This is a genomic window from Parasutterella muris (assembly GCF_943193095.1).
GTDB classification, from domain to species: domain Bacteria; phylum Pseudomonadota; class Gammaproteobacteria; order Burkholderiales; family Burkholderiaceae_F; genus Parasutterella; species Parasutterella muris.
In genome coordinates this window covers 1-45,810 of the sequence record NZ_CALPCV010000019.1, presented here as the reverse complement: position 1 = coordinate 45,810, position 45,810 = coordinate 1, and the positions used below count along the sequence as shown (strand labels likewise).

Sequence of the window (45,810 nt, the reverse complement as noted above, 5' to 3'; positions counted from 1 at the left end):
GGATTTTTCTTTTGAAATAAGCTTCGGAAATGGAACTCCCTCTTCGGTTTCTCTACCCCAAAGAGGCTACTGTATTTGAAGCCGGATCCTGAAGGAGGGGTCCGGCCCCGTTGTCGTATGAATTATTAATACAAAAGCGACTGAAAATTATGTTTGAAAGCAGTTATCCCACTGCCCCACCCTCGAGAAAGATCAAAGCACGGTTGTCAGATGTACAGGTGCATCAGTTCTCATGTTCACCGTTGGAGCCGTTAAAGTAACACCAGGTCCTTGGCTCTCCGGGACATTGTCGAAGATTTGCTTTCGCCTCTTTTCTCTACTCTGCTTTCATTAAAGCAAGTCAATATTCCAATTGGCCTGCTGAATCTTATTATCCAGCTCACGCACTTCTTTAGCTAATTCATCAGCCTTTTTCTGATATTCCTTAACGTTCACTGTCGGAATAATCAAAATTTCCGATCGAGAATAACGATCCACAACCGAGCCGGCTTTGTTTGCGAACTCTCTGTAAACAGAAGCTTTCTTCATGAGTTGGTCTCTCTCTACGACCCAGTCTCCCAAAGGCCTTCCATCCAAGACGCTTTCAGAATTCGTGCGGTTGATTCTGCAGATAAGTTCAATACTTCTTGAAACTGCATTATTCAGTGCCTGCATTATTTCGATCGGATCCTCAGTCGGCTTCGTTCCCTCCTGAATCGTTGCATTCTGCAGCAACCGCGTCCTCAGCACCTCTATTGTTGAAGTCAGCTCTTTTCTTTCTCTCAAAGCTTCCGCTAATTTCATTTTTTCTTCCGCAAAAATTTAATTATTAAACCGCATATACGCAGTACAGGATACTGAAAAGGGCCTTTTTGAGCGATTAGGCGTTATTCCTTACAAACACGTGCTTAAAATTTTTCCGGCTCTCATCCTTGTCCTACATGAGAGAACAAACGCCAGAATAACTAACTGGATCAAATTTTCCGGAGCGGAAACACCATCCCATCCCACTGCCGCCACCAGCTTTTGGATTTCCTCCTCTGTAGCGACCCTTTCACGATGTTCTGTTTTTTTAGGCAGCCGAATGCCAACGGCTGGAGATTTGAGTAAGATGCCTTTTCGGACGGCGTGATTTAAAACTCCAATGATATGGCAGTACTCCCGAATCACAGTAGCCGGACTAATTTGTTCTCCAGTCTTAGATTTTTCCGATCCTCTCGTGTCTATAAAATTCTGGAGCCATATCTCTAACCGTATCTCTAATTTATCTCTACTGACGTGCAATTATGCGCCGATATGTACATAAAAGGAAGGTGATTTTCCCTGAAGTGCCTCTATGTGCCGATACGTGCGGGGATTATGGTGCGAGTGGACGGACTCGAACCGTCACGTCTAGGACACTAGAACCTAAATCTAGCGCGTCTACCAATTTCGCCACACTCGCGGAAGCGCCTATTCTACTATGAAAATCAAAATTGGATTCCACTCGGACAAACCACTGCCTACCCCTTTATCCTCATGCCGCTCACCTGATACAGCTATGTTCAATGCTTTTCTGTACTGTCTGCACGCTTGGAGGACGTATCCCCGTCTTCAGCCGCTGTCTTTGACATCGTCTGGAACAGACCGACAATATTAGACACGTAAACAGTAAACATCGGAATGATCAGCAGGCCGAGCACCGCCACAATCACCGAGAGGATCTTGCCTATCGGCGTTACTGCCTCAATGTTGCAGCCCACTGTAATCGCCTCCATCCCGGCCCACCAAAGCGCGTCCCAGTAGGTTTTCACAAGCGGATTGACATTGACCTCGCAGACATAGAACGCCAGACTACCGACATAAATTCCGGAAAGCAGGATCACCATGTACGTCATAAAAAGCGCGGATGACCGGCGAAATGTAAACCAGCCTACAACAATCGCGAGCGCGTAACAGCTTCGAATCAGCGGCATAAAGCGAAGCATGTATAAGACATCGTCCGGAATCCTTAAGTTCGGAATCATCGGAAGTACGGTAATCCAAGGAATACAGGCAATAAATAAAAGAAAATACGCAAGGAGATAGCGGCTCTTATGCTTGGTCACTACAAACTCAAGCACGATGTCCAGCATAAAAAAGATGCAAACCCAGAACTGTACCTTCTGTGTGAACTCGCTTTGCGCAAACGGATTGCTGAATAAAAATGTGTCGTACGAAATACAGCCGATCAAAACGATCGAGCAAAGGAGCACCACAAGCCTTAAAAAGCCTGAAAAGGTAATACTCTTTTCTTTTAATTTTGACCAAAAGCTCATCACTAACCGTCCTTTACCGCAATTATTAATGGACCGTCAGCCGTTAGGGAAAAACAACGCCCGAATCGAGAGCGAAATAAAAAATGTCTTTAAAAATCAGTCCGCCATTTCGTGAGCAAGCCACATGGCTGCAACGATGGTCTTCACATCTCTGATCTCACCGTTAAGGCTTTTACTGACCAGCTCCGTCCATGGCATCTCGACAAGCTCAAGAACCTCTCCCGGATCTAAATGTTGCCCTACTTTCTTCAAATCTCGGGCAAGAAAGACTGTGATTTCTTCGTCAGAGTATCCGATCGCGTTGTTAAAGCGTCCTAAAAGCTTCCACTCAGAAGCCTCATAACCCGTCTCTTCAATCAATTCGCGTTTGGCGCAGTTCAAAGGAGATTCTCTCGGATCAAGTTTTCCGGCCGGAATTTCTAAGAATGTCTTTCTAAGCGGATGACGATACTGCTTTTCAAGAATGACTCGTCCGTCATCAAACATCGGAATAATTGCCGCCGCTCCGGGATGGCGAAGATATTCGCGACAGGAAATCACGCCGTCGGGAGTCCTAACCTCGTCACGGATAACTTGCAGAAAACTGCCTTTGTATTTAACTTCCGAACTTAAAACTTCATCTGCCAGCGGATCTTTGACTGTCATGATTGCCCTCTGCATCAATGTTTGCTGATTACCATTCTAATGCCGCTTTTCAAGACCAATAGCATTTACGGCAGCTTTAATGCTTTTGAACTCATTCCATGTCAGCGTCTTCAGGATCAAAACCTGAGATTTTTGCCGCACTTAAACAAACCGGCAGATTCCAAACCTCTTCAAAAAAGGCCTCTGTTTTCAACGCAGGAAAGCAAAGGACCGATTTTTCCCTATCCTCCGCCTGTGACGGCTTATATTCATAGAGGTATTTTTAAAATTTATTACTCATAGGTAAACCGGCCGGAAAATCACACTCGACGGCAGCCTGCTTCCGGATATTTTTTCTGCACAAAGACCCAAACAAAAGCGCTGTACATTCTAGCACTGAAGGCTTTGCAGCGAACCGGCCGATTGCTTCTAAATAACGGCAGTACCGCAAATACCGCAAATTTCCGATCAAACAGATAATCGTACAAATAAGTAGAAACGACCTAAAATAGGCGGTGGTATTTTTATGTCTCGGCAATCTGGGCTAGAGTTGCTGTTAGCAGAACAGGAGGGCGTATATGATTTATCGCACAACTCAAAAATTCGTTAATTATTTCAGTATTTTCTATTTCCTTTGCGCAATTGCGATGTTTATCTTCCTGTGGTCATATGTCCCTGTGATCGCAGAGCTTTGGACAAGCCTCCTCGATTTCGCTTTTAATATCTGTTATGTAGTTATCGGTGCGCTTTTATGGCCGGGTACACTGCTTGCCATCTTGGTATTCGGGTGGTAACTGCCATTTAAACGCCAATAAATCCTTCCGTTTCGGAGGGATTTTTTTTTGAGCTCAGACTTCGACTTTACTTTGAGAGTCGCTTTCTTGCGCTATCACGTCTATTTGGAGTTTTTGGAGAAAAAAAATCAGAAAAGATGAATTTGTCAATAGGAACATGGGAAAAATTTGATCAATATTTGATCGAGCTCAAACTTCCTTTAAATAATTTCAAAAACTCATCCGAATTCATGATGCTTGTCACAAGTTTTGGCGCACAAGGGCCGAATATTGATAATATATTCCTAAAGCAGATTTTTTAATTACTCCCCCAAGGAAACTTTTTCATTTGGAACGGTTATGAACAAGCAACAGCTTATTGAGATCATCGCGGAAGAAAACGCAATCACAAAAGATATGGCGGGACGAGCGGTCAACACCATGATTCGCACCATCATCCAGTCCGTTAAAGACGGAGATCCCGTTGTCTTAGTCGGATTCGGCACTTTCAGACAAGTTGAAAGAAAAGGCAGATCGATCCGTAACCCGCATACGGGCGAAAGCATGGAAGTGAAATCAAAGACCATTCCTAAGTTCATCCCCGGCACACTGTTCAAACAGGTTGTTGACGGCGAAGAGTAATTGAAGCTGAAGACAGAATTGTCGCCTTACTCCCGGCCGGAAGTCTTTATGAAGATCCCGGCCTGATAGAATCATTTTTTAATGATTTTTCATCGCGAATAAAGGATAATTTTCCCGAATTTACTGACGGACCGAAGTTATCCCGCGTGTTTAGTACTCGACATCATATTCCGAAAGGGCCCGAATTTTATTTCGGGCCTTTTCGTTTTTACTGTTCGAAAACCCGAACAAATATAACGGCCTCCGAACTGTCTGCGCGCTAAAAAAGCCTTTATTTCGGCAAACTATGCGGGTCGAAATTTTTTCTGAACTCGGCCTTCTAACGGCCTAAATTCCGAACACAACCGGCACTGCAAAAACAAAGCTGCTTAAACGACGAAGGGGACGCTAATGCGTCCCCTCCTTTGCGAGTTCCTACCGGATCGGAATTAAATCCGAAGCAGGACTAAACCCGAAATTAAAGATTTCTCGGAGCGACAGGCGCCACAGGAGCTCCATGCGGATGTACACCCTGAGGACCAAAGCCGTGCGGATTCTGGGCCATAGGACGCTTGTGAGAGCGAGCCTCGAAACCTTCAAGCGCTTGGACCTGCTCAGCGCTCAGAGCTTTAACGAGATCGGCTCTTGCCTGAGCGACTTTTTCCAAAGCTGCAAGTCTGACTTTCTGATTCTCAATGCGTGCTTTCAGCTGATCCTGACGAGAGGCATTGGGATCGAACTTGAACTGACCTCTAAGGTTGTGGGCTTCGTCAGCGGCCGCAATGTAGGCATCAAAAGCCGGCTTCTGAGCGTCTGTCAGATTCAGAAGACCGCGAAGATAGACTTTGCGCTGCTCATAGCTGCCGAAAGCTTTCTTCGGAGTTTTATGGAACTGCTGGGCGTTTGCGCATCCGCGGCCGGGAATATAATGGTTATGCGGGCCGTTGAAAGTGCAGCCGGCCTGAGGACAGCTGTAGTTCTGAACATTTCCGCGATAACCGCCGCACCATGCGGCTGCCGTGCCGGAAGCAAGAACGAGAATGCCAGTAAGCGCTGCTGCTGTCAGAGTCTTCTTGGAGATTGCCATTTGTCTTTCCTTCTTCTTTATAACGCGGCACCCATATCAGTGCCGTGGTTTAATATTAGCCAAAGTTCTTCAGCGCAAAAATTCAAATGTTAATTTTATTTTCCTTGTGCCTCTTCTGGTTACAAATACAAACGCATCGTGTCTGTCTGTGACGATTTCTAACCTTTTTGTGAAGACGGTAGAATAACCGGCACATCCTAAAGACAACGGCTAACGCATTTAATTTCCGGGAGCATTAAGTGAAACAAGAGTTTGACTTTGATTTACCGCTCAAACGCTACTTTCTAAAACCGGTTGCCGACGATCTGAGCGACAGAGGCATTTCCTGCCTCGATGATCTGCTTGACCGCATGTACGAAAATCCCAACGGCTGGTGGAAAGAACTCGGTCTCTCCAAGAGCCGGGCTAACGGCATAATTTCCTGGATGCATGCGCGCCGAAACGTCGGACTGGAGCTCCCCGATACGGTACGCAAAAAAGCGGAAGACCTCGGCAAACGATTCTATAAAAATGAAGAAATCGAAGAAGTCGGGGGCGCCCTTTGGCACGACCTCATTTTGGATCGAAGCGGCAAGCGCATCCTTGGACAGCCGCAAAAGCCGAACAGTGAGGTTCAGCCGCTTGAACATCTGTCGGTTCCGCCTCAGTTTGACGGTTCAAACGGCTCCAATCGCGGCGATAAAAGCGAATGCGCTCTGGATGTGGATTCCGACAAAGAGGCGGTGACGCTCTGGTTAAAAGCCAAGGCGACCAACGCCAATACCCTGAACGCATATCGCCGCGAAGGAGAACGCTTTCTGCTCTGGTGTCTGCTGGAAAAACATATTCCGCTTTCATCGGCCAAAATCAGCGAGTGCTCTGATTATCTAACCTGGCTGCAAATGCTCGGACGCACTGACGAGCAGACGTGGTCGCAGCGATGGCTGCAGCCGCAGACGGTTTGGTTGGGGCCTAAAAATATTCCTCGTGACTCCCGAGATTGGCGCCCATTTAACTGCGCCCTCTCCTTCTCCAGTCGAAAAGCCGCTTCGACAATCGTGCGGCAGCTCTTTACCTTTCTGCATAAGACCGGGTATCTGCGCTTTAATCCTTTTGACCAGATCTCAAGCAAAGTGCAGCTGCTTCCGGGAGAAGGCAAGCCGAAGGAATTCGCAGACCGCTCGCTGACCAAAGAACAGTGGGAAGAAATCGAGGAGTATCTCGATAAACAGCCCGACGATATTCTGAAAGCGCGGCTTAAGGTCATGCTCCTGCTTGGCAAAGGCCTCGGTATGCGCGCCAGCGAAATGCTCAATGCTCGCTGCGGATGGATACAGATCGCCCGTTACGGACAAAACGAGGAACTCGTCATCGATATCGTCGGAAAAGGCGATAAAGAAAGACGTCTTCCGATTTCTGAGGCGCAGGAAAGAATCATCAATGACTATCTTGCTTACCGGCGTCGTCCTCTTCTGCTCGAAGAAGAGGGCCGAGATATTCCGATTCTTGCTTCTTTACGCCCGGGCAGCAAGGGCGCCGCTTCCGAAGGACTCTCCCGTTCAGGCCTTTACCTGATTCTGCAGAAATTCCTTGAAGAGGTTGCGGCCGCGCTTCACAAAGAGCGGCCGAGAGATTCGGCTAAGCTTAGGGCAAGTTCCCTGCACTGGCTGCGTCATACGTTCGCGGTGACAAGTCTTGAAGTTATGCCTGTAAACGTGGTACAGAACGCGCTCGGACACGCGTCTGTCAATACCACGACAAAATACATCGCACCGGATCAGAAGGAAATCCTCGAAAGCTTTAAGCGACTGGAGAAAAATCAGTAATTTTTCTGAGACGCTTTAAGCGCGGATGCGTAATCCATCAGCAGTGTCTGCGCGACAAGCTTTTTACTCAGAGGATGATCCTTGCTTCGGCTCGCCTGATTGAGCTTAGCGTTAAATTCCTGAAACCTGCGGATATCGATCTGAGCCGAAAGCGATTGAACAGCGGCCGCATAGTCAGGAAAATAGCGGCTTTCCAAACCCATTGACTGCGAGCTGATATCCCAGCACCAGCGCTGCATCACCGCGACCAGAGGCCCGATCGTCAAGTCGTTCTTAACAGCTTCAAGCACATCTCCGGACGTCATCAACGCACCCTTAGCAAGAAGATCAAGAATCATCTTCTCGTCCTTCTTTTCCAAAAGCAGATTGGCGCCGCTCTCATGAATCAGCAGCGGAAGTCCGCCCAAACGCGCAAGTTCGGACTCGGGGTTCCGAACCTTTTGAGATTTCAGATAGGCGATGCCCTGCTCGCGTGTCGGCGGCGCGACTCGAACGAGCTGACAGCGCGAACGAATGGTCGGAAGAATGGAGCTGACATCGTCCGCGACAAGGATAAGCACCGCGCCTTCGGGCGGCTCCTCCAGCGTTTTTAAAAGCGCCGAACTCTGATCCTCGCCCATGGAATCGGCCGGATAAATCAGTACCGCGCGATGATCCGAGCGGAATGCCGTAACCGACAAGTACTCACCGATTTCACGCACCTGTTCAATAAGAATCTGTTTGGAAAAGGACTTGCCTTTAGGAAGCGGCTGAATTTTGCCGTTCCAGGGCTCAGGCCGAAGCGCCGCTTCGGTCTCGCTCAGCACGTACTTCAGATCCGGATGGGTACCTGCCTGCACCAGACGGCAGTCCGCGCAGCTGCCGCAGGCGACGCCGTCCTTGGGAGACGAACACACTACGGAAGCCGCAAACGAAGCCGCTAGTTCATAGGCTCCGCTGCCTCTGGGACCGTAAATCAGCACGCCGCCCGGAAGCTTATCTCTCATTTTGCGAAGCGCTGCCGCCGGCCTCTCCAGCCAAGGATATAAATCGGTTATTTCCATTGAGCAAACACCTCTCGAAGCTGCGCGGAAATCTGTTCCGGCGTCTGAGTTCCGTCAACCACATAAAAACGCTCGGGTTCGGCTTTAGCCATTCTGAGATAGCCCTCGCGGACACGGCGATGAAAGTCCTGACTTTCTTTCTCAAAGCGGTCGAGCTTGCGGCTTAATCGGGCCGCGGCCACTTCTGTCGGTACATCAAACAGCACAGTTAAATCCGGCTTTAAGTCCGGATGAACAAAATTTTCGAGCGCTCTGATTTCTTCAATTGACCGGCCTCTTCCGTATCCCTGATAAGCGTATGAAGCGTCGGTAAACCGATCGCAAAGTACCCATTGTCCCTTAGCGAGCGCAGGACGAATAATTTTGTCGAGATTCTCTTCACGTGCCGCGAACATCAGCATAAGTTCGCACTTCGGGCTCATCGGTTCATTTAAAAGCAACTTGCGAATCTTTTCCGCGGTCTCGGGACCGCCGGGCTCACGAGTTCTCACCAAATCAATGCCGCGCTCTCGCAGCGCCTGATCGATCACCGCCATCTGAGTGCTTTTGCCGGCGCCGTCAACGCCCTCAACCGTAATCAATTTTCCTTTTTCCAAAATCAGCTCCCGGGATTACGCAAATATTTCTGAACAGCGGCATTGTGTTCTTTCAGAGTCTTAGAAAAATGCGACTGGCCGCTGTTTCCCTTCGCGACAAAATAGAGATAGTCAGTCTGAGCCGGATGCGCGGCAGCCACAAGCGAAGCTTCTCCCGGATTGCAGATCGGCGTTGGCGGAAGGCCCGCTCTGGTGTACGTATTGTACGGATGATCCGTCTTCAGGTGCGATTTAAGAATACGGCCGTCAAAATTTTCTATCCCGTAGACAACTGTCGGATCCGTCTGCAGGAGCATGCCCTTTTTAAGCCGGTTGTTAAAGACGCTCGAGACCAAAGTACGGTCTTTAGAATCGCCCGTTTCTTTTTCAATCAGGCTCGCGAGAATTAAAAGTTCATAAGGCGTTTTAACCGCAATGTTTTTATCTCGAGATTCCCAAACCGCGTTCAGGCGCTGCTGCTGCTCCCGGTACATACGGCGAAGGATGATCGTGTCGGGAACGCCGGCCGCAAAGACATAAGTATCCGCCGCAAATTGGCCCTCGGGATGCGTCCCTTCGGGCGCTCCAACTTCTTTCATCAGATCCTGAGATGAGAGCTCACCGTGCGGATGCTCAAAATTATCGTCCGCGGCAATTTTCTTCAAAAGCTTAGCCGTTTCCGTTCCTTCAATGAGGGTAAATTTGCTCATGATGACTTCGCCCGAGGAAATGTGCTTTACCAATTCCTTAAGCGTCATGCCGGACTTGATTAAATAGCGGCCGACATGGATCGAACGGTCCGAGCCGAAATATTTAAATACCCACTGGAAGGCGTTCGGATCGACCTTGACACCAGCATTCAGAAGTTCCGATGCGATATTCCTGACAGTGCTTGCCGGCTTTACTTTAAGAATGATCTCGCTTTGTCCGCCCTCCAATTCGATTGGTCGTTTTTCGACATACCAATACGCAAAACCGGCCGCAGCGACCGCTGAAACCAACGCTATCGCCACTGCCCATTTAATAAAACGCAGCATCAGGAACTCCAATTCAACGATATGTGAATCATAATTTAATTTTGCGGCGCCGCTCGCAATTATGAGAACAATCCCGAGGATGAAATCTGCTCAAAATGCATAAAACTCGACGCCGCCATCGTCGGACTCTGCTAATTTATGCGGATATCTTTTTAGGAGTCAAATAGCAATATGAGCATGTTTGAATTAAGCTCCTGGACTTTCAGCCAGGAAGAGCAGTTTAGCTTCGTCACAATTACCGGTGAGGATGCAGAAACATTTCTTCAGGGAATGCTGACTCAGGACGTTAAAAAGCTTCCTGAAAACCGTGCGGCTTGGGCTGCAGCCTGCAACCATCAGGGTCGTGTCGCCGCTTCCTCTTTAATCTTCCGTATTCCCAACGGTTTCGGAATGCTTCTGCCGCTTTCAATCGCGCAGGCTGAAGTGGATCGCCTGAACAAATTCGTACTGAGAAGCAAAGTTGAACTCTCGCTTCGTCCGGACGCCATCACGTACTTCTGCTCTCCGGATGCCAAGGCTGTAGATATTCCCTGCCCGGCTCTTCCGCGCAACCCGATGGACGTCTATGTCGGTCAGTCCGTCATCACAGTTCGTCTGCCGAGCAATGACGCTCAGGGCATGCACGGTAAGTTCATCGCTATCGGACAGATTCCCGACAACATGATGGGCTCTTACAATGCTAAGAACCGCCTTGCCCGCTCTCTCATGGAAGAAGGCGTCGCGCTGATTGAAAAACCGGAAAGCCTTGAGTGGCTGCCGCAGGCTCTGAATTTAGACCTGATCGGCGCAATCGCCGCCAATAAGGGCTGCTACACCGGCCAGGAAATCGTCTCTAAGACTCAGAATCTCGGCAAAGTAAAACGCCGTATGTTCCTTGGCATCTGCAAAGAAGTTGAAAATCCGGACGCCGGCAAGGAAATCTTTGTTGAAAACGAGCCGATGGGTAGAATTATCCAGAGCGACGGAGAACACTTCCTCTTTGTTCTTAATTACGAATACATGGACTCCGAACTCTTCCTTGAAAGCAAGCCGGTTAAAATCCTGCCGCTTCCTTATGAAGTCACAGTTCCGAGCAGCGTACTCGCATAATTCACGCCAATACGCGCATAAACGGGCTTATCGCCGCCTGCATTCGTCAGGCGGGCCGAAAGCCCGTTTTTCTGTGCGTAATTAGATAAAACCTCAGAGCAGGCAAAGCCTGAGGCTATACTTGGCAAAACGGAATACAGACAAAATGACGATCAGCAGCGCGACCAAAAGAAACTGGCAGAAACTTGCCCCGAATCTCGGAGACAAGCTTAAGTCGCGTGCCAATAAAAGCCGATCTCAAAAAACTTTTATCCCGCTTGAGCGGATTCAAAACAAGGATTCGGTTCCGTTCATTGAATCTCTTTTTGCGCTGCGGGAGCGCTTTTCTATTGCGCAGATCATGCACGCTCTGTGCTTGAACGCCATTGATAAGTCCCGAGCAAAGGAGCCTCTTGCGCGTCGGTTTCTGGATGAATATCCGCGCGTCAGTGATCTGACCATCGTTTTGCCGGATAACTTTGACAAGGAATCGGACCTTCTCGGGACCATCTATCAGTCGCTTTTAAGTGAAGGAGACAAAAACATCCGCGGTTCTTACTACACAACGCAAAAGACCGCTCGTTTGATGCTTCAGGAACTTGATATCTCAAGCGGAGAGAAATTTCTTGATCCCTGCTGCGGAAGCGGAATTTTTCTTTTGGAAGCCGCTCGGCTCGGCTGCAGCGTTGTCGGAAACGACATTGACCCGATCGCGGTAATGATTGCAAAAGCCAACCTCATTGCGCAGAACCCTGAGGCGCTTCACTATCCCGACGTCCGACTTCTCAATTTTCTCAACCCTGAGGAAAGAAAACAGATTGAAGACATCGGTCCTTTTGACGCTTCCGCCTCTAATCCGCCATGGGGCGGCGAAGCGAGAACCGTTTTTAATGAAACAGCCTCCGAATTTTTCTTTGCGGCTTTTGATCTGCTTAAAAAAGGCGGAAAGCAGAACTTTTTGCTCCCTTCTTCCCTGCTCAACGTCGCCAAACATCGACGTTTCCGCGAATCAGCCCTCAAAGAAGGCCGAATTCTTCAAATTCGAGTCTTTTCTGAGCGCTTTACCGGCGTTCAGACAAATTTTGTCTCCTTTCTTTATCAAAAATCCGCGCCCGCTGAGCCTGTTCGCTTTGTCCGCTCGGACGGTAAAACGACAGATATTCCGCTGCATTCGTTTGAGCTCACCGCTCATAAAACCTTTCTGCCCGTCTCGCGCGAAGCGCTTGAACTTTTAAATCAGGTAAAGAAAAAAGGCACACTCAGTTTAGTGAACAGCCGCTGGGGTTTGGGAATCGTCACAGGGAACAATCAGACGTGTCTGAAGACAGAACAAACCGATGAGCTTGAACCGATTTATACAGGCAAAGAAATTCAGCCCTATCGTCTATCCGCACCAAAGCGGTTTATTCGGTTTACGCCGCAGAACTTTCAGCAGTGCGCTCCTGAAGCGCTTTTCAGAACGTCTCCGAAACTTCTGTACAAATTCATCGGCTCCAAGCTGGTTTTTGCCATTGATAACGAGCGCAGTCTTGCGCTCAACAGTGCCAATATCCTAATTCCGGACGTTGAAGGCCTAAGCATTTACTCCGTCATGGGACTTCTCAACAGTCCGCTCTTTAACGCGCTGCACCGAATGCTTTTTAAAGAGATCAAAATTCTTAAAGGCAACCTCTGTCAGCTTCCGCTGCCCAGACTCTCTCCCGAAGATGACACCGCTTTGACAGAAGCGGTCAAGGCCGCTATAGAGAACCCCGACAGAGAAGATACTGTAAACCGCCTGATTGAAGACCTGTACGAACTTACACCGCAGCAAAGGCTGCTTATCCAAAGCATTTTCCAAGACAATCTCTGGAACCCCGGCAATCGTCAAGCACTTTAGGGTAGAGTTTTTCTCTGGTCTTGCGAAGCAAGACTCCTCTCCATAGCTTTTTGATTATCTAGGTATCTTGTTCAAGGTTAAATGAGTCTGCTGCAGCATACAGAAGAGGCCAATCTACCAATCTCTTCTGGCTGTTTCAAGAATCTCATTTGATTCTATTTGCCTACCATGAACTTCAAGATCAGTCCGCCCGTGCCCCTTAAAATTAGATGGCTGTAAAGCTAATTGTGTCTTCCGGGCTGTTGAGCGGGCCTTTCGGCTTTCTCATGCTTAGTTGTAGACGATTGTGCTCGAACTGTAAGTTAAATCTCTAGATCCCTTTGGGCAATGAAGATTTCGCAACCCCTGCTATTTTCGGGTTGTATGGTTTATTGCTGATAAGAACAGCTCTAACAATCCGTAAAAGCTTTGCAGCAACGGCGCATACAAGCTTTCCCCACGGCATTTTCTCTTTTTGTTTCTTTAGAATCCACTTCGTTAATTACTTGGACCCCAATGTTCCTTTGGTAGCCATAATGACTACACACCCAGCGCCTTGCACCATTAGGGATCTCATTGTTTTGTCTCCTCGATGGGTAATTTTCCTTTCTTCTCGTTGTGCCCCGTAGCAATGCTTCTCGGTACCAAGCCATAATAGGCAGGAAAATCTTTAGGAGTTTTGAATCTCCTGATATCTCCGATGGTTGCACGCAGTCTGCAGCTGTAGATCGGTCCTAGCCCTGGAATCGTTTGAATTAGTTGGCAGACTTTATCGTTTTTTGCTAACTCCTCCAGAGTGTTAGTGATTTTATTTAAGACCTTTTGAGTTGTTTGAGCGTGTGTGACCATGTCAACAAGTCCCGCTCTCAGCTCTTCTGGAAATGCCGCATAACTCTCGATCAGGTCTATCAGTCGAGCTTTTCCGCTGATCCCTTTCGATATATTCAGTCCCCAGGCTTGACAAATCCCTTTTAAAGACACAATGGTCTGTCTATATTGCTTGATATATTGTTCCCGTAGCGTTGTTAAGCTCGCGTACTTTTGTTGCTCCGGATCTTTGGCTTTGATCGTTCTCAGTTGTGTATCTTTGGCTAGAAAAGCCAGTGCTTGAGCATCATTTAAATCAGTTTTTTGACTTGAAAATGAGATTCAATGTAATCCCGCACATTCTAGCCGCTGATAACCAGGCAGCGATGTCCCCAACCCTCTAACTTTTGGACTAAATAATTCATTTCAGTGCACGGCTCCATGGCGAATATCGTAGGGCTTAGCTCTTGTGCGCTCTTCTCAAGCCCCGGATAGTCAAGGCGATCAATACCGATCACTTCACCATCTGTTGTTAACAGAACGGCACTGACACAATTCTTGGCCAAATCAATACCAATGACTTCATATTCGAGGTCGGGGTCGATCGTTTTTGCGAGTATCCTACTAACTGACATGGAATCACCTTTAATGAGAAAGTTATCACTTCCATTTTGCTCCCTCGATCTCGTTGGGAGCAAAGAGGTTCCATGTCATTAAAATTAAGGAAGGCGCGAACTTTAGTCGAAGCCTTCCTTAATCTGAGGATAACTTTTTATTTTTTAAACATGACCGACTGCGGTCCGAGCCATTCGTAATGGCGCTTGATTCCGTCGGCGCAGGCCGTGCAGCCGCCGCACTTGGTTCCGTCCATGTCAACAATAGCCATTAGGCCCTTCTCGACCCAGCGTCGCGCCATCGGTTCAATCGCGGATTCTTCAATCCGGAAATGAAGCGAGATTTCGCGCTCAGAAACAATGCGTCTGGCCTGAACGTATTCTTTAAGTTCGGTCAAAGTCATAAGTTAATCTCCGCGGCCCTTGATTCTGAGTCCGACGATAAAAGCCAGAATCGCGGCTGCCGACAAAGCAATACAGGTTCCTGAGAACACCGGATGAGCGCTGAAGCGGCCGATCTGATACACGATCGTTGAGACGCCGTAGCCGACCACAAGCGTCCAACCTGCAGCAAACGCGGTCCAGCCGCTTCCCACTTCGCGGTACATCGCACCGATCGAAGCACAGCAAGGGATATAGAGAAGCACCATCAGCAAATAGCTGAAAGCGCCAAGCTCACCGTCAAAGAGTGTCTTCATCGCGCGGAACGTACCGCTGCCGACTTCCTGCAGCGCCGCCTGCTCATCAACGTCCGTCAGATCCTTCTCTACGTTTGTGCCAAGCGGATCGATAAACATGGTGCCAATTTCAGAGAGATTCTCGCCGACCGAATCAACCGCGCGTTTTGCTTCAGCGGCAAGACTGAAGGGCTCGTCCTCATCGTCATTGGCTTTCTCGTCGGCGCCGGCCATTTTGTCGCCCATGCCCGAGTACAGAGAATCAAGCGTTCCGACAACGGCTTCTTTTGCCAGAATGCCCGTAAAGACACCTACGGCGGCAGGCCAGTTCTCCTGAGAAAGTCCCATCGGTTCAAAAGCCGGAACGATCGTCTTTCCGATCTGAGAAAGGACGGATTTGTCGGTATCTTCGTTGCCGAACGAGCCGTCCGTTCCGAGAGAATTCAAAAACGCGAGTACCGCGACGATGATGACGATCAGCTGACCGGCTTTGAGGATAAAGCTCTTTAAGCGGTCCCAGGTACGCAGCGCAAGGTTCTTGATCGTCGGCATGTGATACGGCGGAATTTCCATCACAAAGGCGCCCGCTTCGTCGCGAAGCGCGGTGCGTTTCAGGATGAATCCCGTGATGATGGCGACCAAAATACCGATGAGATAAAGCGAGAACACCAGATTTTGTCCGCCAAGCGGCCAGAAGGTGGTCGCAAACAGCACATAAACCGGAAGACGAGCGCCGCAGCTCATAAAAGGCGCCATCATGACGGTCGTGATGCGATCGGACTTCTTTTCCATGGTACGCGCGGCCATGATCGCCGGAACACCGCAGCCGAAGCCGACAATGAGCGGCACAAAGGATTTACCGGGCAGTCCCAGAAAGCGCATCATTCGGTCCATCACAAAGGCCGCACGCGCCATATAGCCCGAATCTTCCAGGAATGAAAGCGAAAGAAAGAGGCAGGCGATCACAGGAATGAAGGTCGAAACCGTCTGGATCCCGCCGCCGATGCCGTCGGCTAAAATCGTTTTAAGCCATTCGGGCGTTCCCCAGCTTGTGAGCAGATTGCCAAATCCCTGAACAAAGATCGCTCCGAACAAAATATCAAAGAAATCGATAAAAGCGGAACCGATGTTAATCGAGAAGACAAACATCAGGTACATGATCAGCAGAAAAATCGGAATGCCGAGCCAGCGGTTCAGAACAATCTTATCGATTTTGTCGGTTGTGCTCTGCGTGACTTCGCCGTTGCGCGTCAGGCAGGCTTCGGTAACCTTTGATACGAACTGATAACGTACATCAGCCATTTCAATATCGAGGTTTCCCTCATAAGCCTTATCCGTCTCATCGATAATCTGATTGATTTCTGTGAGATCAACGCCCTTGAGGTAGGTATCCATCGCGGCGTCGCCTTCAAGCAGCTGTTCCGCAGTCCAGGCGCCCCGCTCCACGCCCTGCTTTTCCAGAAGCGCTGCGATTTTGTCTCGGGCTTTTTCGATTTTGTCGCTGAATCGGATGGGATTCGGCGGCACTTTAAGATTATTGAGCTCGGAATCAATCATGGCGCACAGCTCTTTTAAGCCGCGCTCTTTAGCTGCCACGATACCGATGACGGGGCAGCCGAGCTGATCACGAAGCTTCTTCGGATCAATACTGAGCTGATGCTTCTCAGCCATGTCAAGCATATTGAGCACCACAATCATCGGTACCTGCATCTCAATGAGCTGAGTCGTCAGATACAGGTTGCGCTCCAAATTGCTCGCATCCACGATATTGACGATAAGTTCGGCTTCGTCCTGAAGGATGTAGTCGCGCGCGACGCGCTCGTCCTCGCTCGAAGCCGAACTCGGCTGAAGGGAGTAGATACCGGGAAGATCAACGATTTTGACCTGACGATCCTTGTAGGTGAACTCTCCGACGATCTGTTCGACCGTTACGCCGGGCCAGTTGCCGACCGTCTGATGTGATCCTGTCAGTCCGTTAAATAGAGTCGTCTTGCCGCAGTTCGGGTTGCCGACCACAGCGATAATATTCTTCTTCATTGCACTAATTAATCGAGCGGTTTAACGTCCAAGATTTCAATCTCTCCCTTTCTCACGCTGATGAAAGAGCCGCGAAGTTTGATTTCCACCGGATCTCCCAAAGGCGCAACCCGCGCGACTTCAAACTTGGTGCCAGGAAGCGCGCCAAGAGCAAGAAGACGCCTGCGATATTCAATTTGTCCGGGCCTGAACTGAACGATAATTCCTTTTTCGCCCGGTTTCATATCTTTTAAAAGCATTGATATTTATTCCTTCAGATAAACCTGCATGTGCTTTGCGGTGTTGGCTCCGATCGCGATATGCGCGTCATTGATTGCGACAACGATCGGTCCGGAAGACGTTACATTCAGGACGATCAGCGGAAGATCTAAAAAAACACCGACATCGGTCAGTTTTTTTACATCCTGCGTCTCTAAACCGCCCCAACCCACCAGAACACACGTCGCGCCCTGAGGTACATCTAAAAGGGTCACAATTTTCTTATCTTTCTGTGCCATACATCGTATCCGTTACATTGCAATAAAAAGAACAGTAATAGGAACCATTCTCATTTTAGAACTGCAATTATCGCACTTATTTTGCGCCCTGCCCGTTTTACGCTTATTGGATTAGTTATGTCACTAATAGCCTAACGGCAAGATTTGCGAGACACTTTCCTAATGTTCAAATCTATCTTACTGCTGCTGTCTTTCTTCTTTTGTCTGACAACCGCGGCGCAGCCCGGCAGCGCTCAGGAAATCAGAATCGGACTGATTGACACTTTTGATCCGGATTTCTATCTCGGAACTTTTGTTCCGACGATGGAGCATCTGCAGCACATGCTCAAAGACAACAAGATCAGTGTGGTGGAGATTGATCCGCATTCTCTTCTCTCTGATATTGAAGAAAAGAAACCGCACTTTCTGCTCTCCTCCGCGGGCAGTTTTGTGACGCTGATCAACAGCAAAGGCGCGCAGCAGATCGCGACCGTTCGAAGATCGCACGCGCTGAGCGCGGACGAAGCGGTTTCCTCGGTTTTTATAACCCGTAAGGACAGAACCGACATCCGCTCGATTGAGGATTTGAAAGACAAGGTTGTGACCGCGACCGACTCCAAGGATTTTGACGGCTATCTGCTTGCGCTCGGGGAAGTCGCCAAACGCGGATTCAATCCGGATTCCTTCTTTAAGCGCACGCTTTTTACGAATTATCAGTATCCGGACGTATCGACCTACATCAAAGTTGGAGAAGCGGATGCGGGCATTCTCGGGCCGTGTCAGCTTGAAGATCTTGTGCGGGACGGCATCGTTAAAGCGGATGAATTTCGGGTGCTCGATCCGAAGCGCGGTCCGGGCCGCTGTCTGCGATCGACAGAAATGTACCCGGACGCGGTGTTCTTTTCCTTAGACGGCGCGCCCTCCGGCGCGGTCAAAGCCGTGACGCTCTCTCTTCTTTCCATGCCTAAGCGCGACGGCGGCTTCGAATGGGTCCCCGCGGGCGGTTTCTTAAAAGTCTTTGATCTCATGAAAGACTTAAAACTCGGTCCGTACGCGCATCTGCGCGAGACCACCGTCAAGGCTTTTGTGATGGAGTACCGCACTGAATTTGCTCTTGCTGCGGCACTGCTGTTTGCGCTGATTATTCATATTATTCGCGTCAATGTGCTGGTGAACCGAAGAACCAACGAGCTTCGATTTGCGCTTGCCGCGCAGCGCGCTACGGAGAGAAGAGCGCAGAGAAACCGAGAAAAACTCGATCGCCTCGAAAAAAGCCGCGTTATCTCTCAGATGAGTTCTATTTTCGCGCATGAAGTCAAACAGCCGATCACCAATATGATTTATTACTCGAGCGGCCTCAAGCTTCTGCTCTCGCAGCTCGGCATTAAGGACAGTCGAGTTAGTCACGCGCTCGAGCAGCTTTGCGTGCAGGCAAGACGAACGAGCGACATTGTCGAACACGTGAGATCGTACGCCAAACACACCGCGAACCGCTCGGGATCGTTCGAACTCACTGAAATCGTCGAGCGAGCGGTATCGAGCATCCGAAGCGACGAACGCCACGAAGCAGACATCCGAGTCGAGATGCCCCGCAGCTGTGAAGCCCGAGGCGACAGCTTTGAGATCGAACTCGTTATTCTGAATCTTCTTAAAAACGCTGTGAAAGCGGCTGAATCGGAGAATCAGCCTCAGGTTGAGGTCTTAGTGGAGGATCAGAGGGATCGCTGGCTCGTTGCCGTCTCCGACAACGGGCCGGAAATTTCCGATGAGCGCTTCGCTAAGCTTGGCAAACCGACAAAAAGCGATAAACAGGAAGGTTTAGGCATCGGGTTGTCCATCGCGGTCGAGATCATTGAGAATCACGGCGCGCACCTTAATTTCCAAAAACGTACTCCTCACGGACTGATTGTGAGCTTTAACCTCAACAAACCGGAGACCGAATTATGAAACTTCTCACGCCGATCATCCGGATCGTCGATGACGATAAGACGGTGAGCGACTCGCTCAGCTTCTTTCTGAACCTGGCGGGTCTTCAGACAAGATCATTTTCAAGCGCGGAAGGTTTTCTGCGCAGCGACGATCCGGAGCGTCTGGGCTGTCTGATTCTCGACGTTCGCATGGAGGGCATGACCGGAATCGAGCTGCAGGCCGAATTAAAGCGCGTGGGCTCAGATCTGCCGATTATCTTTCTCTCCGCGCACGGCGATATTGAAATGGCGGTCAGCTGTGTGGAAAACGGCGCCTTTAATTTTCTGGTCAAACCGCCGGATCCGGACAAACTTTTAGATTTGGTCAGCAAGGCGGTTGCCAAAAACAAACAGGTCCGCAGAGAAAAAGCCTACGCGGAAAGTCTTCGTGAGCAGTTTGAGACTTTAACCGCCGCGGAAAAGAAGGTTTCCTATCAAATCGCTAAAGGACTTCCGAACAGTCGGATCGCTGAGATTCTGGAAATTTCCGAGCGCACGGTGCAGTCTCACCGCGCAAATATTTTTGCCAAACTGGACTTGGAAAACCCGGTTGAGCTCAATGAATTTTTAAGAGAGATGCAAAACTCATGAAGCGCAGATCCTTTATCTCTCTGGCGTCTCTTGCGCTGCCAAGCGCTGTGCTTGCCGCTCAGAAAACCATCAGCTGCCGTGTACTGGTTGTCGGCGCGGGCGGAGCGGGTCTTTGCGCCGCGCTTGAAGCATCAAGCCGCGTCAGGGACGTGATTCTGATCGACAAAGAATCCTTTATCGGCGGAGACACGCTGATCTCGGGCGGATACTTCAACGCGCCGGATCCGGAACTGCAGAAAAAGTACGGAATTGCCGACAGCAAAGAGCTTTTCTATCAGCACATTCTGGAGTCCGCGAACGGAAAAGGCAATCCAAAAGCACAGGCTCGTCTTGCCGAATTTGCCTACCCGACGCTTGAGTGGCTCAAAGAACTCGGTGTGGTTTTTGAAGATCAGATTTATCAAATTTACGGATCCTACTATCGAAGGTGCCATAAGCCGGTCCTTGCCGTCGGCAAAGCCTACGTCCAGAAACTTTCAGAAGCCTGCTTAAAAAACGGCGTGCAGATTCTTACCTCCACTCGTTTTGTAGCTTTTGAAAAAGATGCGGACGGCGGCTTTACGGTCCAAGCCGTATCCGGAACCGATGTGATCGAAATTCGATGCCGCGCGCTCGTTCTCGCCGCCGGCGGATTCGGCGCAAACCCTCGCCTTTTAAAGCGCTATGTTCCGGATCTGAATTTTTATTATTCCGACTCGAAAGGAATGGGAGAGGTTCTGGAAAGCGCCATGAAGTCCGGTGTTAAAACCGAAAACATGGACTTTATCGAATGTGTGCCGGAAGGCTCCTACCTCAACAAGTATTCGGCGAGAATCTACGTGCTCGTGCACGGCATGATCTTTATCAACGAAGACGGACATCGTTTTGCCAATGAAGGCGCGACTCGCAAAGAGCTCAGCTCCGCACTCATCGGTCAGGGTAAAAAGAAGTGCTTTACGATCGTGGACAACGCGAATTTAAATCTTCTGGACAAGCTTCAGAAAAAGCATCTTTATCAGGCCTATTTTGCCGGTCAGGTATGGAAAGCGGACAGTATTGAAGCGCTCTGCGAAGAAATCAATGTGCCGTCCGAGGCGGTTAAGCGCTCTCTCGAAGAAGTTCCCGCTCAGAACCGTCCCAAGGTCGGCCCCTTCTGGGCGGTCGGCATGTACCCGTGGGTGCATTACACACTCGGCGGCATTGCAATTGATGAAGAAGCCCGTGCTCTGGACAACGACAGTCGGCCGATTGCAGGACTCTACGCTGCGGGTCAGATTACCGGCAGCGTTCACGGACAAAACCGGCTCGGAGGCAACGGACTAACAGACGCCTTTGTGTTCGGGCGAATCGCCGGCATCAACGCCGCGAAGTATGCGAAATAAATCATTAGCAAAAATTTAACTTAAAGTCAAGCGTTGATTTACGGATGATGTGCGTGTCACATTTTTTTAGCATATCGATCATGTTCAGCACGTTTGCTGATCCATCTACCAAGGAGAACAATCAATATGCAGACATCTCGCCGTTCTATTCTCAAAGGCAGCTTACTTGCCACCATGGCCACAGGTTTTGCTTCCGCTTCCCTGACCGCCAATGCGGCCGAAAAGACAGCCGCTCCTCAGAAGACTTATGACCTCGTCATCTGCGGTCTGGGTATCGGCGGTATCGTTACCGCGATCCGCGCCGCTCAGGATGGTCTCAAACCCGTGATTCTTGAAAAAATGGGTTCTGCCGCCGGCAACACGGTTTACTCCGCAGGCTTCATGCTTGGCGTCAACACCAAGATGCAGCAGGCTAAAGGTCTTCAGACCGGCGACACCGTAGAAAAATTCTACGAAGATATGATGAAAGTTTCTCAGGGCAGAGGCGATCCCGCTCTGACACGCCTTGTCGCTGAAAAGGCTGACGAAACACTCAACTGGCTGCATGACTACGTCGGCGTCCAGTACAACGTCGGCGCCAAACTCGTTTGGCCGATGCTGCAGCGCGCCCACCTCACCACAGGCGAACAGAAACCGGGCGGAAAACAGCTGATGACTTATCTGCTGAACAAAGCCAAAGAACTGAACATCCCGATCGTTTACAACGCCAAAGTTGTCGCGCTTCTGGACAACCCGAAGAACGGCGATGTGATCGGCGCCCGCGTTAAGACCCGCAAAGGCTTTGAAGAATACCTCGGCAAGCTCGGCGTTGTCATGGCGACCGGCGGCTTCTCTGCCAACAAGATGATGCTCACCATGATGTCCGGCGTTCCCGCAGCCAACATGCCGGTTCGCGGCTCCAACACCGTCACAGGCGAAAGCATTCTTCTTACCGGCCCCTACTTCCCGAAAGTCGTCAATGTTGATCAGTACCACTGCGGCCCGATACACGGACCCACAGGCGCCAACCCGCTTAACATTGTCAACACCGGTATCGCGGTTTCCAAACAGACTCAGCGCTACACCGACGAAGGCAAGACATACGTTCAGATGGCCCGCGACACCGCCGCTCTGACAAAAGACAACTGGGGCTACATGATTGTTGACGAAGACACACACAATCTTCCGATGCTGAAGAACGACTGGTTCTCTTATGAATCCAAGAAAGCTCCGGTCTACAAAGCCGACACTATTGAAGGTCTTGCTAAAGAAGCCGGTCTGGATCCGGTCGAACTGAAGAAAATTGTTGACGAATACAACGCAGCGCTTCAGAACGGAAAACTCGGTGAACTGACTCCGCCGAACACCCACAAGAATCCTCGTCCGATTCTCAAGGCTCCGTTCTACGCCGTTCCGTTCCAGGGCGGTATGACAGCCACATTCGGCGGCCCGCTCATCAACACCAAGGGCCAGGTCCTTGACACCGAAGGTCGTCCGATCAAGGGTCTGTACGCTGTAGGCAACGCTGCCGGCGGTCTCTTCTATGACAACTACGTCGGCGGTGCTCAGCTGACTTCCGCTTCTGTTATCGGTATGGCGATTGCCGATCACATGAAAGCTTTGATGCAGTAAGGAGCTGAGTAATGAAGATCGGATTAGCTGCGGCACTCGCTGCCTCCCTTCTCCTCGTATTCAGTTCCGGCGCCAGCGCTCAGATGACTCTGAAAGGCAAGCATAAGGAAATGAATATGCAGTGCGACACCTGTCACGGACAGACTCGTCCGAGAGAAATGCCTGAAGATGCTGTCTGTCTGCAGTGCCACGGAAGCAGAGACGCGGTCAAACAAAGAACCGCGAAGCTTAACCCGAACCCGCACTACGGACACGATGAATCGATTTCATGCAATGACTGCCATAAGCAGCATGAACCTTCGGTTCTGACATGCGATCAGTGCCACAAGTTCGGATATAAGACGCCGTAACCGGCCCGTTCGAAAAGAGCCTCGTTTCCGCAAAGAAACGAGGCTCTGTTTTTATGCAGCGACTGTATTATTTCTTCTGTGCTGCCTGAGCTTTCTTCTGATCGCCCGCAAGTACGAACGTCATATCTTCGGGCTTAATGTATTTACGAAGCGCCGCGTTGACCTGCTCAGTGGTCAGATTCTTAATCGCCTCGGCGCGCGCCTTGGAGAAACTCCAGTCACGGTTAAGACTCATCTTGTCATTCCAAGAGCTTGCGACGATGGGGTCCTGAGAGCGGGCGACATCCATCGACTGCAGCAGACCCTTCTTCGCTTCGCGCACCTCGTCATCGGTAAAGCCGTCTTTAACCGCTTTAGCAATCACGTCCTTGGCGCTGGCTTCGGCCTTCAGAAGGTTCTGAGGCGCGACAATCGCTCTGAAAATAAAGCTCGCCTGATCGCCCTTGCCGGGGATCTTCACGCCGGAACCGGCACCGTAAGAAAGACCTTCCTTCTGACGCAGACGATCAATTAAGCGGTTGGAAAGACCTGTACCGCCGCCGAGAATCCAATTGGCTACCTGAAGCGCCGGCGCATCCGGGTTGGTGTCATTCATGGAGAAATCCGAACGCGCGATAATCGTCGCGTTTTCTTTTTCCGGAGTATCGATCACGATGCGTTCGGCCTTAACCGGTTTGTATTCCTTGTAAATTTCTGCGTACGGGGCGCTCGAAACGTACTTGGCATAATCTTCGCGAATCAGCTTTTCAACGGCTTTAGCGTCGAAATCTCCGACAATACTGATTTCTCCGCGTGCGGTTCCGTAGAACTGGCTGTGGAAGTTCTTCAGATCCTTGTCTTCCGTTTTATTAAGCTCTTCGAGCGCTTCCGCAATAGAAGGCTCGTAACGGACGTCTCCCTTCGGATATGTGTTGAAGTGCTGATCGATCGCGTTCTTTGCAAGCATGTCGGGCTTGTCGCGCATGCTTTCAAGCATCACAATCATCTGCTTCTTCAGCTGTTTGAATTCATCTTCCGGGAAGGAAGAGTCTTTATAGAGACTAAATACGAGTTCAAGCGCTTTGGGCAGATTTTCTCGCGTGGTCACAAAACCCGAGGGACCGCCCTGGACTTTCAGTTCGGTAAGTTTGTCGTCAATATCCTGACGAGTCAGCTTATCGGTACCGCGAGTCAGCATTGAAGCGGTCATCTGTTTCGCAGCGGACCGGCCGAAGAGGCTCTTGGCGTCGCCGTAGCGGAAATTCATCATAACCGTCACGGTTTCTCCTCTGTTCTTCTTCGGAAGCAGAGCGATCTTCAGATTGCCGACGTCAATACGGGTGGTTCTCGCGTTCAGGTTATCGAAAGAAGAATCAAAGGCTTCCGCACTCTGAGCTTCTGCTTTGGGCTTATAGGTCGCGAGTACTTCTTCTGCACTAGGCGCGGCGGTAATTTCCGCGCGTTTAGGCTCATCATCCGGAATGAACATACCGACGACCCGGTTATCCCGCACAAAATACTTCTTCGCCGCTTCATCGGCTTCTTTGCCGGTAACGTTTTTCATCTGATCGCGGCCGTAGAAGAAGAGTCTCCAGTCGCCAAGCGCGATGTATTCGGAGAGTCCGACACCGAACCCTTCCGGATCGGAGAAAGCTCTTTCGAACTGTGTCTCGGCCTGAGCCTTCACACGGTTGAGTTCTTTTTCCGTAACCGGCGCCTTCGTTAAGGAGGTTTCGATCGTTTCGATCAGTTTGTCCTTAACTTTTTCCAAGCTTTCGCCTTTCTTCACAGTTGCGCCGAAGACGACAAAACCGGGCTGCTTCGCACCGATCGCATAGCCGAAAACACTGGCCGCCAGACCGGTTTTGACCAGTGCTTCATAAAGACGGCCGGAAGGAGTATCGGCGAGCACATCGGTTGCGGTTTCGGTGCCCGGAAAATCCTGATGCAGCGCGCTCGGAATGCGATATCCGACCGCAACGAGCTGAGACTCGCCTCTTCTGCGGATTTCAAAGACTCTCTCGCCGTCCGCTGTCGGCTCTACCGTCCATTCTTCAGGCAGCGCTTCTTTCGGATTTTCGATATTGCCGAAATCTTTAGCGATCATCGCGAGCGTTTTCGTGACGTCAAACTTGCCGCTGACCGTGAGCACGGCGTTATCGGGACGATAGTAGCGATGATAGAAGTTTTGAAGGTTTTCGATCCTGACGTGTTCGATATCGCTTCTGTTGCCGATAGTGCTCTTGCCGTAGTTGTGCCAGTCGTACATCATGGACTGAAGACGTTTAAAGAGCACGCTCGAAGGAGAGTTTTCTCCCATTTCGTATTCATTTCGAACCACGCTCATTTCGCTGTCCAAGTCCTTTTTCGCGATGAAAGAATTGCGCATAGCGTCAGCGCTCCAGGCCAGAGCGAAAGCGAGATTGTCTTCATTAGCGGTAAAGGACACGAAATAATTGGTACGGTCAAGCCAAGTGGATCCGTTCATGCGGAAACCGCGGTTTGTGAACTCTTTAGTGGGATCCGGATAATTCTTGCTTCCCTTAAAAATAAGGTGTTCAAGAAGATGCGCCATACCGGTTTCGCCGTAATTTTCCTGTCTGGAGCCGACGAGGTACGTCATATTTACGGTTGCGGTCGCTTTAGAGTCGTCCGGGAAGAGAACGACGCGAAGGCCGTTGGCTAAACGATATTCAGTGATTCCTTCAACGGTGGGGCCCTGAGTTACGCCGGCAGGCAAAGATGCAGACTGCGCGGCCGACTGAGGCGCCTGGGTCGGTTGTGCTTGTACATTCATCATAGTTAGAGCTCCTGCGACGCAAGCCGCAAGCGCAAGTTTCTTTGTAATTTTCATCTAAATCTAATTGAACGAAAGGTTCTTAACTTAACCGGGAAAGGATATACCGTATGGCTTAACAAAACTTAAAGAAATCCCTGATCGGGATAAAAAAGATTTTTCCGTTTGTAATCAATTCTCGTCATCAATAACGAGAAACCGGTAAGCCCTCATCAGGCAGACGCTTATTTATTAAATAAACCTCTGTCGATCGTTCAAAAAAAACATCTGCCGATCGATGAGGCGATCAATCGGCAGACGCTTGTTCTGATCAGAAAATCAGAAAATAAAGCAGCCTGTACTGATTAAATTTATTTTTCGGCCTTTTGGTCTTTCAGCTCCTTTTCAAGATGGTCCGCGCAGGTAAAAGCCGAAACCAATGCCCATCTTGTTCGCAGCGGACCTGCACTGTTTTGAGAGGAGTATCCGCCCACGATATTTCCGACCGCGTACAAACCTTGAATCGGCGCGCCTTTCTTATTCAGGACCTGCATTAGCGGATTGACTCTGAGACGGCCGAGCGTAGACGCGAATCGGGGTTTCTGTTCCAGAAGATAAACCTTCCCTTCTTTAACAAAATGCTCAAGCTCTTCTCGGTTGAAAGCCTGATCCCTTTCCTCTCTAACGTCGTAGTTCCAAGCATCAATGGTTTCGGAAAGATTTTCGAGCGGCATGCCGGTCTTGTCGGCAAGTTCCTGAAGATTCTCCGCCTTCACTAAAACCGGTTCTCCGTCGTTCTTAATTTCATCCCACTTTTCTGTGTCTTCCGGCTCTTTGATCAGATGATCTCTAAATGCCTTCTGCTTAAATACGTTCCATGAATGTTCATCGAACAGAACATAGAATTTTTTGCCGCCCTTCTGAAGCATCTGAGCGGTCAGTTCTTCGAGCGGTCCGTTCTCATTGATAAATCTCTTCCTTTCGTGATTTACAAAGAGCGCGCCGCCTTTGGGTGTTGCGACACCAACCGGAGCGGAGGCGACTAACGGAACGTCTTTGGCAATTTCAACCGCATTCGGGAAAAGCTTGTAATCATGCTCATTGATAAGAGAAGCGCCGTGCTTGAGCGCGATCTGCATCCCTAATCCGTCCTCTTCCTTCGTGCCGTAATAAAGCACTTTATCGAGAGATTTCGGATAGTAAGAAGCATCTGCTCCGTAAGCGCCTGTCGCCAAAATAACATCCGAAACGAGGAGTTTTTTATTCTTTTCCTCCGGACAAGAATATTCAATTCCGCTCACTCGTCCTTTTTCTGTCAGCAGATTGGTCATATTGGTTTCTGTCAAAACCAAACCGCCGAGTTTTTGGAACTGCTGCAAAAAGAACAAAGCGTTTTTATCGATGCATTTGACGAATGAGCCGTTTCGTCTCGGATCTGTTTTACTGAAATCCGGGCACGGGCGTTTTGTGAATTCGACTTTCAAGTCATTAAACAGCCAATCAGCAGCCGGTCCGACGTTCCGGGATATTGTTTCTATCAAGGCAGGATCCGCTTTAGGGCCGTTTTCGGCTTCAAGATCTTCTTTGAGCCGATCCGGGCTGTCTCGATCTTCCTCCGTGATAAAAGAAAACTGCTTAAGCCGCTCCTCAGGCGGATTAGGCAAACTCTCAGGCTGTCTAAGATGCCTGAGGTAACAATTTTCATTAATGAGGTTTGTATTTAACAAATTAGGCATTTTTCAGTAAAATTTTGCGGTTGCAAAATTTTTGTTTGTGTCCCAGTCCACTTAGCGAGGATTTTTTGAAGTTCTTATACGATTTGCTGCCGGTTATTCTTTTCTTCGGCACATTTAAATTTGCTCAGAACCGAGCGGATGAAGCCGCCTCGCTTTGCAACCAGTGGCTTGGCAGTGGTTTTGATCCGACACAGGCGCCTGTCATCTGCGCAACCGCAGCTGCAATCGTCGTCTCACTCGCACAGATCCTCTTTAAGCTGATCTCCGGCAAAAAAATCGATCCGATGCTTTGGATCTCTGTTGCTGTAATCCTGGTGTTCGGCTCCTTAACGATCTGGCTCCACGATGAGATGTTCATTAAGTGGAAGCCAACCATTCTTTATTGGATTTTCGCCGCAATTCTGACGTTCGGCGCTGTGACCGGTAAAAATTACCTCAAGTCGCTTCTCGGTAAACAGATTGCACTTCCCGAGAATGCCTGGCAAACTTTATTAAAAGGCTGGACTGTCTTTTTTGCAGTTGTCGGCATCCTTAATCTTATAGTTGCCTACACATGCTCCACAGATGTGTGGGTGAATTTCAAACTCTTCGGGCTGATGGGTCTGACGCTTATCTTTACTGTAGGCGTCGGGTTTTATATTTCCCGATTCATCTCCGACTCAGATTCGGAAGGAAAACTAAAATGAGCCATACCCCGTCTTTGGAAAGAATTCAGCAGGCACTAGAGCCAATCTTTCCTATTGAATTGAGATTTACAGATTATTCTCGTCCGGAAGCCGGCTTTAAACCCGCCGCCGGTACGCTCTATCACCTGTTCGTGATCTCTCGCCGCTTCGAAGGACTGCCGAAAATCGAACGGCACCGTATCGTGTACGAATACCTCAAGCCGTTTATCGGCCACGGGATTCACAATATTAATATGACGCTTCTTGCCCCGAGCGAATCCCGACACTAAACATACTTATCAATCTGCCGCTATTGCGCGGCTGATTGATCCTGCTTCCTGTATGTCTTATGCCGGATATATGGGAAATCCGGCTTGATCCCTGCTTCGCAGCGCTGAATGCGCTGTTTTCTTTTTATGCCTCTGTAAGCGGCACGCGCTTCACCATATCCCTGTCCGACGGATTTACCGTCTCATCTGTTCCGCTGCCTCGGAACAGAACAATTCGCCGCTCAATTCAATATTCAAGCACATTCACTTAAATTAACTCCTCTTATACTTTCTGAAGACAAATAAGTTTTATCGATGAATGCTAAGTTCGTCTTCAGCAGACTTCTCCTCTTTTCTGTGAACTCGTTCGCCACTGGTCAGTAAAAGTTCGTAAAAACATAAAAATAAACTAGTCTTCATAGTCCTCACGAAACAATAAATCTCTGCCGCTTTGTTATTGCAGAAACACTTTCGCTCCATAATCATTTATATAGATTCGCCTCGAATAACGCCATAAAAACAAGGTTCTTACCTCCCTTCAAGTGCTTTTAAACACCTATCCGATAAGATGCGTTATTTTGATGAATTTGTGTATATTGCAAATCCAAAATCAGTGGGTATTCTTTAATGATATTTAGGGTTTTTACCGCACAGAACAAGTGATTATTATCGCTATAATTTAATCTCCCGTTGTTTATGGAAAAAATAATGAAAAAAGTTCTTGTCGCTATTGCACTTGCCGCCGCAATTCCCGCTTCTGCTCAGACGGCTTTCACTGTCAACGGCCAGCTGGTTTCGGCAGCCGAACAAAAGGAACTCATGAACCTTCTCGCTGAGCAGGGCATCAAAGATGAGGGAAAACAGGCTGAGGCCGCACGTAATATTCTTGTTCGCGAAAAAGTAATCTGTCAGGAAGCCCGTAAGCTGAAACTTCAGCAGACTCCTGAAATTAAGACACTGCTCGCAGAACGCGAAACTCAGATTCTCGCTAACGAACTCGTACGCCGCAACGCCGCTGCTCATCCGGTCACCGATAAGCAGATTCAGGACGCTTATGCGGATATGAAAAAACAGTACAGCCCGAACGAAATCAAAGTTCGCCATATTCTGGTCAAGTCCGAAGATGAAGCCAAGAGCCTCATCTCTCAGATCAAAAACGGCGCGGATATGGGCAAACTCGCCACAGAAAAATCCCTGGATAAGGGCAGCGCGCCCAACGGCGGAGAAATCCCCTTCACCAACATCCGCAGCATCATCATCCCCGGTTTCGCTGAAACCGCTATGGGCATGAATAAGGGCGATGTTCTTCCGATCCCGTTCCACAGCTCACTCGGCTACCATGTGATCAAGCTCGAAGATAAGAGAGAAGTTCCCTTCCCCGAACTCGACAAGATCAAAGATCAGGTTGAAAGCGTCGTCGCTCGCCAGAACGCTGCAAACTACCTCAGCAACCTCGTTAAGAACGCTAAGGTCGCTGACGTTCAGTCCGCACAGAAACCTGCTCCTAAAAAAACTAAATAATTCAGTTTTGAATTAGGACTGCAAGGCCGCTTCAAGCGGCCTTCGCTTTTTTCAGAGGACTCGCTTTATTTTTTGAGGCCGGCTTTGTGCAACAATGACAAAAACAGTTAACCTCAAATGAAAAAAATGAACACATCGTGCAAGATCCTCGCTCTGCTCACTTCAGCTGCACTCTTTATCAGCTCGGCCGCTGCGCGCATCGTCACCGATGAAACCGGCCATACCGCCGAAGTACCCGACTCCCTCAACCGGATCCTAATCACCAATATCTATCCGCTGCCTTCCGTACTTACGCTCTATCTCAACAGCGCTGACAAAATCATCGGCATTCATCCGAGCTCAATGGCGGCAGCCCAAAACGGTTTGCTCTCAGAAATTTATCCGGATATCACAAAAGCAAATACCGGCTTTATGAAGGGAAATGTCCTCAATATCGAGTCCGTGCTTAAGCTCAAACCCGATGTTGTCCTCGTCAATGCCGCAGATAAACAGTCCCTCTCCAAGCTTGAAGCCGCTGGAATTCCAACCGTCGCTTTCTCAACGTCCGCTCAAAAGTACGACGCGGTCAAAACCTATAAAAGCTGGGTTAAAACACTCGACGAACTTTTTCCGGATCACGCAAAAGCCGATAAAGCCTCTAAATACGCCGAAAATGTAAAAGCGCTGATCGAAGAAAGAACAAAATCCATCGCGCCTCAGAATAGAAAAAAAGTCCTCTGGATTTATCAGAATCAGAACAATAAGGTCACTACCAGCGGTAAAAATTTCTTTGGTCAGTATTGGGCAGAAGCGGTCGGCGCAAAAAATGTCTCGGAATCCATACCCGCTAAAACCGCAAACGCGCAGGTCAATATGGAGCAAATCTACAGCTGGAACCCGGATGTCATCCTGATCACGAACTTCACGCCGGATACGGCGGAAAATCTCATAAAGAATCCACTGTGGGCGCCGATCAGCGCGGTTAAAAATAAAGAGGTCTACAAGCTGCCGCTCGGCTTTTACCGAACCTATACGCCGTCTGCGGATTCTCCCGTCCTTCTTTATTGGCTCGCTAAAAAGATCTACCCGGAACAATTCAAAGATATCGACCTCAATAATGAAGCACGGAAATACTATCGGGAGGTCTTCGGTATCGAACTCACGAATGAGCAGTTAAAGAAACTCTTTGAGCCTAAACCGATGAAAATCTCAACTCCGACGCCGGGCGCCGCATAGGAGCTGTTAACTTGAACGCTAAAACCAAACTCCTCTTAGCTTTCGCGCTGGCAGCTCTGGCCGTCCTCATGATCGCTTCGCTTGGCATCGGCCGCTTTGCTGTTGATTTCAGCTCACTCGCCTCAGCGCTTTTTACAGGCGGCGCAGACTCTACAGAATCAATGGTCATCGGCAGCGTGCGTCTGCCGAGAATTCTGCTCGCCGTGATCGCAGGAGCCGGACTTTCTGTCGCCGGAGCCGCCTTTCAGGCAATCTTTAATAATCCGCTCGCAACCCCCGATACCTTGGGCGTAACCTCCGGCGCGGCCTTCGGCGCGGTACTTGCTATTCTTTTCGGATTCGAAGGACCGCTCCTGCAGATCGTCTCCTTTTTCTTCGGACTCATCTCCGTCTTCCTCGCCTATTCGGTCAGTTCAGTCCGCGGCCAAAGAACACTCTTAATGCTCATCCTCTCGGGCCTTGTCATCGGAGCTCTCTTTACCGCTCTGATCAATCTCGTCAAATTTGTCGCCGACCCGCAGGATGTCCTCCCGTCCATTACGTACTGGATGCTCGGAAGCCTCAGCGGCGCAAAAATGGATAATCTCTATAGCGCGGCTCCTGTGATCGGCTTCTCTTCACTGATCCTTTATATCCTGCGCTGGAAAATGAACGCGCTCTGCATGCCTGAAGACGAAGCCCGCAGCCTCGGTATTCCGGTCGCGCGCCTCAGAGCCGTCTGCATCCTCTGCGCGACGCTGATCTCGGCCTGTGTGGTCAGCCTCTTCGGCATCATCAGCTGGGTCGGTCTGCTGATCCCGCATTTCTGCCGGCTGCTCGTCGGAAGCAACAATAATGCGGTGGTGCCCGCCTCCTTGGTTTTTGGCGGACTTTTCCTGCTGGCCGCGGATACCGTCGCGCGCAGCGCCACTGAGGTCGAAATCCCGGTGTCCGTTCTCACCGCGGTGATCGGCGCGCCCGTCTTCCTGATCATCCTTCGGCACGGCCGCGCACGGCTTTAGGAGCGCACAATCATGCAGATCGAAGTCAGAAACGGCTCATTTACCTATCCGCACGGAAAAGAAGTTCTTCATAACCTGAACTTCAGTTTTAATTCGTCCGATATCGTCGCGATCCTCGGCCGCAACGGAGCCGGTAAAACAACGCTTTTAAAGTGCCTTCTCGGCCTTCAGCACTGGTCGGACGGAGAAGAACTGATCGACGGAAAAGCTCTAAAACCAAATGACTGCAAGTCGCTTTGGAAGAACATCGCTTATGTGCCTCAGGCTAAATCCAATGTCTTGGCCCTCACGGTCCGCGAAATGGTTGTTCTCGGCAGAACTTCCCGCTGGGGCTCTTTTCAGTCTCCTTCTAAAAAAGACTGGATTGCGGCAGATAAGGCGATTGAAATCACCGGAATCGAGCCTTTTGCGAATTACCTCTGCAACGAAATTTCAGGCGGCCAATATCAGGTCGCGCTGCTTGCGCGTGCGCTCTGCTGCGAACCTAAACTTTTGGTCCTCGACGAACCGGAAAGCAACTTGGATTTTAAAAATCAGCTGATGATCCTGCAGCTGCTCAGCCGACTCTCCCAGGAACTCAAAATCGGATCTGTCATCAATACACACTACCCGGCTCACGCACTGGAAATCGCAAATAAAGCGCTTGTGCTGATGCGGGACGGTTCCACCGCTTTCGGTGCGGTCAAAGAAGTTGTGACGGCGCAAAATCTGGAAAAAAGCTTCGGTCTGCCCGTCCGAATCGAGCCGCTCAATATACCGGAACGTCCGGGATACGCTGCAGTAGTCGCTCTTGGAGCGCAAGACAAGACAAAATAACGAAGTACAATTCTCTAATTATTTTCTACGGAAAGAACAAAATGGCATTGCTTGCTGGAAAAAAATTCCTGATTACCGGTATTTCTTCAAACCGCTCTATTGCCTATGGTATCGCTCAGGCCTGCGCTCGCGAAGGAGCTCAGCTCGCGCTTTCCTACAATAACGAACGCTTTAAAGACAGAGTCCAGGGCTTTGCCGACGAGCTCGGAGCCGGTCAGGTCATCAAACTTGACGTCTCTTCCGACGAATCCGTTGATCTGGCGGCGCTGGAACTTGCCAACCGCTGGTCCGACGGCTTCGACGGTTTTGTACACTCCATCGGCTGGGCGCCCCGCGAAGCCATCAGCGGAAGTTTCCTGGAAGGCATCACGCGCGAGGGCTTTCTCTCGGCCATGAATATCTCCGTATATTCCTACGCCGCGCTCACTAAGAAGCTTCTTCCTCAGATGGAAGGACACAAAGCATCCCTTCTCACGCTCTCCTACCTCGGCGGAGAAAAAATCGTCCCCAACTACAACACTATGGGACTGTGCAAGGCGGCGCTTGAAGCTGCGACCCGATATATCGCCGCCGACATCGGCCCCAAAGGCATGCGCGCCAACACCATCTCCTGCGGACCGATTAAAACGCTTGCCGCAAGCGGTATTAAAAACTTCGGCACAATGCTTGCGCAAAGCCGCTCGGTCAGCCCGCTGAGATCGCTCGTTTCTATCGAAGACGTCGGAAACGCTGCCGCGTTCCTTCTCTCCGATTCCTCGTTCGGCATTACCGCGGAAACCCTTTATGTCGACGCGGGATTTAACGCGCTCGCCTGCGTCATCCCGCCCGAAGAAGCATAATTTCTTCTAAACGCCTGCAGAGGACCGCCGCTTTTTATAGGTAGGCGGTCCTTTTCCTTTTTCTTCAAGTTCCGCAATACGGGCGGCTTCCTCCTGAGCCCATTCGCTAAATAGCGATCGCATCCAAATAATCGCCGGATCTTTATGCCGCACATCCGACCAAATCAGAACATTCCAAAGCTCATCCTCTTCCGCATCGATCGGAAGCGGAAGCGCAACCAAATCATGCGAGCGCATCGCGATTTCCGCTGCTCTCCATCCGCAGACACAGATCAGGTCGGTTTTTGACATAGCCTCCCAAGCCGTGTGAAACCGTGATGTCGAATAACGCGTGTGCTCCATATAGCGCTCATACGGAAAAATATTCTGCTCGGGACTCGTCCAGGAAGCGCTTCGTCCGGTGAGAATCGATACCCGATCATACGGAATCAGAATCTTTTTGGTGAGCTGACGCCGCTCAAATGTGAGAGGATGATTTCTACGCATCAGGATGACGCGCGTTACGGGATAAAGACGCATCACATGCACATCCGCGGGAAGTCCGACTGCGGTCACAATCGCAAAATCCGCCAGTCCGTTAAGCACCGCGGCAAGCTCGTTTTCATGCTTGCTCAAGTCCAGTCTCGAGCGCGGCGAACGCTCCATGAGCTTCGGCAGAATACCGCCGACGACATGCTCCACCTCGGTCATCATGCACGAAATCACATACGTCCGCTCCGAAGTCTTCGCGTCAAAACTCTGCGCCATCAGCGTCTGCGCGTTTTTAATCATCTCAATGAGATTCGGACGAATCAGCTTAAAGTAATCCGTCGCTCTCCAGGAGCCGCCTTCAAATTTAAAAATCGGTGTGGGAAAGTAGCCGCTAATCCTCGTCAGATTTCTGCTCGCGGTCGAAGGAGACATATTGAACACAGAACCAGCCTTCAGCACAACGCCGCTCTTTTCCAACTCCATCAAAAAGGAAATATCTTCCAGAGAAAGCTTAAGTACATCCGACATTTCACTTATCTCATTTGCATTTAACGCAATTAGTCTAATGCAATAATTGCATATCTAACGAAACCGTCAGCTTGCTAATCTTTTGCCTGCAGCACAAATAAATATTTTCTTCAAGGAGAATTCACTATGCTTCGCAGACAGTTAATGGCGCTTGCCATCACATCCGCACTGACAGCCGCTTTCTCAGCCCCGGCTTTTGCAACACAAGTTTATGAAACCGACCTCGTCATCGTGGGCGGCGGCCTCTCCGGCCTTGCAGCCGCTCAGAGCGCGGTTGACCAGGGCGTTAAACCGATCGTTCTCGAAAAAGAAGCCGCGCTTGGCGGCGGCGGAAACTTCCCCGAAGGCTCCCTCGGTGTCGGCACTCGCTATCAGAAAGCCAACGGCATCAACACAACCGTTGACCAGGTTCTGACCGCCGCACTCCAGTTCCATCACTACAGAGCCGATCCGCATGTCCTGCGCGTTCTGATCGAAGAATCCGGCAAGACTATCGACTGGGTTATGGATAAAGGCGCTGAAATGCGCGGCATCCGTACCATGTACCCCAAAGATGAATCTCTCATGACTTGGCACCTCTTCAAGGGCGGCGCCGCCGGAATCATCCAGCGCTTTGCCAAAGAGGTCAACGCTAAGGGCGGCAAGATCCTGACCGAAACTCCGGCTAAGAAACTTCTCGTCGAAAACGGCAAAATCACCGGCGTGGAAGCGGTTGACGGCGAAGGCGAAAAAGTTATCGTCAAAGCAAAGAAAGTAATCCTCGCAACGGGCGGCTTTGAGTCCAACAAAGAAATGCTCGCTAAGTACGTGAACGACTCCTCCGCGCTCGGCATGTTTGAACCGGTTTGGTACCGCGGTCCGGTTACCGACGGCAAGAACGGCGACGGCAGAACCGGTGACGGTATCCAAATGGCTCAGCTTGTTGGCGCAGGCGTTAAAGGCATGCATGCGCTCGCAGGCAACGCGCCTTACCTTGCCGATATGCCCCCGATCAACCAGTTCATGGGCGCTGACGAACTCAAACAGGGCCGCTGCGCACTGGCTCAGCCCTGGCTGTGGGTGGATCAGCACGGCAAACGCTTCTTTAACGAATCCCGCGGCTCGGTATTCGTAGACGTTTACAATGCAATGACAAGCGCGGGCGGCGTGATGTACAACATCATCGACCAGCAGAAATACGATCAGCTCGTCAACAAAGGCGCTCTGCTTCCGTTCAACGCGATCGTTCACGCAGGCGTTCCTCTGAAAGCGCTGCCAAAGACATTCGAAATCGGTCAGCAGAGAGGCTGGGCGTTTAAGGCCGATACGATCGACGATCTGGCCGCTCAGATCGGTGTTCCCGCTAAGAACCTCCGCGAAACCATGCAGAAGGTCAACGAGTACGCCAAGGCCGGAAAAGATCCGGAATTCGGCCGTCTGCCCGAACATCTGGCTACTTTCAACATGGAAAAAGGCCCCTACTACGCGCTTAAAGGCATCCGCGCTTTCTTCCTGACACTTGGCGGCGTTACCGTCAATCCCAAGTTTGAAGCGCTTAATCCTCAGGGCGACGTGATCAACAACCTCTACGTCGTCGGTCAGGACATTGGTGGTCTTTACGACTCTTCTTATGACCTGCGCTGCGAAGGCTCTGCCTCTTCGTTCGCGATGACCAGCGGCAGAGTCGCTGCGGACAACGCGATCAAAGCCATCAAAGAAGGTAACTAAACCTGAGAAAACGGGGCCGTAAGGCCCCGTCCGAAAATATGAAAAAATTAAAATTCGCGCTTGCATCCCTGCTCTTTATCGGATTATGTTCCGTGGTTTCAGCCCAGCCGACCATGATGAAGCATCAGGCCAAAGGCGTCAGCTGCGAGCAGTGCCACAAGAGCGCCGCTCCGGTTGCAGCCGCTAAATCCAAGACCTGTATGCAGTGCCACAACTATCCGGACTTAGCAAAAGCGTCCGCGGAAAAGAAAGTCGCTTTAAATCCTCATGACAGTCACGCGGGTCAGCTGCGCTGCACACTTTGCCATAAGGAACACCAACAGAGCGTTGTGTACTGCCGTCAGTGCCATAAGAACGCGGATGATAAACGTTTTGATATGACGGTACCCTGATAAAAACCTCTCAAACCACGTAAATTCGGCCGCTTAAAGCGGCCGAATTTATTCACATGCTCTTCTCTAGAACATAATATCCGGAGCTGAGTCCTCAGCAGCCTGCAGACGCTCAAGAAGATGCTTCTGCGATTTTAAAAGTCGGGCATACTGTATGCGCGTCCGATACAGCTCAATCACATTCTCAATTCTGCGCTGCACGATAAACGGAGAAATCGGCCGCTGAATATAATCCATCACGCCCAAATCGTAAGCTCGATGCACAACATCGTGCTCAAGCGAAGCTGTAATCAAAAATACCGGAATATCGTCAATAAGCCCCCGACCGCGAACAGTCTTCAAAAATGTCAGACCGTCCATCCCGGGCATCAAATAGTCAAGCAGAATCGCGCAGATGCTATTGGACTGCTTCTGTATGATTTCAATCGCCTCAGGTCCGTTCTCCGCAAAAAGCACTTCGTGATTTTGAGAGAACATGATTGAAAGCACGTCGCGATTTAATTCGACATCGTCAACAATAAGTATCGTATTTCTCGGAGTCTCTGCTGTCGGCTGATTTCCGTCGCTCTCCTGCATGGCAGCTCCCTTTATGTTTTATTCGTTTAAGTAGATTAACAGATTCTTCCCGAAACTAGAGATAAAGACGAAAAAAATCCGGATTCGTGAGAATCCGGATTCATCGAAAGAGGTCTAACTCAAATTACTGAGCTTTAGCAAGGGCGTTCTTAACAGCCTGCTGAATACCTTTAGAAGAGTTTGTTGCACCGGCAACAGTTTCAACTCCGTCAACACCGTTCTTCTTAACGATTTCAGGAATCATGTTGTCGATCGGGGCCTGAATGATCATGTCGGTTTCTGTGTGCTTCAGAACCTTAACGTTAGCGATCTTGCCGCCCTTAACGTCTACGGAAACTGTGATCTTGCCGTGGTTGCCATCACCTTCGCCTTCGTATGTACCGTCTTTGTAGGCGGCCTGAGCGGCTGTCATTAAACCGATGCTGGCGAGCAAGAGAACAATCTTCTTCATTGGTAATACTCCTAAACGAATTAAAGTAAATGGTATGTTCCTTTCCTAGAACACGGTTGTATTTTATTGAATCAATTCGGCCTTTAACGAATTTTCAATTTATTTTTCCAGTCAAGTCCTGGTTTTTTCTTATGCGTTCGTAACAGTACTCTTAATTCGCAACATTCCGTTTCATGATCGTTTACCAGGTCGCCATCCAGGTAATCATCAGCGCATTGATCAAGTCAATCAGAAACGCGCCGACTAAGCTCACAATCAGCCACGCTTTGGGGCTCGAGCCGTATTTCTCAGCGATTGCCTGCATATTGGCTAAGCCGTTGGCGGTCGCGCCCATTGAAAATCCGATACCGCCTGCGCACAGCATCACGGCGTCGTAAGTCTTTCCAAACAGCATGAAGAAAACGCCCCAGGCAAAGACAAGCATCAAAACGGTCTGGGCCGCCAAAATAATCATGAGCGGCACCGCCAGATGAACCAGCTCGTGCAGCTTTAATCCGTTAATCGCCATTGTCACAAAGAGCACAAGACTCATTTCCGCGATGGTGTTCAGTCCCTTCCCTTCAACAGTATATTTGCCGCTGAAATCTCCGATATTGCGGACAATCGCGGCGACGATCATCGAACCGATGTATGCAGGCAGCGTGATAAACTGACCCATAAACATGGACAGAATCGTACCGAACGCCATACACACGGCCACAATGGTTCCCGCTTTAAGTAGCTCGGGCGTATAAGTGGGGGACGTGTCGTCCACAACGGCGGTGTCAATGTCTTCCGGAATCTTTAATTCGGGCTCCGGTCTTCCGACCGCTTTCGGCGTTTGAACCTTATAGCGGCGAATCAGCCACTGGCTGAAAGGCGCGCCGATGATGAGCGCGATCACCATGCCGAACGTCGCCGCGGTAATCGCGGCCGCTGTTCCGCCCACAATGTGATAAGTCTGCTCAAAATACGGTCCGAACGCAGCCGCGGTTCCAAGCCCGCCCATCATAGAAACGGAACCCGCCAGCAGACCATAGTGGAAGTCCAGTCCCAACCAATCGGCTAAGCCCATGCCTATAAGATTTTGAAGCACGCACAAAATGGTGACGGCGATTAAAAAACCAACCAAAAGTTTCCCGCCTTCAAAAACCACCTTAAGACTTGCGACCAGACCAATCGTGGTAAAGAACGCCAGCATCAGAAGCGTCTGCAGCGATGTATCAAATTTAAAGGCGCAGATTCCAAATCCTTCCAGCGCGGAAAGCACAAAAGCGACCAGCATACCGCCGACAACCGGAGTCGGGATGGAAAATCTTTCCAGAATATTCACGCGGCGTCTGACCCAAACACCAAAGTAGTAAGTCACTGACGCTAACGCGACCGCCTGAATCGCGGAAATATTGACAACTGTCATGTCGGTCATATGGTTGTGCTCCTTTTTTTTAAAAACAAATCGTAACAAGGAACCATCAGCCGACCGAAGAACCGCAGGCAAATTGAGCGCCTGAGAAATAAATAAAAGCCGCTGATTAGGCGGCCTTTATTTTTGTTTATATCCTGCGCTAAGACGCAATGAAGAAGCGATACACCAAAGAAACCATCAGAACCGCAAGTACCACATAAAGAATATTTCTCACAAACTTGCCGCCGATCTTAATGGCGTAGTAAGCGCCGACACGATTACCGACCATGCTCGCGATAGCGCACGGAATAGCGACCTGATAAGAAACACAGTCACCCGTCGCAAATGTGCAGAAAGCGGCAAAGTTGGCGGCAATGTTGAAAGCCTTCGCAGTACCGGAAGCCTGAACCATGCCCATGCGAAGAAACACATGAAGCGCGATTAAAAAGAAGGTTCCCGCGCCGGGCCCGAAAAATCCTTCGTAAAAGCCAATCAAAAGCCCGATCAGCGTGACCTTGGGCCAGAAGAATTTTTTGGGAAGCTCGCCTTCATCAAGCTTAAAGCCGCCCGTAAGGATCGTAAAAAGAATACCGAGCGGCAGCATGACCACAATCACTTTGCCCATTGTCGCGCTCGCAATCTGAAGCGCGCAGTAAGCACCGAGCGAGGATCCGATCATGGATGAGAGTATTCCGATCGGAACAATCTTCATCAGAATGAGTCCGCCTCTCCAGAAAGTCCAGAGCGCAACGAGAGAACCGATACTTGTGGCAAGTTTTCCGGTACCGAGTGCCATATGAGGAGGCATACCGACCAGCAGTAGCGAAGGCGCGGTCACAAAACCGGCGCCGCCTGCGATGGAGTCGATAAATCCCGCCACAAAGAAAGCAGCGATACAAAAAAGCAGGATTCCGAAGGTTAATTCCATTTTCTTAGTTCTTTTTGAGAGAGAGTTATAGACAAAAATTTTACCCGTAAAATGAGCCCGGAATTTCTTTTGTCTCATAACCTACTTTGGATGCGACCGATTCCGAAACCGAACAAATCGAAGGATAATGAATCGTTAACTGAAAAGAGGGGGGGGGCGTCACGCAAAAGCGCAATGCTTCTCATGAATAGAATATGACTGAGCAGATTAAAAATTCAGAGAACCCTGTCCTAAAAGGCGTTATCACCGAAATTCTCGATGACGGAAATTACGGAACGATCAGCTGCGGAGGTGGAAGAACCTTCACTTTTGACGCCAATCAGCTCGATCCCGGCTATGAGCCGCTTCTAAAGGATATTGTCGAATTCAGCCTTATTGAGGACGCTCCGTTTGCGATTCGTCTGTATCACCGAGATAAGGGACTTGCAGCGGCCTCCGGAGCCGCCGTCGATCTGCGCGTGAAGTGTCCGCACTGCGGAAGTCCGATCATCCCAAAGGCTGTTGTTGAAGACGGACACGTGACCGCGACGCACTGTCCCAAATGTCTTGCAACGCTTGGAGTGATGGAAAAGCCGCCTAAAACTTCAATTTGGATTTGGCTTGTCTCCATTCTTTGCGCCCTTTTGGTCGGTACGCTCATTTACGGAATTTTCACTGCTTAAATTGAAAGCCGCGCGAAGCGGCTTTCTTCAAATTAGTCCGGCTGATCCGGCTCCTTCGGAAGTTTTGTGACCAGAATTTGGTCGATTCGGTTCATATCCACGTCAATAACTTCAAAGCGATAACCGCCGAAATCCACTTTATCCGTCAGTTTCGGAATCTTTCTCAGCATGTACATCATGAAGCCCGCCATAGTTTCGTAGGTTTCTTCTTCCGGCATCTTTTCGATTTCAAACGTTCTCTCCACCTCTTCGATCGGGGTCGAACCGTCCATCAGCCAGGTTCCGTCGTCTCGCTGCACGATATAGCCGTTTTCTTCCGTTTGAACGAGGCTGCCCATGACCGTACTCATCACATCGCTCAAAGTGATGACGCCTACAGTCAGCGCATATTCGTTAACCACCGCGGCAAAATCCCTGCCCTGCTTTTTGAAAGTTTCAAGAACTTCGGACAAAGATAATGAATCCGGAACAATCGCGATGGTTTTAATCAGTCCTTTTTCTTTCAGTGAGAATTTTTCATTTTCAAGCGCCCTGCACAGTAAATCTTTAGAGTCCACGTAACCGATAATCCGGTCCACGGTTGAATCGCAGACCAGATATTTACTGTGCGGATTTTTTTCGATAAGCGGTCTGATCTTTTCGAACGTGTCATTCAGTCCGAAATAGATCACAGAATCCCGCGTAGTCATAGCGCTCGTGACCAAGCGGTCTTCCAGCGACATCACATTTTCAATCGCTTCCTGTTCATTTCTGTCGAGCAGTCCCGCCTCGGTACCGGCGCCTACCGTTGCGATAATGTCCTCACTGGTAATTGTCGTTTCGTTTTTTATCGGCAGTCCCATTATTTTGAGGATCGCGTTGCTCATTCCTGTCAGCATGAGGACAAAAGGTTTGAAGATCCAGATCAGGAAAAGCATAGAGCGGATCAGCGACAAAGAAATCGCAACCGGTTTATTCAGACCGATTCGTTTAGGAATCAGGTCGGCGAACAAAACAAAGATCATCGTGATCGTAAAGAACGAGCAGAAGAATCCGAGAGACGAAGAAAGTTCCGGCGAGAGAAACAGACGGAAAAGCATTTCGAAATACGGCGAGAACACGGTCTCGCCGATGATACCGCCGAGAATTGCGATCGCGTTCAGGCCGATCTGGATTACAGAAAAGAACGGCCCCGGCTTTACCTGAAGATCGAGCACCTGCTGTGCCCTTTTATCTCCGTTTTCCAGTGCCTGATGCAGTTTCACTTTTGGAGAGGCGGCCAAAGAAATTTCTGCCATTGAAAAGTATCCGCTGGCTAGAATGAGCAGGACGATTGAAATAATTCTTCCGGTCAGATCGAGTTCCATTCTCTTCACCCGTATTGCCTAAGGGCAGTAAGTTTTAATTTTGTTAACTTACTAATTTTAGTGGCGAGACCGAGGTTTACCAATTCAGAGCCTACAGAATGGGCAGGATGGACGAACTGGGTCTAATGGTTTTCAGATCTTAATAGATCAGTCATATCAGTCTAGAATTTAATCTTTTTCGGCGTTAGCGACGCGACTGACTTTTAAAGAATATTGATAAGAAAACTGACAATCATCTCTGTACAGATAACTTCTTTGATTAATATCAATCTGTCACAACGTCAAAAAACTGTGAGAGTTAAAAACAAGAAGGAGGGTCAGATGAACACTAGGAATAAGCCAAAACTCGGAAAGCTGGAGAGGATCAAAGACATTCGATCCGTTTGGGGAAATGAAGCTCGAGATTTTTCTCGATGGTTAGCGGAAGAAGAAAATCTAAATGACTTAGGAAAAGTCTTGGGACTAGACTTGGAGTTAATTCACACCGAGGAAAAAATTGGAGAATTCCGAGCTGACCTTTTTGCAAGGGATAGCGAATCCGGAAAGGCTGTCATCATTGAGAACCAACTAGAAGAGTCGAATCATAAGCATCTTGGACAGATCCTCACATATGCAGCAGGAAAGGACGCTTCTACTGTTGTCTGGATTGTCAAACATGCCCGGCAAGAGCACGCCAAAGCGATCGAATGGCTTAATTCTCATCTAGATCAATCTATTGACTTTTTCTTGATTGAGATCGAATTGTGGAAAATCGATAACTCTCCATTAGCCCCTAACTTCAATGTTGTCGAAGGCCCAAATGCATGGGGAAAAAACAAAAAGAGCCCAAGTGAAAAATCTGATGCGGAGGAGTTTCGTTTGGAATTTTGGTCGGATTTTTACGAGTACCTGCAGTCAAACGATCGCCTAAAAGGATTTTCATGGGGAAGACCATCTAACCGGCTGAATTTCCAATTGCGTGTAGGAACCATGAAAGCCCATCTTTTCTTCACGGCTTCGTATCAGAAGAAAGAGCTTTCAATTTCCATGTATATAAAAAATAATGACTCGATAAATAGAGCGTTACAAAACCTCGATAGTTGGAACTGCACGCTGCAATCGAACTTATCTGTCTCCAAGGATAAGAACCTTACTCTCACGATAGATGTGGCTGAAATCAATATTGAAAATCCCGAGAGCTGGACAGTTGTTTTCGATAAAGCTGTAGAGTCCGCCATTAAAATGCGTAGCCTTCTCATGACTGTCGTTTAGCCTTCCAGCCTGGATTTGTTTTTTTGCTTAGGTTATAACTATTCCAGTTGGCAAATTCTTTCAACGGCGGTTCAACCCCTCTCGCGCAGAGAACTCAAGGAATAAGTAAAACGGATATACCGGCTCTTCGGTTCAACCCCGCTCGCGCGGGGAACTCTTGCGACTGACTCCTGATCATATCCTAAAAGTCGGTTTAACCCCGCTCGCGCGGGGAACTCCCTATTATCAAAATACGGAAGTAATCAATCATCGGTTAAACCCCGCTCGCACGGGGAACTCCACCTGAAGAGATTGCCGCGTATTTCAACTACCGGTTCAACCCCGCTCGCGCGGGGAACTCGACAGAGCCGAGATATCGGGAGGCGGCTCTCAAGGTTCAACCCCGCTCGCGCGGGGAACTCTGAGGTAGGGAGTCAAGGGAATCCGGTGGATCCCGTTCAACCCCGCTCGCGCGGGGAACTCTTATTTGCAATAGCAATAACAGCGACCTTCTTCGGCTTTCTCATTAAGATCGAAGAAACCCATTCCGACTTGTGTTGTAACCTGCAAATGGAATGAGCACATTGAACAAGAAGCGATCTGGCCTCGTTGTTACAGTCAAACTTGCTGGGAATATGAGTAACTATATTTTTTCCTCCGCTTCCTGTACTTTTTGGAGCTAAGCCTATATAAGTGGCAAACTCCCTCCCATTCTTAAAGACTGAGGGATTGCAGAGCAACACCGTCATTGTTGCGGCCGTTATCGGACCAACTCCCGGCGCAGATAGAAATAACTCATATTGTCTATTGTCCCTTGCAATGGACTGAATGTTCTTTTCCAACTCTTGGATTTTTAAGATTGAACCTTTAACCTCTTCGAAGAGAGTAATCAGTTCAGAAACCACATATGAACTAACGTCAACACGCTCTTTCAACTCAGCTATTAAGGAGCCGGCCTTTGCTAAAAATGCATTTATACTTTTGCCCATAACCAACCCATACTCAGACAAGATACCTCTGATGTGGTTAATCTTTGCGACCTTTTCTCTTTGGCGCTTGGTTCTCATTGTTTGCAGCAATGCCAGATCACGGATAGCGGCAGATTTAACCGGCACTTCACGTACGCCCATCGCAAGAGCGGTATAAATACCACGAGCATCGTTTTTGTCATTCTTCAGCCCTGTGACGTATGGCTTTACTGCCTTTGGCGACATAAGGCGAACTGTATGTCCTAAATTTTGCAGTTCGCGAGCCCAGTGTTGAGAGCCGCCGCAAGCTTCCATCCCTATCAAGGCTGGGGGAACGTTTCTAAACTCATCCAGAAAATTCGCCCTTTTAACTGCCTTATTAGAGACAACGCCATCAGAGGTAACTTTGTAGACCTGCATTACCGATTTAGCAATGTCAATACCACAAACAGAAGAAAATTGCATATCATTAGTCATGAGGGGCTCCCTTATTTAAGTTCTCGGAAAACTTTATTGTGGCACTTAAGATGCCGTTGAGATTCGAAAGAATCGCTGGAGCCCCTCACTTCCATGTTAGGCGGCTAATAAATTGTTAAAGATCTCATTTGCATCTGCCGCACCAATCAAATAAAGCTACAAGTTGAAAATCTTTCTCCGCTGCCCGTAACTAGGCGGAGGGGTGTGTGAAACAGGTGCTTGGGACATTATCCTTTGGGTCCTAAATAGGAACCATTTTGTGCGTGATTCAATGAATATTTATGACATCCAATGATATCCAATGACATAACGCAACAGGAGGAAACGCCCGTCGTTATTGGCATTCTAGATATTCAATGACAGTCAATGAGGGCTTATGAGATAACGGTATGGCGGAGAGAGTGGGATTTGAACCCACGATACGGTATAACCGTATACCGGATTTCGAGTCCGGCGCATTCGACCACTCTGCCATCTCTCCAGAGAGAAGCGATTCTAACATAAATATAGAAAAGCATAGAACGCAAAAAAAATCTTGCAGGTCGGACGCATCAGAAATTAAATAGAAGACCACGATAAGGGTTTCCTTTTGAAGGGAGACCTTAGCCCAGGGAG

Annotated in this window: 42 protein-coding genes, 2 tRNA genes, 1 pseudogene and 1 CRISPR repeat array; of the genes and pseudogenes, 21 read left to right on the top strand and 24 right to left on the bottom strand. The window is 49.4% G+C overall.

All coding sequences use genetic code 11. The features are described from left to right. Window positions 1–330: 330 nt before the first annotated feature. The 4 genes from NFR90_RS08010 to NFR90_RS07995 form a co-directional block, all read right to left on the bottom strand. The gene (locus NFR90_RS08010) at window positions 331–783 is read right to left on the bottom strand and encodes a DIP1984 family protein (protein ID WP_160336152.1); all 453 of its coding nucleotides are present in this window, start codon (window positions 781–783) and stop codon (window positions 331–333) included. A gap of 556 nt (window positions 784–1,339) precedes the next feature. Next, window positions 1,340–1,423: transfer RNA gene (locus NFR90_RS08005), tRNA-Leu, on the bottom strand. Between the two features lie 100 nt (window positions 1,424–1,523). Then, window positions 1,524–2,276 (bottom strand): ion channel, encoded by a 753-nt coding sequence (locus tag NFR90_RS08000; RefSeq protein WP_160336153.1) that lies wholly within the window; start codon window positions 2,274–2,276, stop codon window positions 1,524–1,526. Window positions 2,277–2,372: 96 nt separating this feature from the next. Continuing rightward, window positions 2,373–2,921, bottom strand: a complete 549-nt coding sequence (locus tag NFR90_RS07995; RefSeq protein WP_251452137.1) for an NUDIX domain-containing protein — start codon at window positions 2,919–2,921, stop codon at window positions 2,373–2,375. Window positions 2,922–3,478: 557 nt separating this feature from the next. Between NFR90_RS07995 and NFR90_RS07990 the strand changes: the two genes are divergently transcribed. Together NFR90_RS07990 and NFR90_RS07985 are read left to right on the top strand one after the other, a co-directional pair. Further along, window positions 3,479–3,694 (top strand): hypothetical protein, encoded by a 216-nt coding sequence (locus NFR90_RS07990; protein ID WP_160336155.1) that lies wholly within the window; start codon window positions 3,479–3,481, stop codon window positions 3,692–3,694. 339 nt (window positions 3,695–4,033) lie between these two features. Then, entirely contained in the window at window positions 4,034–4,315 is a 282-nt protein-coding gene (locus NFR90_RS07985; protein WP_160335340.1) for an HU family DNA-binding protein, read from the top strand. A 457-nt stretch (window positions 4,316–4,772) separates the two neighbouring features. On the opposite strand, the gene NFR90_RS07980 is transcribed toward NFR90_RS07985, so the two are convergent. Beyond that, window positions 4,773–5,381 carry a Spy/CpxP family protein refolding chaperone gene (locus NFR90_RS07980; RefSeq protein WP_251452136.1) on the bottom strand — a complete coding sequence of 203 codons (609 nt, stop codon included), beginning with the start codon at window positions 5,379–5,381 and terminating at the stop codon, window positions 4,773–4,775. 239 nt (window positions 5,382–5,620) lie between these two features. Here NFR90_RS07980 and NFR90_RS07975 point away from each other — a divergent pair, with 239 nt between their 5' ends. Next, window positions 5,621–7,186: a tyrosine-type recombinase/integrase gene (locus NFR90_RS07975; RefSeq protein WP_251452135.1), complete on the top strand. Its 1,566-nt coding sequence runs from the start codon at window positions 5,621–5,623 to the stop codon at window positions 7,184–7,186. Here the strand turns inward: NFR90_RS07975 and NFR90_RS07970 are convergent. The 3 genes from NFR90_RS07970 to mltG are packed head-to-tail and all read right to left on the bottom strand — an operon-like array spanning window position 7,180 to window position 9,841. Beyond that, window positions 7,180–8,229 carry a DNA polymerase III delta subunit-related protein gene (locus NFR90_RS07970; protein ID WP_251452133.1) on the bottom strand — a complete coding sequence of 350 codons (1,050 nt, stop codon included), beginning with the start codon at window positions 8,227–8,229 and terminating at the stop codon, window positions 7,180–7,182. The two genes, NFR90_RS07975 and NFR90_RS07970, sit on opposite strands and share 7 nt — an antisense overlap. Then, window positions 8,220–8,825 carry a dTMP kinase gene (gene tmk / locus NFR90_RS07965; protein ID WP_202074568.1) on the bottom strand — a complete coding sequence of 202 codons (606 nt, stop codon included), beginning with the start codon at window positions 8,823–8,825 and terminating at the stop codon, window positions 8,220–8,222. Before tmk ends, NFR90_RS07970 begins: the two co-directional genes overlap by 10 nt. A gap of 2 nt (window positions 8,826–8,827) precedes the next feature. Continuing rightward, window positions 8,828–9,841, bottom strand: a complete 1,014-nt coding sequence (gene mltG, locus NFR90_RS07960; RefSeq protein ID WP_251452131.1) for an endolytic transglycosylase MltG — start codon at window positions 9,839–9,841, stop codon at window positions 8,828–8,830. 171 nt (window positions 9,842–10,012) lie between these two features. Between mltG and ygfZ the strand changes: the two genes are divergently transcribed. Both ygfZ and NFR90_RS07950 read left to right on the top strand, forming a co-directional pair. Further along, window positions 10,013–10,930: a CAF17-like 4Fe-4S cluster assembly/insertion protein YgfZ gene (ygfZ, locus tag NFR90_RS07955; protein ID WP_251452127.1), complete on the top strand. Its 918-nt coding sequence runs from the start codon at window positions 10,013–10,015 to the stop codon at window positions 10,928–10,930. A gap of 145 nt (window positions 10,931–11,075) precedes the next feature. After that, window positions 11,076–12,788, top strand: coding sequence for a TaqI-like C-terminal specificity domain-containing protein (locus tag NFR90_RS07950; RefSeq protein ID WP_251452124.1), 1,713 nt, complete (start codon window positions 11,076–11,078; stop codon window positions 12,786–12,788). A gap of 552 nt (window positions 12,789–13,340) precedes the next feature. Here the strand turns inward: NFR90_RS07950 and NFR90_RS07945 are convergent. The 6 genes from NFR90_RS07945 to NFR90_RS07920 form a co-directional block, all read right to left on the bottom strand. Then, window positions 13,341–13,748 (bottom strand): transposase, encoded by a 408-nt coding sequence (locus NFR90_RS07945; protein WP_251452122.1) that lies wholly within the window; start codon window positions 13,746–13,748, stop codon window positions 13,341–13,343. 188 nt (window positions 13,749–13,936) lie between these two features. Continuing rightward, entirely contained in the window at window positions 13,937–14,209 is a 273-nt protein-coding gene (locus NFR90_RS07940) for a hypothetical protein (protein ID WP_251452120.1), read from the bottom strand. A 137-nt stretch (window positions 14,210–14,346) separates the two neighbouring features. Further along, entirely contained in the window at window positions 14,347–14,592 is a 246-nt protein-coding gene (locus NFR90_RS07935; RefSeq protein WP_251452118.1) for a FeoC-like transcriptional regulator, read from the bottom strand. A gap of 3 nt (window positions 14,593–14,595) precedes the next feature. Next, window positions 14,596–16,902 carry a Fe(2+) transporter permease subunit FeoB gene (gene feoB / locus NFR90_RS07930; RefSeq protein WP_251452116.1) on the bottom strand — a complete coding sequence of 769 codons (2,307 nt, stop codon included), beginning with the start codon at window positions 16,900–16,902 and terminating at the stop codon, window positions 14,596–14,598. 8 nt (window positions 16,903–16,910) lie between these two features. Next, window positions 16,911–17,141 (bottom strand): FeoA family protein, encoded by a 231-nt coding sequence (locus NFR90_RS07925; RefSeq protein ID WP_160335329.1) that lies wholly within the window; start codon window positions 17,139–17,141, stop codon window positions 16,911–16,913. Between the two features lie 6 nt (window positions 17,142–17,147). Further along, on the bottom strand, window positions 17,148–17,399 hold the full coding sequence (locus NFR90_RS07920; protein ID WP_251452106.1) for a FeoA family protein: 252 nt from the start codon (window positions 17,397–17,399) through the stop codon (window positions 17,148–17,150). A 162-nt stretch (window positions 17,400–17,561) separates the two neighbouring features. Here NFR90_RS07920 and NFR90_RS07915 point away from each other — a divergent pair, with 162 nt between their 5' ends. The 5 genes from NFR90_RS07915 to NFR90_RS07895 all read left to right on the top strand — a co-directional run bounded on the left by NFR90_RS07915 (window position 17,562) and on the right by NFR90_RS07895 (window position 23,258). Then, the gene (locus tag NFR90_RS07915) at window positions 17,562–19,325 is read left to right on the top strand and encodes a sensor histidine kinase (protein WP_251452104.1); all 1,764 of its coding nucleotides are present in this window, start codon (window positions 17,562–17,564) and stop codon (window positions 19,323–19,325) included. Then, window positions 19,322–19,936: a response regulator transcription factor gene (locus NFR90_RS07910; RefSeq protein WP_251452102.1), complete on the top strand. Its 615-nt coding sequence runs from the start codon at window positions 19,322–19,324 to the stop codon at window positions 19,934–19,936. Before NFR90_RS07915 ends, NFR90_RS07910 begins: the two co-directional genes overlap by 4 nt. After that, entirely contained in the window at window positions 19,933–21,297 is a 1,365-nt protein-coding gene (locus tag NFR90_RS07905; protein WP_251452099.1) for an FAD-dependent oxidoreductase, read from the top strand. The genes NFR90_RS07910 and NFR90_RS07905 overlap by 4 nt, the downstream gene beginning before the upstream one ends. 126 nt (window positions 21,298–21,423) lie before the next feature. Further along, window positions 21,424–22,908 (top strand): FAD-dependent oxidoreductase, encoded by a 1,485-nt coding sequence (locus NFR90_RS07900; protein WP_160335324.1) that lies wholly within the window; start codon window positions 21,424–21,426, stop codon window positions 22,906–22,908. Between the two features lie 11 nt (window positions 22,909–22,919). Then, window positions 22,920–23,258: a cytochrome c3 family protein gene (locus NFR90_RS07895; RefSeq protein ID WP_160335323.1), complete on the top strand. Its 339-nt coding sequence runs from the start codon at window positions 22,920–22,922 to the stop codon at window positions 23,256–23,258. A gap of 67 nt (window positions 23,259–23,325) precedes the next feature. On the opposite strand, the gene NFR90_RS07890 is transcribed toward NFR90_RS07895, so the two are convergent. Next, on the bottom strand, window positions 23,326–26,037 hold the full coding sequence (locus tag NFR90_RS07890; protein ID WP_251452097.1) for a M16 family metallopeptidase: 2,712 nt from the start codon (window positions 26,035–26,037) through the stop codon (window positions 23,326–23,328). Window positions 26,038–26,384: 347 nt separating this feature from the next. Beyond that, on the bottom strand, window positions 26,385–27,677 hold the full coding sequence (locus tag NFR90_RS07885; protein ID WP_251452095.1) for an FAD-binding protein: 1,293 nt from the start codon (window positions 27,675–27,677) through the stop codon (window positions 26,385–26,387). Between the two features lie 137 nt (window positions 27,678–27,814). Between NFR90_RS07885 and NFR90_RS07880 the strand changes: the two genes are divergently transcribed. The 7 genes from NFR90_RS07880 (at window position 27,815) to NFR90_RS07850 (ending at window position 34,075) form a co-directional block, all read left to right on the top strand. Continuing rightward, window positions 27,815–28,435: a septation protein A gene (locus NFR90_RS07880; RefSeq protein ID WP_160335318.1), complete on the top strand. Its 621-nt coding sequence runs from the start codon at window positions 27,815–27,817 to the stop codon at window positions 28,433–28,435. Continuing rightward, window positions 28,432–28,704 carry a BolA family protein gene (locus NFR90_RS07875; RefSeq protein WP_160335317.1) on the top strand — a complete coding sequence of 91 codons (273 nt, stop codon included), beginning with the start codon at window positions 28,432–28,434 and terminating at the stop codon, window positions 28,702–28,704. The genes NFR90_RS07880 and NFR90_RS07875 overlap by 4 nt, the downstream gene beginning before the upstream one ends. Before the next feature lie 687 nt (window positions 28,705–29,391). After that, complete coding sequence (locus NFR90_RS07870) at window positions 29,392–30,204, top strand: peptidylprolyl isomerase (protein WP_251452093.1); 813 nt, start codon at window positions 29,392–29,394, stop codon at window positions 30,202–30,204. Window positions 30,205–30,330: 126 nt separating this feature from the next. Further along, window positions 30,331–31,419, top strand: coding sequence for an ABC transporter substrate-binding protein (locus NFR90_RS07865; RefSeq protein ID WP_251452091.1), 1,089 nt, complete (start codon window positions 30,331–30,333; stop codon window positions 31,417–31,419). A gap of 11 nt (window positions 31,420–31,430) precedes the next feature. Further along, window positions 31,431–32,420: a FecCD family ABC transporter permease gene (locus NFR90_RS07860; protein WP_237178753.1), complete on the top strand. Its 990-nt coding sequence runs from the start codon at window positions 31,431–31,433 to the stop codon at window positions 32,418–32,420. Window positions 32,421–32,432: 12 nt separating this feature from the next. Further along, the gene (locus NFR90_RS07855; protein ID WP_251452089.1) at window positions 32,433–33,236 is read left to right on the top strand and encodes an ABC transporter ATP-binding protein; all 804 of its coding nucleotides are present in this window, start codon (window positions 32,433–32,435) and stop codon (window positions 33,234–33,236) included. Window positions 33,237–33,277: 41 nt separating this feature from the next. Then, window positions 33,278–34,075, top strand: coding sequence for an enoyl-ACP reductase FabI (locus tag NFR90_RS07850; RefSeq protein WP_251452087.1), 798 nt, complete (start codon window positions 33,278–33,280; stop codon window positions 34,073–34,075). Window positions 34,076–34,081: 6 nt separating this feature from the next. On the opposite strand, the gene NFR90_RS07845 is transcribed toward NFR90_RS07850, so the two are convergent. Continuing rightward, entirely contained in the window at window positions 34,082–35,074 is a 993-nt protein-coding gene (locus NFR90_RS07845; RefSeq protein ID WP_251452084.1) for a LysR substrate-binding domain-containing protein, read from the bottom strand. Between the two features lie 126 nt (window positions 35,075–35,200). Here NFR90_RS07845 and NFR90_RS07840 point away from each other — a divergent pair, with 126 nt between their 5' ends. Further along, window positions 35,201–36,781, top strand: coding sequence for an FAD-dependent oxidoreductase (locus NFR90_RS07840; protein WP_251452081.1), 1,581 nt, complete (start codon window positions 35,201–35,203; stop codon window positions 36,779–36,781). Between the two features lie 38 nt (window positions 36,782–36,819). Continuing rightward, on the top strand, window positions 36,820–37,173 hold the full coding sequence (locus tag NFR90_RS07835; RefSeq protein WP_251452078.1) for a cytochrome c3 family protein: 354 nt from the start codon (window positions 36,820–36,822) through the stop codon (window positions 37,171–37,173). A gap of 66 nt (window positions 37,174–37,239) precedes the next feature. Here NFR90_RS07835 and NFR90_RS07830 read toward each other — a convergent pair whose 3' ends face one another. The 4 genes from NFR90_RS07830 to NFR90_RS07815 all read right to left on the bottom strand — a co-directional run bounded on the left by NFR90_RS07830 (window position 37,240) and on the right by NFR90_RS07815 (window position 40,512). Further along, window positions 37,240–37,749: a response regulator gene (locus NFR90_RS07830; RefSeq protein ID WP_251452075.1), complete on the bottom strand. Its 510-nt coding sequence runs from the start codon at window positions 37,747–37,749 to the stop codon at window positions 37,240–37,242. Window positions 37,750–37,873: 124 nt separating this feature from the next. Further along, window positions 37,874–38,200 (bottom strand): FMN-binding protein, encoded by a 327-nt coding sequence (locus NFR90_RS07825; RefSeq protein WP_160335308.1) that lies wholly within the window; start codon window positions 38,198–38,200, stop codon window positions 37,874–37,876. A gap of 181 nt (window positions 38,201–38,381) precedes the next feature. Continuing rightward, window positions 38,382–39,605, bottom strand: coding sequence for a sodium/glutamate symporter (gene gltS / locus NFR90_RS07820; protein WP_251452072.1), 1,224 nt, complete (start codon window positions 39,603–39,605; stop codon window positions 38,382–38,384). Window positions 39,606–39,744: 139 nt separating this feature from the next. Continuing rightward, entirely contained in the window at window positions 39,745–40,512 is a 768-nt protein-coding gene (locus NFR90_RS07815; RefSeq protein WP_251452059.1) for a sulfite exporter TauE/SafE family protein, read from the bottom strand. Window positions 40,513–40,706: 194 nt separating this feature from the next. Between NFR90_RS07815 and NFR90_RS07810 the strand changes: the two genes are divergently transcribed. Then, entirely contained in the window at window positions 40,707–41,174 is a 468-nt protein-coding gene (locus tag NFR90_RS07810; protein WP_251452044.1) for a zinc ribbon domain-containing protein, read from the top strand. 32 nt (window positions 41,175–41,206) lie between these two features. Here the strand turns inward: NFR90_RS07810 and paeA are convergent, their stop codons facing one another. Continuing rightward, window positions 41,207–42,520, bottom strand: a complete 1,314-nt coding sequence (paeA, locus tag NFR90_RS07805) for a polyamine export protein PaeA (RefSeq protein ID WP_251452041.1) — start codon at window positions 42,518–42,520, stop codon at window positions 41,207–41,209. Window positions 42,521–42,775: 255 nt separating this feature from the next. On the opposite strand from paeA, the gene NFR90_RS07800 reads away from it, so the two are divergent. Continuing rightward, window positions 42,776–43,771 (top strand): DUF4268 domain-containing protein, encoded by a 996-nt coding sequence (locus NFR90_RS07800; protein WP_251452038.1) that lies wholly within the window; start codon window positions 42,776–42,778, stop codon window positions 43,769–43,771. Between the two features lie 73 nt (window positions 43,772–43,844). After that, window positions 43,845–44,233: direct repeats of the CRISPR family, unit length 23 nt; unit sequence AACCCCGCTCGCGCGGGGAACTC. Between the two features lie 59 nt (window positions 44,234–44,292). Here NFR90_RS07800 and NFR90_RS07795 read toward each other — a convergent pair. Then, window positions 44,293–45,183: pseudogene (locus tag NFR90_RS07795) on the bottom strand (IS110 family RNA-guided transposase); the annotation flags it as partial. 402 nt (window positions 45,184–45,585) lie between these two features. Next, window positions 45,586–45,676, bottom strand: a tRNA-Ser gene (locus tag NFR90_RS07790). Between the last annotated feature and the right edge of the window lie 134 nt (window positions 45,677–45,810).

Excerpts from the sequence above, each read along its gene's own strand:
- NFR90_RS07835 (WP_251452078.1), top strand. The coding sequence starts at position 36,820 with ATGAAAAAATTAAAATTCGCGCTTGCATCCCTGCTCTTTATCGGATTA.
- gltS (WP_251452072.1), bottom strand. The coding sequence starts at position 39,605 with ATGACCGACATGACAGTTGTCAATATTTCCGCGATTCAGGCGGTCGCG.
- NFR90_RS07935 (WP_251452118.1), bottom strand. The coding sequence starts at position 14,592 with ATGACTTTGACCGAACTTAAAGAATACGTTCAGGCCAGACGCATTGTT.
- feoB (WP_251452116.1), bottom strand. The coding sequence starts at position 16,902 with ATGAAGAAGAATATTATCGCTGTGGTCGGCAACCCGAACTGCGGCAAG.
- paeA (WP_251452041.1), bottom strand. The coding sequence starts at position 42,520 with ATGGAACTCGATCTGACCGGAAGAATTATTTCAATCGTCCTGCTCATT.
- NFR90_RS07845 (WP_251452084.1), bottom strand. The coding sequence starts at position 35,074 with ATGTCGGATGTACTTAAGCTTTCTCTGGAAGATATTTCCTTTTTGATG.
- NFR90_RS08010 (WP_160336152.1), bottom strand. The coding sequence starts at position 783 with ATGAAATTAGCGGAAGCTTTGAGAGAAAGAAAAGAGCTGACTTCAACA.
- NFR90_RS07915 (WP_251452104.1), top strand. The coding sequence starts at position 17,562 with ATGTTCAAATCTATCTTACTGCTGCTGTCTTTCTTCTTTTGTCTGACA.
- NFR90_RS07890 (WP_251452097.1), bottom strand. The coding sequence starts at position 26,037 with ATGATGAATGTACAAGCACAACCGACCCAGGCGCCTCAGTCGGCCGCG.
- mltG (WP_251452131.1), bottom strand. The coding sequence starts at position 9,841 with ATGCTGCGTTTTATTAAATGGGCAGTGGCGATAGCGTTGGTTTCAGCG.
- NFR90_RS07925 (WP_160335329.1), bottom strand. The coding sequence starts at position 17,141 with ATGCTTTTAAAAGATATGAAACCGGGCGAAAAAGGAATTATCGTTCAG.
- NFR90_RS07920 (WP_251452106.1), bottom strand. The coding sequence starts at position 17,399 with ATGGCACAGAAAGATAAGAAAATTGTGACCCTTTTAGATGTACCTCAG.
- NFR90_RS07990 (WP_160336155.1), top strand. The coding sequence starts at position 3,479 with ATGATTTATCGCACAACTCAAAAATTCGTTAATTATTTCAGTATTTTC.
- NFR90_RS07875 (WP_160335317.1), top strand. The coding sequence starts at position 28,432 with ATGAGCCATACCCCGTCTTTGGAAAGAATTCAGCAGGCACTAGAGCCA.
- NFR90_RS07825 (WP_160335308.1), bottom strand. The coding sequence starts at position 38,200 with ATGAAGAAGATTGTTCTCTTGCTCGCCAGCATCGGTTTAATGACAGCC.
- NFR90_RS07900 (WP_160335324.1), top strand. The coding sequence starts at position 21,424 with ATGCAGACATCTCGCCGTTCTATTCTCAAAGGCAGCTTACTTGCCACC.
- NFR90_RS07865 (WP_251452091.1), top strand. The coding sequence starts at position 30,331 with ATGAACACATCGTGCAAGATCCTCGCTCTGCTCACTTCAGCTGCACTC.
- NFR90_RS07910 (WP_251452102.1), top strand. The coding sequence starts at position 19,322 with ATGAAACTTCTCACGCCGATCATCCGGATCGTCGATGACGATAAGACG.
- NFR90_RS07810 (WP_251452044.1), top strand. The coding sequence starts at position 40,707 with ATGACTGAGCAGATTAAAAATTCAGAGAACCCTGTCCTAAAAGGCGTT.
- NFR90_RS08000 (WP_160336153.1), bottom strand. The coding sequence starts at position 2,276 with ATGAGCTTTTGGTCAAAATTAAAAGAAAAGAGTATTACCTTTTCAGGC.
- NFR90_RS07940 (WP_251452120.1), bottom strand. The coding sequence starts at position 14,209 with ATGTCAGTTAGTAGGATACTCGCAAAAACGATCGACCCCGACCTCGAA.
- NFR90_RS07870 (WP_251452093.1), top strand. The coding sequence starts at position 29,392 with ATGAAAAAAGTTCTTGTCGCTATTGCACTTGCCGCCGCAATTCCCGCT.
- NFR90_RS07970 (WP_251452133.1), bottom strand. The coding sequence starts at position 8,229 with ATGGAAATAACCGATTTATATCCTTGGCTGGAGAGGCCGGCGGCAGCG.
- NFR90_RS07995 (WP_251452137.1), bottom strand. The coding sequence starts at position 2,921 with ATGACAGTCAAAGATCCGCTGGCAGATGAAGTTTTAAGTTCGGAAGTT.
- ygfZ (WP_251452127.1), top strand. The coding sequence starts at position 10,013 with ATGAGCATGTTTGAATTAAGCTCCTGGACTTTCAGCCAGGAAGAGCAG.
- NFR90_RS07840 (WP_251452081.1), top strand. The coding sequence starts at position 35,201 with ATGCTTCGCAGACAGTTAATGGCGCTTGCCATCACATCCGCACTGACA.
- NFR90_RS07895 (WP_160335323.1), top strand. The coding sequence starts at position 22,920 with ATGAAGATCGGATTAGCTGCGGCACTCGCTGCCTCCCTTCTCCTCGTA.
- NFR90_RS07850 (WP_251452087.1), top strand. The coding sequence starts at position 33,278 with ATGGCATTGCTTGCTGGAAAAAAATTCCTGATTACCGGTATTTCTTCA.
- NFR90_RS07950 (WP_251452124.1), top strand. The coding sequence starts at position 11,076 with ATGACGATCAGCAGCGCGACCAAAAGAAACTGGCAGAAACTTGCCCCG.
- NFR90_RS07980 (WP_251452136.1), bottom strand. The coding sequence starts at position 5,381 with ATGGCAATCTCCAAGAAGACTCTGACAGCAGCAGCGCTTACTGGCATT.
- NFR90_RS07985 (WP_160335340.1), top strand. The coding sequence starts at position 4,034 with ATGAACAAGCAACAGCTTATTGAGATCATCGCGGAAGAAAACGCAATC.
- NFR90_RS07815 (WP_251452059.1), bottom strand. The coding sequence starts at position 40,512 with ATGGAATTAACCTTCGGAATCCTGCTTTTTTGTATCGCTGCTTTCTTT.
- NFR90_RS07855 (WP_251452089.1), top strand. The coding sequence starts at position 32,433 with ATGCAGATCGAAGTCAGAAACGGCTCATTTACCTATCCGCACGGAAAA.
- NFR90_RS07830 (WP_251452075.1), bottom strand. The coding sequence starts at position 37,749 with ATGCAGGAGAGCGACGGAAATCAGCCGACAGCAGAGACTCCGAGAAAT.
- NFR90_RS07905 (WP_251452099.1), top strand. The coding sequence starts at position 19,933 with ATGAAGCGCAGATCCTTTATCTCTCTGGCGTCTCTTGCGCTGCCAAGC.